Origin of the sequence: Streptomyces sp. NPDC006655 (genome assembly GCF_040703965.1) — a bacterium.
Taxonomy (GTDB): domain Bacteria; phylum Actinomycetota; class Actinomycetes; order Streptomycetales; family Streptomycetaceae; genus Streptomyces.
In genome coordinates this window covers 53712-110645 of the sequence record NZ_JBEYJU010000012.1, presented here as the reverse complement: position 1 = coordinate 110645, position 56934 = coordinate 53712, and the positions used below count along the sequence as shown (strand labels likewise).

Below are 56934 nucleotides of genomic sequence, written 5' to 3'. Positions count from 1 at the left end.
CCGAACAGCACGAACTCCGCCCGCGCCAGAGCCCGGAGCCGCCGCCCTGGCCGGCTCCCGGATCCGGTGAACCGGCCGAACCCGGCCCGGCCCGTCGTGTCCGTCGACCCGTTCGGGAAGCTCATGCCGCCGCCCCCGTCTCCCGTGCGATGTGCAGGAACGCCTCTTCCAGGGAGGCCGAGCGCATGTCGAGGGAGAGCAGTTCCACCCGTGACCTCTCGGCCCAGGACAGCAGTCCGGTGGCGGTGCGCTGCAACTCCGGTGTCCGCAGGCGTACTACGTCCCCGTCCAGCTCGTGTCCGCTCACCCCCAGCGGGCCGAGCGGTGGCAGGTCGCCCAGGAAGTAGCCGGGGGGCAGCCGGAAGGAGATCCGGGCGGGCTGGGCGGCGGTCACCTCGGCCGGGGTCCCGGTCACCGCGATGCGCCCCGCGTGCAGGATCGCGAGCCGGTCGGCGAGCTCCTCGGCCTCTTCCAGGTGGTGCGTGGTGAGCAGCACGGTCGTGCCGGTGTCGCGCAGTGCGCGGACCAACTCCCAGGTGTCCCGGCGTCCCTCGGTGTCGAGGCCGGTGGTCGGCTCGTCCAGGAACAGCACCTCGGGCCGGCCGAGCAGGGCCAGCGCGAGGTCGAGACGGCGCCGCTCGCCGCCGGAGAGCTGCTTGACGCGTACGTCCGTCCGGCCACCGAGACCGACCAGGCCGAGCGCCTCGGCCGGCGGCCGGGCTCCGGTCGTACAGCCGGCCCACATCCGTGCCGTCTCGCCGACGGTCAGTTCGGCCGGGAAGCCGCCCTCCTGGAGCATGACGCCGGTGCGCGGCCGTACGGCGGTCCGCTCGCGGTAGGGGTCGTGGCCCAGGACCCGTACCCGGCCGCCGTCCGGTGGCGCGAGGCCTTCCAGCAGTTCGACCGTGGAGGTCTTTCCGGCGCCGTTGGTGCCCAGCAGCGCGTAGATCTCGCCGCGGGCCACGGAGAAGTCGATTCCGCGGACCGCCTCGAACCCGCCCCCGTAGACACGTCGGAGATCTGTGACCTCAATCACGTGTTCGTGTTCGCTGTGTTCCATGGCTCAAGCGTCCCGGCGCTCGGGGCGCGGAGGCAGTGCGCGGTGTCATCGCTCGTCATGACAAATGTCAGGGGCGGCCGAAAGCGGCCGAGGGCACGAAAAAACCCCAGTCGATGACTGGGGTTTCTTGTGGAGCCTGGAGCGGACGACGAGGCTCGAACTCGCGACCTCAACCTTGGCAAGGTTGCGCTCTACCAACTGAGCTACGTCCGCACTGCTCCCGACCGGCTCCCACCGATCGGTGCGAGCACCAGCCTACCTGATCCACAAGCTGCTCAGGACCGGCGGTGCAGAGCGGGTGACAGGAATTGCACACTGCGCCTTCCCCCTGGAAGGGGGATGTTCTGCTACTGAACTACACCCGCATGTACTCCGTGGGCTTCGGCTTTTCGGCCTCGCCCCTCGGCGTGCTCCAGACATTAGCTGATCAGCAGGGGGGTAGCGCAAGTCGGCTGTCCCCAGGGGTGGCTGACGTTCCCTGGGGGCAGCCGACCGCCCTGTCACTGGGCGGCGCTGAACGCCTCGTAGACCTTCTTCGGAATGCGTCCGCGCGCCGGGACGTCCATCTTGTTCGCCTGCGCCCAGGCGCGGACGGCCGCCGGGTCGGGGGCGACCTCCGTCTGCTTGTACGCCTTGCCCGACTTCGACCGCTTGCGGCCGGCGACCACGAACGGCTCCAGGGCGGTCCGCAGTTTCTCGGCGTTGGCTTGATTCAGATCGATCTCGTACGACTTGCCGTCGAGTCCGAAGGCGATCGTTTCCGCCGCTTCCGAGCCGTCGATGTCGTCAAAGAGAGTGACCACGACCTTCTGCGCCACGAATATCGGTCCCTTCGTGTGGCACGTCTATCCAGCTCATCACAGCTCAACGGTGATGCGGCGATGACATGCCGAGTATCGGCTATTGCCAATTCATTTGTACAGTGCCTGGCAATACAAAGTGAAGCTCGACTAAATCCGCCGCGTGTCCCACGCGCAATAGACGGTGCGGGCGAACCCGGGGAACTTTCCCAGAACTTTTCGTGTGGATCCCTCACTGTCACCTGATCGTGACGCGGCTCACGTAGTTTCCTACAACTCTACGCGCGTAGAAATTAGGAGCGGGTAGTCTGAAGGCACCAGCTCAGCACCAACACCGGGAGTGCCAGTGGCACGCGTCGTAGTCGACGTCATGCTCAAGCCGGAGATCCTCGACCCCCAGGGCCAGGCGGTCCAGCGTGCGCTGCCGCGCCTGGGTTTCGAAGGCATCTCGGACGTACGTCAGGGAAAGCGATTCGAACTGGAAGTTGACGGGCCGGTCGACGAGGCCGCGCTCGCCCGCATCCACGATCTTGCGGAATCCTTCCTCGCCAACACCGTGATCGAGGACTTCACCGTCAAGGTGGAGGAAGTCGCGGAGGCGGCGAAGTGACCGCTCGTATTGGCGTCGTCACTTTCCCGGGCAGCCTCGACGACCGTGACACCCAGCGCGCCATCCGGCTCGCGGGTGCGGAACCGGTCGCCCTCTGGCACAAGGACAAGGGCCTCCACCAGGTCGACGCGGTGGTCCTTCCCGGTGGTTTCTCCTACGGCGACTATCTGCGCGCGGGCGCCATCTCCCGCTTCTCGCCGGTGATGGAGACCGTCATCGAGCAGGCGAAGGCCGGCCTCCCGGTCCTCGGCATCTGCAACGGCTTCCAGATCCTCACCGAGGCCCACCTGCTCCCGGGCGGGATGCTCGGCAACGACCACCTGCACTTCATCTGCCGCGACCAGAAGCTGCGGGTGGAGAACGCGGACACGGCCTGGACGACGGACTACTCCGCGGGCCAGGAGATCCACATCCCGCTGAAGAACATGGACGGCCGGTACGTCGCCGACGAGTACACGCTCGACCAGCTGGAGGCGGAGGGCCGGGTCGCCTTCCGGTACGTCGACTTCAACCCGAACGGCTCGCTGCGCGACATCGCCGGCATCACCAACGAGGCCGGGAACGTCGTCGGCCTGATGCCGCACCCGGAGCACGCCGTCGAGCCGCTCGTCGGCTCCGGCCGCACCGACGGTCTCCCGTTCTTCACCTCGATCCTCAAGAAGCTGGTGGGCGCATGAGCCGGACGCCTCTGGACACGGTCGAGCACGCGGCCGCGACCCCCGACGTCGAGCTGCCCTGGGCCGAACTCGGTCTGAAGAAGGACGAGTACGAGCGGGTGGTGGAGATCCTCGGCCGCCGCCCGACCGGCGCCGAGCTCGCCATGTACTCGGTCATGTGGTCCGAGCACTGCTCGTACAAGTCCTCCAAGGTCCACCTCCGCCAGTTCGGCGAGAAGGCCCCGCAGTCCGACGCGCTGCTCGTCGGCATCGGCGAGAACGCGGGCGTCGTCGACGTCGGCCAGGGCTACGCGGTCACCTTCAAGGTCGAGTCGCACAACCACCCGTCGTACGTGGAGCCCTACCAGGGCGCCGCGACCGGTGTCGGCGGCATCGTCCGCGACATCATCGCGATGGGCGCCCGGCCGGTGGCCGTGGTCGACCCGCTGCGCTTCGGCGCGGCCGACCACCCCGACACCAAGCGCGTCCTGCCCGGTGTCGTCGCCGGCATCGGCGGCTACGGCAACTGCCTGGGCCTGCCGAACATCGGCGGCGAGGTCGTCTTCGACGCCTGCTACCAGGGCAACCCGCTGGTCAACGCCGGTGCCATCGGCGTCATGCGGCACGAGGACATCCACCTCGCCAAGGCCTCCGGCGCCGGCAACCAGGTCATCCTGTACGGCGCGCGGACCGGCGGCGACGGCATCGGCGGCGCGTCGATCCTGGCCTCCGAGACCTTCGACGACGCCAAGCCGTCCAAGCGCCCCGCGGTCCAGGTCGGCGACCCCTTCCAGGAGAAGCTCCTCATCGAGTGCACCCTGGAGGCGTTCCGGGAGAAGCTGGTCGTCGGCATCCAGGACCTGGGCGCGGCCGGTCTGTCCTGCGCCACCTCCGAGCTGGCCTCCAACGGCTCCGGCGGCATGACCGTCACCCTGGACGACGTACCGCTGCGCGACTCCACGCTCTCGCCCGAGGAGATCCTCATGAGCGAGTCGCAGGAGCGCATGTGCGCGGTGGTCGAGCCGGCGAAGGTCGCCCGCTTCCTGGAGATCTGCGAGAAGTGGGACGTCATCGCCACCGTCATCGGCGAGGTGACGGACGGAGACCGTCTTGAGATCTTCTGGCACGGCGAGAAGATCGTGGACGTCGACCCGCGCACGGTCGCGCACGACGGCCCGGTCTACGAGCGCCCGTACGCCCGCCCGTCCTGGCAGGACGAGCTCCAGGCGGACGACGCGAACAAGCTGCCGCGGCCCGCGACGGCGGCGGAACTCAAGGACCAGGTCCTCAAGCTGGTCGGCTCCCCGAACCAGGCCTCCAAGAAGTGGATCACCTCGCAGTACGACCACTTCGTGCAGGGCAACACGGTGCTGGCCCAGCCCGAGGACTCGGGCATGATCCGCATCGACGAGGAGACCGGCCTCGGCGTCGCCATCGCCACCGACGGCAACGGCCGGTACGCCAAGCTGGACCCGTACGCGGGCGCCCAGCTGGCCCTCTCCGAGGCCTACCGGAACGTGGCGACCACGGGCGCCAAGCCGCTGGCCGTCTCCGACTGCCTGAACTTCGGCTCGCCCGAGGACCCGGCGGTGATGTGGCAGTTCGCCGAGGCCATCCGCGGTCTCGCCGACGCCTGCCAGCAGCTGGGCACCCCGGTGACCGGCGGCAACGTCTCCCTCTACAACCAGACGGGCGAGGCGGCCATCCACCCCACCCCGGTGGTCGCGGTCCTCGGTGTCATCGACGACGTCGCCCGCCGCACGCCGGTCGCCTTCCAGGAGGAGGGGCAGCTGCTCTACCTCCTCGGCGACACCCGTGAGGAGTTCGGCGGCTCGGCCTGGTCCCAGGTCGTCCACGACCACCTGGGCGGCCTGCCCCCGAAGGTGGACCTGGAGCGCGAGCGGCTGCTCGCCGAGATCCTGATCTCCGCCTCACGCGACGGCATGATCGACTCGGCGCACGACCTGTCCGACGGCGGTCTGATCCAGGCCGTGGTCGAGTCCGCGCTGCTCGGCGGCAAGGGCGCGCGCCTGGTCGTACCGGACGGGCTCGACGCGTTCACCTTCCTGTTCTCCGAGTCGGCGGGCCGCGCGGTCGTCGCGGTGCCGCGCTCGGAGGAGGTCCGCTTCAACGACATGTGCGGCGCCCGGGGCCTGCCGGTCGCCCGCATCGGTGTGGTGGACGGCGACGCGGTGGAGATCCAGGGCGAGTTCAGCCTCACCCTGTCCGAACTGCGCGAGGCCCACGAGGGCACGATCGAGGCACTGCTGGCGTAACCGGCCGCAGAACGCACGAAGGCCCCGCCCGGGTGCTCTTCCGGGCGGGGCCTTCTCGGCTCAGCGGACGTAGTTCTTGAGGATCTCCGTGTCCAGCTCGATGTCCATAGGGCCGGGTACGGACACCTTCTCGCCGAACTTCGAGGTCTGGACGGTGCGGTAGCCGCCGACCTGCCGGTCCGGGCCGCTGTGCACCGTGACCGTGCAGGAGTCCCGGTCGATCAGGAGGTACAGGGGGATCCCGGCCTGGCCGTACGCGGTCGGCTTCTCGTGCCGGTCCCGCCGGTCCGTGTCCGAGTCGTACGAGGTGATTTCGACGACCATGAGCGCACCGTCCGGGTCGGCCCACTCACCGTGCCCCGCGAAGTGGGCCTCCGGCGCGAGTACTGCGTCCGGCTTCGCTCTGCCTTCCCGGTACGCATCGACCCGGAGCCCTTGGCCCTGGTACAGGTCCAGGTCGGGCCTGCTCTGCATACAGCGCCGGGCGAGCCAGGACACGATGGTGCTGTGGTCCCCGTCCGTCACCTTCTTGACTCCGATCCGTCCGTCGATGAACTCCAACGTGACGGTCTCGGGAGCGGCGGAGGCGATCGTTTCGAACTCCTCCACCGACATCTGAGACGTGCGCTCGGCCATAACCGTCATGTTGCACCCCCTTTCCAGGCGAAGGCCAGCGTCGCCCGGTCCCGGCGGGGCGGGGGCCGGTTTCGCCGTTGACCACTCGCACGGGTGATCGCCCGGCTGTCAGACCGACGCAATACGCTCACCGCCATGCCTCCCGTCAGAAAGCGCCCCAGGACGTACGACCCCGCGAAGACCCGTACGGCGGTCCTCGCCCAGTTCTCGAACGTGCGGGACGCCGTCCGCGCCCTCACCCCCGAGCAGCTCGCCCTGCCCACCCGGCTCGGTGAGTGGAGCGTGCGGGACCTCGTCGCCCACGTCGGCATGGCGGTCACCGCCGTGCACCGGGCCCTGGCCGAGCCCGAGCCCGCGTGGGCGGACGCGGCCCCGCTGGACTGGCCGTTCCGGACCGCCGCCAACTCCGCGGCCATCGCCGACTTCACCCGGCGGATCGCCGCCGACCACCCCGACCTCGACGCCTATCTCACGGACGTCGACGCGAGCTTCCGCGCCCTGCTCGCCGAGCACCCCGGCACCCGGCTGCTCGCCACCAGCGCCGGCGCGATGTCCCTGGACGACTACCTGGTCACCCGGACCGTCGAGCTGGTCGTCCACACCGACGACCTCGACGCCGCCGTGCCGGGGCTCCAGGTGGCGTACGACCGGCAGGCGCTGGCCGCCTGCACCCGGCTGCTCGCCGACGCGCTCGCCGTGAAGGCGCCCGGCGGCTCCACCGAGGTGCGCGTGCCGCCGTACGCCGTGGTGCAGTGCGTCGAGGGACCCCGGCACACCCGGGGCACCCCGCCGAACGTGGTCGAGACCGACCCGCTGACCTGGATGCGGCTGGCCACCGGGCGGCTGGGGTGGACGGAGGCGGTGGCGGACGCGAAGGTCGACGCGAGCGGGGAGCGGGCGGACCTCGGGGCGTACCTCCCCCTGATGGGCTGACGGAACCGATCACCCCGTGCGTTCCGTCGAATCGGTATGTACGGGTACAAGCAGCGCGGGCGGCCCAGGATCCCGGCCATGACGGCGGTCGCCGTGCTCGTCACGCTCGCGGCGGCCTGCGCGGGCGGGAAGGATGGCTCCGTGGACGACCGGCAACCGGTGACCGGCATCGAGTGGACCGTCGACAGCGTGACCGTCGGCGGCACCACCCACCGCGCGCCGGCGCCCGCCCATGTGAAGATCGAGGACGGCAGGGCCGCCGGCAGCTACGGCTGCAACCGGTTCAGCGCCACCGCCCAGGTCACCGGCGACCTGATCCGGCTCAGCCACGCCCGCTCCACCCGCATGGCCTGCGACGAAGCCCGCATGACCTTCGAACGCGCCCTCGCCCGCACCCTCGCCGCGGGCCCGCTCACCACCCGGACCGAGGGCCGGAACCTCACCCTCATCACCCCCGGCGGAGACCGGGTCCAGCTGTCCAGGAAGTGAACCCCGCCGCCCGAATCATGTGCGACACCTCACTCAGGGATACGGTACGAGGGGGTTGCGCCGACCGCGGTCCGCAGGAACAGAGCCCGTCTGGAGAATCGTCCCACCGCGCTGACCAGCGGAAATGGAGAAAGCTACGACTGCGGTCGCGAACCTAGATCCATTACGGCCGGGAATCCCCAATTCGGACCAGTGGTCGACCTCGCCTACACTCGGTGTCGTGCCACGTGGTGACGGTCTCCTCAATCACGATCTGCTCCCCGGTGAGAAGGGCCCCCAGGACGCTTGCGGTGTCTTCGGTGTCTGGGCTCCCGGTGAAGAGGTCGCCAAGCTCACGTACTTCGGGCTGTACGCCCTCCAGCATCGGGGCCAGGAGTCCGCGGGTATCGCGGTCAGCAATGGCTCCCAGATCCTCGTCTTCAAGGACATGGGCCTCGTCTCCCAGGTCTTCGACGAGACTTCGCTCGGCTCCCTTCAGGGGCATATCGCGGTCGGTCACGCTCGTTACTCGACCACCGGTGCCTCCGTGTGGGAGAACGCCCAGCCGACGTTCCGCGCCACCGCGCACGGTTCGATCGCGCTCGGCCACAACGGCAACCTGGTCAACACGGCGCAGCTCGCCGAGATGGTCGCCGAACTCCCCAAGGACCACAACGGCCGCTCCACCCGGGTCGCGGCCACCAACGACACCGACCTGCTCACCGCGTTGCTCGCGGCCCAGGTCGACGAGAACGGCAAGCCGCTGACCATCGAGGAGGCCGCGCACGTGGTCCTCCCGCAGGTGCGGGGCGCCTTCTCCCTCGTCTTCATGGACGAGCACACCCTCTACGCGGCCCGTGACCCGCAGGGCATCCGCCCGCTGGTCCTCGGCCGCCTCGAGCGCGGCTGGGTGGTCGCCTCGGAGTCCGCCGCCCTCGACATCTGCGGCGCCAGCTTCGTCCGGGAGATCGAGCCGGGCGAGTTCGTCGCCATCGACGAGAACGGCCTGCGCACCTCCCGCTTCGCGGACGCGAAGCCCAAGGGCTGTGTCTTCGAGTACGTGTACCTGGCCCGCCCCGACACCGACATCGCCGGGCGGAACGTCTACCTCTCCCGCGTGGAGATGGGCCGGATGCTCGCCAAGGAAGCCCCGGTCGACGCCGACCTGGTGATAGCGACCCCGGAGTCCGGCACGCCGGCCGCCGTCGGCTACGCGGAGGCCTCGGGCATCCCCTTCGGCAACGGCCTGGTGAAGAACGCCTACGTCGGCCGGACCTTCATCCAGCCCTCGCAGACCATCCGGCAGCTCGGCATCCGCCTGAAGCTGAACCCGCTGAAGGAAGTCATCAAGGGCAAGCGCCTGGTCGTCGTCGACGACTCGATCGTGCGCGGCAACACCCAGCGCGCGCTGGTGCGGATGCTCCGGGAGGCGGGCGCCGCCGAGGTCCACATCCGGATCTCCTCGCCGCCGGTCAAGTGGCCGTGCTTCTTCGGCATCGACTTCGCCACCCGGGCCGAGCTGATCGCCAACGGCATGACCATCGAGGAGATCGGCACCTCGCTCGGCGCCGACTCGCTGGCGTACATCTCCATCGACGGCATGATCGAGGCGACCACCATCGCCAAGCCGAACCTGTGCCGCGCCTGCTTCGACGGCGAGTACCCGATGGAGCTCCCGGACCCCGAACTGCTCGGCAAGCAGCTCCTGGAGACCGAGCTGGCGGCCGGTCCGGCAGCCACGGCCGCGGCCGACGCGATCCGTCGCCCGTAAGCCCTGTCATCAACCCGAAAGATCCCAGGCAATGTCTGCTGTGTCTAACCAGTCGTCTCCGGTGACGGGCACCCCCTCCGGCGCCTCCTACGCGGCCGCCGGTGTCGACATCGAGGCGGGCGACCGCGCGGTGGAGCTCATGAAGGAGTGGGTGAAGAAGACGCGGCGCCCCGAGGTCCTCGGCGGCCTCGGCGGCTTCGCCGGCCTCTTCGACGCTTCCGCGCTCAAGAACTACGAGCGTCCGCTGCTCGCCTCCGCGACCGACGGCGTGGGCACGAAGGTGGACATCGCCCGGCAGCTGGGCGTCTACGACACCATCGGTCACGACCTGGTCGCCATGGTCATGGACGACATCGTGGTGTGCGGCGCGGAGCCGCTGTTCATGACCGACTACATCTGCGTCGGCAAGGTCCACCCCGAGCGGGTCGCCGCGATCGTCAAGGGCATCGCGGAGGGCTGTGTGCTGGCCGGCTGCGCCCTGGTGGGCGGCGAGACGGCCGAGCACCCGGGGCTGCTCGGCGCGGACGACTTCGACGTCGCCGGGGCCGGTACGGGCGTCGTGGAGGCCGACCGGCTGCTCGGCGCGGATCGTATCCGTACGGGTGACGCGGTGATCGCGATGGCGTCCTCCGGGCTTCACTCGAACGGGTACTCCCTGGTCCGGCACGTGCTGCTGAACCAGGCCGGGCTCGCTCTCGACGCCCACATCGAGGACCTGGGCCGCACGCTGGGCGAGGAACTCCTGGAGCCGACCAAGATCTACTCGCTGGACTGCCTGGCCCTGATGCGGACGGCGGAGGTGCACGCCTTCAGCCACGTCACCGGTGGCGGCCTGGCGGCGAACCTGGCCCGGGTGATCCCCGACCACCTGCACGCCATCGTCGACCGCGCCACCTGGACGCCGGGCCCGATCTTCGACCTGGTCGGCCGCACCGGAGACGTCGAGCGCCTCGAACTGGAGAAGACGCTCAACATGGGCGTCGGCATGATCGCCATCGTCCCGCAGGAATCCGTGGACGTGGCGCTCACCACACTGGCCGACCGCGGGGTCGAGGCCTGGGTGGCCGGCGAGATCACCGAGCGCGGCGAGCACACCACCGGCGCGGAACTGGTGGGCGACTACGCCTGACGGCCGGTGCCTGTCGGCCGGTGCCTGTCGGCCGGTGCCTGTCGGCCGGTGCCTGTCGGCCGGTGCCTGGCGGCCGGTGCCTGGCGGTCGGCACCACCGGTCGGTGAGCCAGCACAAAACCCGGTCCGGCGTAGAGGCCCCGGACCGGGTGAAGTGCAGTTGCTACGAGAACTGCTGGGAGTGGTACGTCAAGCACCACGACGATGTTGCGACTGGGGACTGGACTGGTCGTCCTCGTCCTCGTCGTCATCATCGTTATAGAGATCCGCGTACTGGGCGTACGGGTCGTCGTCCTCGTCGTCGTCCTCGAACGGCTCGCCGTTCGGCGGCTGGCTCGAAGTCGATGCGCCCAGCTCGCTGGCCAGACGTGACAGGTCAGTCCCACCGCTGTTGTACTTCAGCTGGCGGGCGACCTTCGTCTGCTTGGCCTTGGCCCGGCCGCGCCCCATGGCTCGACCCCCTCGGTGACGGGGCTCGACGGCCCCAGAGTCTGACACGCGTTCATGATCCGGAACGGGCTCTCCTCGGAGAGACCGGTCCGTAGGGCTTCCACGGTACCTGAGCCCGCGCCCATACGGTACGTCGCCCGCACCACGCGCCTGACTCCATGACCCGCGGAGTGCCCCGTCCCCGCTGGTCAAGGACGATTTTAACCACTTCGTGGCGAGCGACCCGCCGACGAACGTGAGAGTTCTCTCCAACCGTCCGCCGGCGGGTACCGAAACCGTGTCCGGGAACCCGGCGTTCGGTCAGCGGCCGTCGGCCGTTCTCGCGTCGTGCATCCGCTGTTCGGCGATCCGGTCGGCCGCCGCGGCCGGCGGGATCCCGTCCTCCTTCGCACGTGCGAAGATGGCCAGTGTGGTGTCGAAGATCTTCGCCGCCTTCGCCTTGCACCGTTCGAAGTCGAAGCCGTGCAGTTCGTCGGCGACCTGGATGACCCCGCCCGCGTTCACGACGTAGTCCGGCGCGTAGAGGATCCCGCGGTCCGCGAGGTCCTTCTCGACGCCCGGGTGGGCGAGCTGGTTGTTGGCCGCGCCGCACACCACCTTCGCGGTCAGCACCGGGACGGACTCGTCGCTCAGGGCGCCGCCGAGCGCGCAGGGGGCGTAGATGTCGAGCCCCTCGACCTGGATCAGCGCGTCGGTGTCGGCGGCGACACCCACGGCCGGGTGCCGGTCGGCGACGCGACACACGGCTTCCTGCCGTACGTCCGTGATCACGACCTCGGCGCCCTCCGCCAGGAGGTGCTCCACCAGGTGGTGGCCGACCTTGCCGACGCCCGCGATGCCGACGGTGCGGCCGCGCAGCGACGGGTCGCCCCACAGGTGCTGGGCGCTGGCCCGCATGCCCTGGTAGACGCCGTAGGCGGTGAGGACGGAGGAGTCGCCGGCGCCGCCGTGCTCCGGGGAGCGGCCGGTGGTCCAGCGGCACTCGCGGGCCACCACGTCCATGTCGGCGACATAGGTGCCGACGTCGCAGGCCGTCACGTACCGGCCGCCGAGCGAGGCCACGAACCGCCCGTAGGCGAGCAGCAGCTCCTCGGTCTTGTCCCGGTCCGGATCACCGATGATCACGGCCTTGCCGCCGCCGTGGTCGAGCCCGGCCATGGCGTTCTTGTACGACATCCCGCGCGCGAGGTTGAGGGCGTCGGCGACGGCCTCCTCCTCGTTCGCGTACGGGTAGAAGCGGGTACCGCCGAGGGCGGGGCCCAGCGCGGTGGAGTGGATGGCGATGACGGCCTTCAGGCCGGTTCTGCGGTCCTGGCAGAGCACGACCTGCTCGTGACCGCCCTGGTCCGAGTGGAACAGGGTGTGCAGGACGCCGGTGGAAACGTCGGCCACTGTGGTGACTCCCGGTTGTGTTCGGCGGGTGGAAGCTGGGCTCCCGTAAGGGTGGCGGGGGCTTGGCATGAGCGTAGAGCTATTGCCCGCCCACCATCCGCGCAGTGTCAAGGATCACTCTGCCGTGCCGCGTGTGCACGTATGAGCGTGGGACGATCTGCTGTGGTTTCCCGGCCGCCGACGGCCGGCTCCGCCGCGGGTTCCGCTGGTTTCGAGACCGGTCCGATGGGGAGGGAGCAGGCGTGCCCAAGGTGTCCTCGGTGGTCGTGCCCTACGCGACGTATCTGCGCGTGTACGAGCCGCTGGCCGCCTTCCCGGAGCCCGAGCGCGCCCACTGGGCGCGGTACGCCCGCCGCTCCGACCGGCCCTCGTACCAGGACGAACTGCGCCGCTCGCTGGCCGACCTGCTGCCCACCCCGCCGATCCCGGTGCCGGTGCAGGAGAGCGCCGACGCGTTCGTGCTGGAGGTGGACGGCGTCGTCTGCGTCTGCCCCTGGCGGACCCGGCTGCGTGGCTGGCAGGCCCTCCAGGAGCTGCCGGAGGAGCTGCCGAAGCCGGTCCTGGACGCGATGCTGCCCCCGCTGGTCCGGCGCCAGGCCGCGGTGGACTACGAGCGCTGGCTGGTGCGCAACCCTGACTCCCGGCCCTGGATCCGCACGGCGACCTGGCAGGTGCCGCTGAACTGGTTCGTGCTGGTCTCCGACGAAGAGCGCCGGTACGAGAAGGGCACCGGGGAGATCCCGCCCATGCTGCGCTACCGCACGCCGATGGTGCAGGCCCGGCGGCGGGTGGCCCGGGCGTTGCGCACGCTCAAGGACACGGTGGAGGAAGGGCCGCTGATCGACGGTCTGGTGGACGTCGGCCGCTGGCTGGAGGAGTTCCACCCGCGCTCGCTGGTCGAACTGGACTACGGCGGGCTGGTGCACGCGCTGCCCGCCGGTGATCTGGAGGACGACCATTCGGCGGCGGACGTGGCGGCCGGTGTGGCGGCGCTGCGGCAGGGGGACGGGGCCGCGGCGGGGGAGGCGTACGGGCGGCTGGTGGAGCGGTGGCGGTCGGTGCGGGACCGCCGGTCGGCGAACTGACCGCCGGTGTGAGCAGCCGTGCCCGGTGATCCGTACTGACTGACGGGTCGATACAGGGCGAGTGACGTACGTCACGGTCTAGATGCCGTAAAACAACGTACCTTGACGGCACCTTCGGTGAACTCACGGACGTTGGGCCCGATCCGGGCTTTTGTGGCAAGGGTGATGGATCACACTTACCCGGCCCTTGCGCCCCTTGCTACTCCTCGTGCCAAAATAGGACAAGGAGTCCGGGGAAGGCTCCTTCCGTCCAAGTGTGGTGCACTGTGGGCGGATTCTCCGCATTACGTGCTTTGGGGGGTCTGGTGACTCCCGATCGCCCCTGTGACTGATCGTCACAGGGGCGTGACTGTCCGCTATGGCATGGTCCATCGGCTTCCGCGGCTGATGACTACCTGGGAGGGCAATTCCATCGGTTTGGCCGACGCGGCTGGACAGATGGTGTAGTTGTAGTGCCGAGGACAAGCCGTTCGTCCTATAACCGACTCGACTCGCGTCCGCCATTTCGGGCAACGCGGGTCAAGGTGCAGAATTTAGAGGAAAGAACCGAGAAGGTTCGGTTCTCCCGAGGAGGCCGCTCATGACCGCTCGCACCCCTGATGCCGAGCCGCTGCTGACCCCGGCTGAGGTCGCCACCATGTTCCGTGTCGACCCCAAGACGGTCACGCGGTGGGCGAAGGCCGGCAAGCTCACGTCGATTCGCACGCTCGGCGGACACCGCCGTTACCGCGAGGCTGAGGTCCGCGCCCTGCTCGCGGGCATTCCGCAGCAGCGCAGCGAGGCCTGACCAACTGAATAGCGGGCAAACCGACCGGTCCCCCACTGGTCGAGGCGCCCCGAACCCTAGCTACAAGCGACGCGGGACCTGCCCCAACAGGGCCCACGCCCAGGCCGACTAGAACTTCTCAGGCAAGCGACACAGGGTGCGTCGTAGATCGCGCTGGACTCCGCCGGGTCCAGCGCGATCTTTTTTGTGCGCCTGTGGCGTCCTGTGGGGGCTTCTGGCGTCTTCGCCCGCCGTATGGGGCGGCGCTGTGAGCGGGCTTGGCGGACTCTGGGGAGGGCTGTCGGAGCGAGCCGACAGGGTGGTGCAATTGCACATATTAAATTGACTAGTTGTAGGAGGGGGGTAAGTACCGTTGTTTCCTGAACTCATGCGGTGACTCCCGTCACATACCGCACGGGTTGTTTGTGTCGCCCCTGGTGCGCTAATGGGGCGTGGGGCGCCATCGCCCCATGGCCGTAAGGGTGTTGGGTCCGGCCCGGCTCAGACGCCGGCCGACCGCTCGTCCTCCGTGGCGTCCTCGGGGGCTTCCGGCGGGCGCGGGGCGGTGTCCATGGCCAGCCGCAGCAGCCGATGGCAGACGGGACAGTGGCGGGTCAGGTGCCGGTACGACGAGGCGGCCGCCAGATGGGCCCTCAGGAGCGCCCGCGTCTCGTGCCGCACCGAAGCCGCCATACGCCACCTCCAGAGGGGCCGAGGGAAACCGGGCCCTGCTCCCTGGGTACCGACGGAATGTGACCCCGTCAATGGCCCAGACACGGTCCCGGACGCGCGGGCGTTGGACCGGGGGATACGACTGAGGCCCGCATCCCTCGGGGGGATGCGGGCGCGGCCTTGCGGTGCGCTGGGTACGACTGAGGCCCGCGACCCTTGCGGGTGCGGGCCTCGGCTTGTTGCGGTCCTGACGGGATTTGCTGTGTTTGATTGCGGCTCCGCCGCGGGCGCGGCCTTGCGGTGCGCTGGGTACGACTGAGGCCCGCGACCCTTGCGGGTGCGGGCCTCGGCTTGTTGCGGTCCTGACGGGATTTGCTGTGTTTGATTGCGGCTCCGCCGCGGGCGCGGCCTTGCGGTGCGCTGGGTATGGCTGAGGCCCGCGACCCTTGCGGGTGCGGGCCTCAATCTTGTGCGGTCCTGACGGGATTTGAACCCGCGGCCTCCACCTTGACAGGGTGGCGAGCACTCCAAACTGCTCCACAGGACCAGGTTTCGCGGCACTTTCTCTGCGCTGTGCTGCGAGAAGGACTGTACAGGAGGGGGAGGGTGCTGGTCGAACTCACCCTGCGTGAGCGGTCTGTTACGGCGCGGCCGAGTCGATCGCCTTCACGATCCGCTTGTCGGAGATCGGGTACGCCGTGCCCAGCGCGTGCGCGAAGTAGCTGACCCGGAGCTCCTCCAGCATCCAGCGGATGTCCAGGACCTGCTGCGGCACCGGACGCCCGCGCGGGAGCTGCTCCAGGAGCCAGGCGTACTCGTCCTGCATCTCGTGGACCTTCTCCATGCGGGTGGTGTCCCGCTGCACGTTCGTCGGCATCTGCTGGAGACGGCGGTCCGCCGCGACCAGATAGCGCATCAGGTCGGGCAGGCGTCGTATCCCGGCCCACGTCACGAAGCCCGGCTTCACGAGGGCGTCCAGCTGCTTGCGGACGTCCGTCAGGTTCGCGAGCAGCGCGGGGCTCCGGACGCCCTTCAGCCGCCGCTCACAGGCCTGCCAGGCGGCGAGCACCTGCTGCACCTGGCCCACCGTCCGTACCGTCGTGTCGACGATGTCGGCGCGCACCTTGTCGTACAGCTTCCGGTACGACTCCTCGTCCCACACCGGCCCGCCGAAGTCGGCGATCAGCTTGTCCGCCGCGGCCGTCGCGCAGTCGTCGAACAGGGCCTGGATCGTGCCGTGCGGGTTGGCGGACAGCGCCAGCTTCTGCGCGTTCGTCAGCTTCTCCGACGCGAACTTGGCCGGGTTCACCGGGATGTTGCGGAGGATGAGCCGGCGCATGCCCTTCCACATCGCCTCGGCCTGCTCCTCCTCGGTGTCGAAGAGGCGCACGGAGACCGTGTCGCCGTCGTCCACGAGGGCCGGGTACGCCTTCACCGGCTGTCCGGCCCGGCGCGTCTCGAAGACACGGGTGAGCGTGCCGATCGTCCAGTCGGTGAGCCCCTTGCGTTCCAGGGACTCGCCGCCCGCGCGGGACGCGGTGGCGGCCGCCGCCTGCGAGAGGGCCTGGCGCGCCTTGGGCTTCAGCCGCAGCCGCAGCGCCTCCAGGTCCTTGTCCTCGGCCAGCTTCCGGCGCCGTTCGTCGACGATCCGGAACGTGATCTTCAGGTGGTCCGGGACCTTCGCCCAGTCGAAGTCCTCGGCCTCGAAGGGGACGCCGACCATCCGCTTGAGCTCGCGGGCCATGGTCACGGTGAGGGGTTCCTGGAGTGGGACCGCCGTGTCCAGGAAGCGCTTCGCGAAGTTCGGCGCGGGCACGTAGTTACGGCGGATCGGCTTGGGGAGGGTGCGGATCAGTTCGGTGACCACCTCTTCCCTGAGGCCGGGGATCTGCCAGTCGAAGCCCTCGTCCGTGACCTGGTTGAGCACCTGGAGCGGGATGTGGACCGTCACACCGTCCGCGTCCGCGCCCGGCTCGAACTGGTACGTGACCCGGAACTTGAGCTGCCCCTGCCGCCAGGAGTCCGGATAGTCGGCCTTGGTGACCGCCTCCGCCGACTCCCGGATCAGCATCTCCCGCTCGAAGTCCAGGTACTCCGGCTGCTCGTGCCGCTTGTGCTTCCACCAGGAGTCGAAGTGGGCGCCGGAGACGACGTGGTCGGGCACCCGCTGGTCGTAGAAGTCGAACAGGGTGTCGTCGTCGACGACGATGTCCCGGCGCCGGGCGCGGTGTTCGAGCTCCTCGACCTCGCTCAGCAGCCTGCGGTTGTCCGCGAAGAACTTGTGGTGGGTGCGCCAGTCACCCTCCACCAGAGCGTTGCGAATGAAAAGCTCGCGGCTGACCTCGGGGTCGATCCGGCCGTAGTTCACCTTCCGGTCGGCGACGATCGGCACGCCGTACAACGTCACCTTCTCGAACGCCATCACGGCCGCCTGGTCCTTCTCCCAGTGCGGTTCGCTGTACGTCCGCTTGATGAGGTGCCCCGCGAGCGGCTCGACCCACTCCGGCTCGATCTTCGCGTTGACCCGGGCCCAGAGCCGGGACGTCTCCACCAGCTCGGCCGACATCACGAACCGGGGGGTCTTCTTGAACAGCGCCGAGCCCGGGAAGATCGCGAACTTGGCGTTCCGCGCGCCCAGGTACTCGTTCTTCGCGCCGTCCTTCACGTCCTTCATGCCGATGTGCGAGAGCAGTCCGGCGAGCAGGGAGACGTGCACGCGGTCGCCGGGGGCGTCCTCCTCGTTGAGGTGGATGCCCATCTGCTTGGCGACCGTGCGCAGCTGGCTGTAGATGTCCTGCCATTCGCGGATGCGCAGGAAGTTGAGGTACTCCTGCTTGCACATCCGCCGGAAGGAGCTGGAACCGCGCTCCTTCTGCTGTTCCCTGATGTACTTCCACAGGTTGAGGAAGGCGAGGAAGTCGCTGGTCTCGTCCCGGAAGCGGGCGTGCTGCTGGTCGGCCTGGGTCTGCTTGTCGGCCGGGCGCTCGCGCGGGTCCTGGATGGAGAGGGCGGCGGCGATGACCATGACCTCGCGGACACAGCCGTTCTTGTCGGCCTCCAGGACCATGCGGGCGAGCCGCGGGTCGACCGGCAGCTGGGCCAGCTTGCGGCCGCTGTCGGTGAGCCGCTTGCGGACGTCCTTCTCGTCCGGGTTCAGCGCGCCCAGCTCCTGGAGCAGCTGCACGCCGTCGCGGATGTTGCGGTGGTCCGGCGGGTCGATGAAGGGGAACTTCTCGATGTCGCCGAGCCCGGCCGCGGTCATCTGGAGGATGACGGAGGCGAGGTTCGTCCGCAGGATCTCGGCGTCGGTGAACTCCGGCCGGGCGAGGAAGTCCTCCTCGTCGTACAGCCGGATGCAGATGCCGTCGGACGTACGGCCGCAGCGGCCCTTGCGCTGGTTGGCGCTGGCCTGGCTGATCGGCTCGATGGGGAGCCGCTGGACCTTGGTGCGGTGGCTGTAGCGGCTGATCCGGGCGAAGCCGGGATCGATGACGTACTTGATGCCGGGGACGGTGAGCGAGGTCTCGGCCACGTTGGTGGCCAGCACGATCCGGCGGCCGGTGTGCGGCTGGAAGACCCGGTGCTGCTCGGCGTGCGAGAGCCGGGCGTAGAGCGGGAGGACCTCGGTGAACCGGTAGTTCTTCCTGGTGAGCGCGTCCGCGGTGTCCCGGATCTCCCGCTCGCCCGAGAGGAAGACGAGGATGTCGCCCTGGCCCTCGCCCTGGAGTTCCTCCACGGCGTCGCAGATGGCGGTGATCTGGTCCCGGTCGGCGTCCTCGGACTCCGCTTCGAGGAGCGGCCGGTAGCGGACCTCCACGGGGTACGTCCGCCCGCTCACCTCGACGATCGGGGCATCACCGAAGTGCCGGGAGAAGCGCTCGGGGTCGATGGTGGCGGAGGTGATGACCACCTTCAGGTCCGGGCGCTTCGGCAGCAGCTGGGCCAGGTAGCCCAGCAGGAAGTCGATGTTGAGGGACCGCTCGTGGGCCTCGTCGATGATGATCGTGTCGTAGGCGCGCAGCTCGCGGTCGGTCTGGATCTCGGCGAGCAGGATGCCGTCCGTCATCAGCTTGATGAAGGTGGCGTCCGGGTTCACCTGGTCGGTGAAGCGGACCTTCCAGCCGACGGACTCCCCGAGGGGCGTGCGCAGTTCCTCGGCGACGCGCTCGGCGACGGTGCGGGCGGCGATCCGGCGGGGCTGGGTGTGCCCGATCATGCCGCGCACCCCCCGCCCCAGTTCCAGGCAGATCTTCGGGATCTGGGTGGTCTTGCCGGAGCCGGTCTCACCGGCCACGATCACGACCTGGTGGTCGCGGATCGCAGCGGCGATCTCGTCCTTCTTCTGGCTGACGGGCAGCTGCTCGGGATACGACACGGCGGGCACGAGGGCGCGCCGGCCGGCCATCCGTTCCTCGGCCCTGGCCACCTCTGCCTCGATCTCGGCGAGGACGGCGGCGCGGGCCTCCGGCTTACGGATCTTGCGCGCGCCTTCCAGCCTGCGCCCGAGCCGGTGCGCGTCGCGCAGCGAGAGCTCGGTCAGGCGGGGGGCGAGGGCGCCGAGGGCGGGAGCGGGGTGCGTAGACATACGCGGTCCAGGATCTCACCTCGGGGAAATCCATGGCGAACGCTTTTGCCTCCGGCGGTTCGGCCGGGACAAGGGGGCTATTCGCCGCGTTGGGTGGGTGGGGCCGGGGTGGTCGCGGCCGGGGTGGCCGGGTCCGGGGTGGTCGCGGCCGGGGTGGCCGGGTCCGGGGTGGTCGCGGCCGGGGTGGCCGGGGTGGCCGGGTCCGGGGTGGTGGGTGCTGCGGTGGGGGCCGGGTGGGGGGTGGCGGTGTGGGCGGTGGCCGCGGCCGAGGAGACGAGCGACCTGGCGGTGTTGGACACCGCCTTGATCCCCAGGTAGGCCGTGGTCATGCTGCTCACCGCGGTGAACGCGGCGGTGAGCACGCCGATGATCACCGAGGTGTCGCCGTGCAGCCGCCAGACCCCGAAGACCGCGACCGCGGCGATCGCGAGATTGCTGACGACGACGGCGAGCAGCCCGTAGCGCGCCCGGGTCTTCTCCAGCTCGACGTCCTGGCCGACTCTGTCCTGGTCCCCGCTCATCGTCCCCGCCCTCTCGTCCCTCAGGTCCCTGCTGGTCCTCTGGTCCGTTCCGTCGACGCAGAACGTAGCGTCGTGCGTCCGTGCCGCCAAGCGGTCAGCCCGCCGGGGCCGCTTCGTAGGCGCCGAGGAGGTCGGCGGTGACGTTCACCGGTCCGGCACCGGCGTTGTAGAGGTCGATCTCGCCGTCGCCGCCCACCTTGACCAGCGCGCTGCCGGCCGCGCTGTGCCCCTTCGTGAAGTTCAGCGAGTAGACGCCGGGGCGCGGGCCGCCGTCGGCGTAGGCGACGAGGTAGCCGCTGCCGGACGGGGCGGCCACGGCGAGGTTCAGGTCGGCGGCGGTGACCCCGCTCGCCGGCACCCCGTGCGCGCCGGTGACCTTGAGCTCGAGGGTGGCGTGGGCGGCGACCTTGAGGACCGTGCGGGTGGGGACGGCGGGCAGGAACTCCGAGCCGGACGTCGTGGTGCCGTACCAGCCGGCGAGGTCCGCGACGAGGTGCGCCGACGCCTTGCTCTCGTTGTGCAGGACGACCTTTCCGTCGTACACGGGGATCACGATCTGGGCGGTGGCGGTCTGGCCGGTGGTCCAGTAGGGGCCGCTCACGACGGAGTCGTCGGTGCCGTGCGTGGCCACGGTGAGGTCGCCGGACGCCTTGGTGGTGGTGGCCGTGACGTCGAGGACCACCGCGTGCGCCCCCGCCGGTACACCGTGGGTGCCGCCGACCGTCAGCGTGACCGAGTGGCCGCCGGCGACCGGGCCGCGCACGCCGCCGGTGCCGGTGCGGGTGTCGAGCAGGCGGACCGGAGCGGCCGGGTGGTAGGCGTCGGCGTACTGGGCGTGCGACTGGAGGCCGACCGTCGCCACGTCGACCGTCACCGCGCCGGTGCTCGCGTTGTAGAGGTCCACGGAACCGGTCGGGCTCACCTTCACCGTCGTCTCGGCGGTGGCCGTACGGCCCGGTTCGAAGGTGATGCCGGCGGTGTTCGGGCGGGTGGTGCCGTGGGCGTAGAGGGTGAGCGCGCCGTTCGCCCTCGCGTGGCTGGTGACGAGCTGGAGCCGCACCGCGTCCACGCCGTTCGAGTCGGCCCGCAGGGTGGCCGCCGAGAGCCTGAGCACGCCGTGCGCGGCGATCGTCTTCTCGGTGTCGTACGCCGGGGACACGGCGACGAAGGCGTCCGCGGCGTGGAAGACGGTGGTGGCGGTGGTGGTGCGGCCGAGCAGGTCGGTCTGGGTGAGGGTGGCGGTGTAGGTGCCGGGGGCCGGGTACTGGTGCGTCGTCTGCGTGGCGCCGACGGCCAGGTTGTCCTGGGTGCCGTCCCCGTACTGGAGGGTCTGGTAGGCGACCTCCCATGCGTCGGCGGGTGTCGGCACCGCGAACCGTGCGGACCCCGCGTCGACCTGCCCGTTCGCGGTGTCCGGAGTGGCGGACAGACCGGCGGCGGGGGGTGCGGCCGTACCCGCCGCCACCCCGGCGTAGGACTTCTGGGCGGTCGTCCCGTCGGGTTCGGTGAACGTGATGCGCGGGTGGTACAGCCCCGGCGCGCTGTAGGTGTGCGTGACCGGGGTGCCGGGGGTGCCGGTGGCCGGGTCGCTGCCGTCGCCGAAGTCGACCGAGTAGGAGAGGGCCGCGCCCCAGGAGCTGGTGGCGTCGGTGTTCAGGGAGATGCCGAGCGGCGCGAGCCCCTTGGTGGGCGTCGGGACGTCGCCGGACGCGATGGTGAGGGTGTCCTGCCGTTCCAGGGCGCCCCGGTCGGGGTGGGTGGTGCCGGTGCCGGTGTTGTCGACCAGAAGGTCGTCGACGCGTGGGCTCCCCGTGAGGTCGGTGCTGAGTTCGCCGGGCGCGGTGGCGTCGGCCGAGTCGATCAGGGGGGAGTGCTCGGGCAGCGGCCCCGGATACGCCGTGACGCCGTCGATGTCATGCGTGCCCTGGCCGGTCCCCTCCCGGAACGCCGCGCTGGTGGCGTAGGCGGTGCCGGCCCAGGAGTACTCGGTGCGGGCCGGTGTGGAAGAGGATGAGGCGGTCGCCGCCGCGTTGTAGTCGGCGGTGACCTGGTTCGCGGAGTCGGCCGGCACCGCGTAGAGCGGAGCGGTCGGCGCCGGGCAGCTCCCGGTCTGCATGGAGCCGTTGGTGAGGGCCACGTTGTTCTCCACCACCCCGGAGCTCCCGCCGTCCAGGGAGATCCCGGTGGCGCAGGGGGCGAAGACGGTGTTGCTGGTGACGTCGGTGTCGGCGGCCCCCGACACCGCGATGCCGCCCTGCTGCTCCATGAAGATCAGGTTGCTCGTCACGGTGATCCGGGCCGCTCCCGGCTGCACCCGCACGCCGTACGCGGTGCTGGGGTTGAGCGTGTTCCGTGACACGGTCACGTCCGAGGAGGTGCCGTCCACGCCGATCGCCGTCCCGGTGACGGGAACCGTCGGGGCCGTGTTCTCGACCGTCAGCTGGTCCAGGGTCACGTGGTCGGACCCGGTCAACGCCACCACGTCCGAGTGGTGCTCGTCGCGGAAGGTCAGCGACTCGACCTGGACGTCGTGCACGCCCTTCAGGGTCAGCGCCGGTGCGGAGGCGGGAGTGGCGAGCACCGTCTTCAGACGGCTGGAGAGGGGCGCTCCGCTGAACGTGATCGGCTTGTCGCTGGTCCCCGACCGGGTGAGGACCACTGCTTCCGGGTGCGGTGACAACGAGTAGTCCCCGAGGATCCGGACCGTGTCCCCGGGTTCGACCACGTCCGCGGCGGTCTGTACGGAACAGAACGGCCGGCTCTCCGTCCCCGGCCCGCTGTCCGTGCACGTGAGGCTCTCGTTGTTGACGTACAGCGTCCGGTCCGACCCCGGGTCCGCCACCGCCGCCGCGGCACCCCAGCCGCTCATCACCCCCGCCACGACGATCGCGGCGAGGGACAGTCCTACGGCGGGGCGGGGTCTGTGCACGGGGGTCTCCACGGAGCGTTCGCGGGTGTGGCACGCGTTGACATGCAGTCGTCATGCTCGCAGGGCGTTCTCAAAGGAATGCCATGATCCGCCCCCGTCCTGCTCAAAACGATGTCGCCCGGCGGAGTGCACGAGAACAGCGCGGAGTGCACGAGAACAGCCCCTCCGGGATCCCGGAGGGGCTGTCTGTGGTGGCTGGGGCCGGGGTCGAACCGGCGACCTATCGCTTTTCAGGCGATCGCTCGTACCAACTGAGCTACCCAGCCACGAGGTTTCACGTGAAACCTCAGCGGTCCTGACGGGATTTGAACCCGCGGCCTCCACCTTGACAGGGTGGCGAGCACTCCAAACTGCTCCACAGGACCAAGCTGTTGTGTGCAACAGTGTCGCACACGATCTTGCGTGCCCCCAACGGGATTCGAACCCGTGCTACCGCCTTGAAAGGGCGGCGTCCTAGGCCGCTAGACGATGAGGGCTATCGGCCCGCCTGGGCGCTTCTCAGCGCGTCGGGGACGTGAGAAGCATATGGGATGGCGGGGAGTATCGCCAAAACGGTTTCCGGCGACGAGAGCCGCCGGTCGGTCACGTGGTCGGGAGGTGGCGGCTCACCTCGGCCGTCGTCTGGCCCAGACCGCCCAGCCTGATGGCGTCCCAGGCCTGGAGGCGGCGGGTGTCCCGGTCGAAGTAGAGGACCGAGGCCTCGATCGGGTCCGGGTACTTGCCCTCCACGGCGCGCAGCCCGCTGCCGCCCGTGGAGCCCTCCACCCGCAGCCGGGTGCCGTGCGGCAGCAGCTCCGTCTGCTCGTGGTGGATGTGCCCCGCCAGCACCAGGGGTACCTCGCCGTCCGTCATCCGGGCCGCCGTCGGCTCGTGCGCGATCGCCACGTCCACCGGGGTCCCGGCCGCCCGCTGCTCCCGCAGGGCCGTGGCCAGGCCGTCCCCGGCCCGCTCCTCGGCCGCGTCACCGCCGGGCACGGTCGAGCGGTCCGGGGTGAACTGGGGGTCGCCGACACCGGCGAAGCGCAGACCGCCGATCGTCTCGGCCCGGCCGTCGTCCAGGACGTGCACGTTCCGCATGCGGGACAGGTAGCGCTGGGTGACGCGGGAGTCGTGGTTCCCGCGGACCCAGACGTAGGACACCCCGAGGTCCTTGATCGGGTCCAGGAAGCCGTTCTCGGCCGCCGTGCCGTGGTCCATGGTGTCGCCGGAGTCCACGATCACGTTCACCTTGTACTGCTCCACCAGGGACGCGATGATCTTCCAGCTCGCCGGGTTGAGGTGGATGTCGGAGACGTGCAGGACCCGCAGGGTGGCCGGGTCGGGCGAGTAGGCGGGGAGCGTGGAGGTGACGTCGTACAGCTTCGTCACGTTCGTCACCAGGCGGGCCAGCTCCTTCTGGTAGACGTCGAACTCGGTGACGATGCTGCGCGCGTTGCCGACCACGGCAGGGGCGGAGGAGAGCAGGCCGGAGAACCTCGGTTCCAGGACCGACTCGGGGTTCCAGGTGGCGTACGCGGTCGCGCCGGACGTGGCGAGCAGGGCCAGGGCGAGGCCGCCGGCGGCCAGGGCGCGGCGCGGGCGGCGGTAGACAGCGAGGCCGAGGGCGGTGGCGCCGGCGACCACGGCGACGCAGGAGCGTTCGGCCAGGTCGAGGGTGCCGTGTTCGACGTCGTGGGCGACCTCGTCCTGGAGTCCGGCGAGACGCTCGGGGTGGTCGACGAGGGCCTGGGAGCGGACCGGGTCCAGCTGGTCGACGTTGACGTCGAGACGGACCGGTCCGGCGTGGGTGTCCAGATAGAGGGCGCCCAGCGGGGAGACGTTGATCTTCGTGCCCCCGTCGAGGGAGGGGCGCAGGGTCATCGTGGTGTCCATCGGGCCGACCTGGGTGCGGACGTTCCCGACGATCAGGAGGCCCAGCCAGGCGCCCAGGACGACGACCGCCGCCAGGCCGAGGACGCGGCTCCAGACGGGCGGTTCGTGTGCGTGCGGGTCGAGTTCCAGGACGGGCGGACGGGCTTGGGCTCGGGTGCGGACGCGGGCCATTGGGGCCGTATGCCCAGGCTCGGGGGTTGGTATGCGACGGTTCGTGGCCCGCCTGTCACGGGGCCGGGCTCAGCCCCAGCCCAGTTCGTGAAGGCGTTCGTCGTTGATCCCGAAGTGGTGGGCGATCTCGTGGATCACGGTCACGGCGACCTCGTGCACCACGTCCTGTGGGGTCTCGCAGGAGCGCAGCGTGGGGCCCATGTAGATCGAGACGCGGTCCGGGAGCACACCGGCGTACCACTCGCCGCGGTCGGTGAGCGGGGTCCCCTCGTACAGGCCCAGCAACTCCGGGTCGTCGGCCGGGGGCTCGTCCTCGACGAACACGGCGACGTTGTCCATCACCCGGGTCAGTTCCGGTGGGATCCGGTCCAGGGCCTCGCTCACGAGTTCCTCGAACGCTTCGCGTGTCATCTCCAGCACACGGCCATTGTCGGGGACGGAGCGCGCGGGCGGTGGGGGTCGGGGTGCCGGCTTCGGGTCCGGCGGTCCCGGCTCGGGCACCGCCGCACCGGGCGGCGCGGGCCGTGTGGCGGGGCGATGCTTCGGTCGTTTGTCCCCGGCGCGCGGTCAGCGTGTCCTCTTGCGGGCGGCGGGAGTTGGGCAGGTCGACTTCTTACTTCCCCCCGGAGGTGGCCGCCGTGCGCCCCTTGAACGTACCCGTCCGTCTGGCCGTCGCGGTGATGGCCGTCGCGGCCGCCGCCGGTTGTGTGAACGTGGGCGACGACGCGGGGAAGGCCAAGCCGTCGCACTCCGCGGGGCACCGGGGCGGTGACGCGGTCGCCGGGGGTTCCGGGGTGACCGGTGAGGGCGGCGCGGGGTACGGCGGTGCGGTGGCCGACGGGAAGCGGGGGCACGCGGGGAAGCCGCGGCCGGGGGAGTCGGCGTCGGCGTCCGGGCAGCCCGCGCAGGGCGGCGACAGCTCGGGACCGGACGCGCCGGCGCAGCCGGGCAGGAGTGTGGCGCCGGGGTCGCCCGCCGGGCCGCCGACGGGCGACCCGGCGTCCCCCACGCCCCCGGCGGTCACCCCCACCCCGCCCCCGGCCTCGCCCCCGCCGCCGCCCCCGGTGAGCGACCCGCCGTCGGCCGAACCGTCCTCGTCGGCACACGAGGAGACGGGACCGCAGCTCGTCCAACGGGAACCGGCGCCGGCGGCGGGGACCCCGGCGTAGCGGGCGGGAAGAGCGGGCTGGAAGAGCGGGCTGGAAGAGCGGGAAGAGAGCGGGAACAAGGGGGCGGGTTCCGGTGTTCTGGTGTCTGTCATCGTGCGCGTCCGGTCCGTGTGGCTGTACTGCTCTGAGCTGCGAAGTCGGGGCTCAGTTTGCCTTCGGGGGTAGTAGGTGCGTATGGTGGTAGATCGTTTGATCCCATTTGCCCGGCGCCACCGCAGAGCGCGCCGTGTGGCGCGTACTCTCCCTTGCCGTGGCGGACCGCATTGAGGCGGTCATGAGCGAATCACGGAGTTGACGGGCGCGTGCCGAAGAGACTCCGGAAGGTTTCGCATTCGCATGTCCGTGTCCAGTACTGATCAGTTCGTCGTGTCCGAGAACGAGTTCGAGAACGACGACCTGGTGACCAAGGCCTCCGACGAGGCCGCTGACACCACCGACACCACCCCCCAGACCACCTTCGCCGACCTCGGCCTCCCCGAGGGCGTCGTGCGCAAGCTCGCACAGAACGGCGTGACCACCCCCTTCCCGATCCAGGCCGCGACCATCCCGGACGCCCTGGTCGGCAAGGACATCCTCGGCCGCGGCCGCACCGGCTCCGGCAAGACCCTCTCCTTCGGTCTGCCCACCCTGGCCACGCTGGCCGGCGGCCACACCGAGAAGAAGCGGCCGCGTGCCGTCATCCTCACCCCCACGCGCGAGCTGGCGATGCAGGTCGCCGACGCGCTCCAGCCCTACGGCGACGTCCTCGGCCTGAAGATGAAGGTCGTCTGCGGCGGTACGTCCATGGGCAACCAGATCTACGCCCTGGAGCGCGGCGTCGACGTCCTCGTCGCCACCCCGGGCCGTCTCCGCGACATCATCAACCGCGGCGCCTGCTCCCTGGAGGACGTCCAGATCACCGTCCTCGACGAGGCCGACCAGATGTCCGACCTGGGCTTCCTGCCCGAGGTCACCGAGCTGCTCGACCAGGTCCCGGCCGGCGGCCAGCGCATGCTGTTCTCGGCCACCATGGAGAACGAGATCTCCACGCTGGTCAAGCGCTACCTGAGCAACCCCGTCACGCACGAGGTCGACAGCGCCCAGGGCAACGTCACGACCATGTCGCACCACATCCTGATCGTGAAGCCCAAGGACAAGGCGCCGGTCACCGCCGCGATCGCCTCCCGCAAGGGCCGCACGATCATCTTCGTCCGCACCCAGCTGGGCGCCGACCGCGTCGCCGAGCAGCTGCGTGACTCCGGTGTGAAGGCCGACGCGCTGCACGGCGGCATGACCCAGGGCGCCCGGACCCGCACCCTCGCCGACTTCAAGGACGGGTACGTCAACGTCCTCGTCGCCACCGACGTCGCCGCCCGCGGTATCCACGTCGACGGCATCGACCTGGTCCTCAACGTCGACCCGGCCGGTGACCACAAGGACTACCTGCACCGCGCGGGCCGCACCGCCCGGGCCGGCCGCACCGGCACCGTCGTGTCGCTCTCCCTCCCGCACCAGCGGCGCCAGATCTTCCGGCTGATGGAGGACGCGGGCGTCGACGCCGGGCGTCACATCATCAACTCCGGTACGGCCTTCGAGCCCGAGGTCGCCGAGATCACCGGTGCCCGTTCGATGACCGAGGTCCAGGCCGAGTCCGCGGGCAACGCGGCGCAGCAGGCCGAGCGCGAGGTCGCCCAGCTCACCAAGGAGCTGGAGCGGGCGCAGCGCCGGGCCGCCGAGCTGCGCGAGGAGGCCGACCGTCTGGTCGCCCGGGCCGCGCGCGAGCGCGGCGACGACCCGCAGACCGCGGTCGCCGAGGCGCAGGCCGAGGCCGAGGCTGTGACCGTGGTGGCCGAGGAGACCGTGGTGGAGGCGCAGCCGGAGGTCCCGGCGGCGCGCGACGCCCGGGACGGCCGGGACCGCGGCTTCGACCGCGACCGCCGTGACGACCGTGGTGGCCGCTCCTTCGACCGTGGTGACCGTCCGTTCAACCGTGACCGCGACCGTGGCTTCGAGCGTCGGGACGACCGTGGTGGCCGTCCCTTCGAGCGCCGCGACAACCGCGAGCGCGGTTTCGAGCGGCGTGACGACCGCCGTGACGACCGTGGCGGCCGCTCCTTCGACCGGGACCGCGACCGCACCGACCGTCCGTTCAACCGTGACCGCCGTGACGACCGTGGCGGCGACCGCGGGGGCCGTTCCTTCGAGCGCCGCGACGACCGCCGTGACGACCGTGGGGGCCGTTCCTTCGAGCGCCGCGACGACCGTGGCGGCGACCGCGGTGGCCGTTCCTTCGACCGCGACCGTGACGACCGCGGTGGCCGTTCGTTCGAGCGCCGTGACGACCGTGGCGGCTTCCGCCGGGACGAGCGCGGTGGCCACCGTGGCAGCGACCGTCCGTTCAACCGCGACCGCCGCGACGACCGCCCCGGCTTCCGCAGCGGCGGCCACGACCGCCCCGGCCACGACCGCCCGTACGGCCGTCGTGACGACCACCGTGGTTCGTCCTCCGGTTCCTTCGGGCGCCGCGACGACAAGCCGCGCTGGAAGCGCAACGGCTGACGTTCCGTGACACACGACTGAGCGCCGCGTCCCTCTCCGGAGGGGCGCGGCGCTCAGTCGTGTCCGGGACTATGATCGGCTCACTTCAGAGGGGACATGACAGCCGGGGGCGGGAAACCGAGCGGCGTGCGTCCCTTCTTCCGCACGGGGAGGATTCATCACCTTGGCTCGCCACGCCTTCGTGTCCGCGGCGGTCGCGGTCGCCGCGTCCGCCGCGCTCGTCACCGTCGCCGGTCCGGTGGGGACCGCTGTCGCGGTCGGCACCGCGCAGGAGACGGTCGTACCGGCCACCTACCGCAGCTCGAACCTCACGGCCTCCCTCCTCTACACCAACCCCATGTCCGGTGGGGACGGCGCGGGGACGCAGGGCGTCTTCCACCAGCTGGAGGGCCACTCACGCGCGGTCTGGACGCGGTACTCGGACGGCGAGTCCTTCGACACGCCGTCGGCCATGGGCGACAGCACGTTCTACAACAGGGGCACCGGCAGCGATGTCCTCGCCTACGTGCACGGCGGCGACGGGCGCATCGACCTGTGGAACGCGGTCGACGGCACCACCAGCACCGTCCGGATGCCCTCGGGCCAGTCGCTCTACGGCGTCTTCGGCACCACGGTCGCCACGAACCAGACCGTCACCGCCACGGACGGCACCACCACCAGGGTCAAGCGGCTGCTGACCCCCGGCGCCGACGGCACCACCAACGAGGTGATCGTGGGCGGAGCTCCCGAGGGCATGGTCATCGGCGGGCCGGTGCGCGGGGACGCGGACGGGTTCGTCTTCCGGGCCACACTGAACGGCTCCCCCGTCCTGGCCGTGGTCGACCCGAAGTCCGGCCAGGTCGAGGGCTGGACGTCCGCCCTGCCCTCCGGCACCAACCTCGGCATCAGGCTCTCGCCCGACCACATCGTGGTCTACGCCGGCGGCAGCGCCACCACCGCGTACGTCTACTCCCGCGCCGACCTCACGGCGGAGCCGGTCGCGGTGACCCTCGACTCCGCCGTGTCGTCCGGCGGCCTTGCGGTCGTGGGCGACTGGCTCGTCCACCAGCCGGGCGGCCGGGGACAGGTCACGGCCGTACCGATCGCGGGCGGTGCCCCGGTCACCCTGCTCGCCGCCTCGAACAGCGGACTGTCCGTCGGCCCGGACGGCACGGCGGTCGTGGTCGGCGGATCCGGCGCCGACGACTGGGGGGTGAGGCACATCACCGCCGGCGCCGACGGCAGGCCGGTCGCCACCGAGGCCAAGGCGCTGCCGAGACCGCCGTACCCGATCCAGGGGCTGTCGTTGGACCAGGGGCGGCTGGTGGAGGCGGACAACAGCTACTACGGAGGGCGCGACACCTTCGGCCGTACCGTCGCCGCGACCGGTACGCCCACGTACGGCGCACGCTCGAACTACGACGGCCCGGACGTGCTGCTGAGCAGTTGCCCGGCGACGGACGTCGGCTGCTCGCAGCTGTTCGGTACGGCCACGGGCCGAACGGTGTGGCTGGAGCGCGGCACCGGCGCCCATGACCGGCTCCGGGCGAACGGCCCCGCCCGGTACTCCTTCTGGGAAGACGGCGTCCCCGCCGGCGGCCGGATCACCGACGTCTCCGGCGAGTACGTCCTCTACACCACCGACACCCAGCAGTACGTCTACAAGATCGGCGACAGCGCGGGCCCCAAGGTCACCCGTACCACCGGCGCCGCCGCCCTCTCCGGCGATCTGCTCTGGACGGCGAGTGCCACGACCCCCGGGCAGGTCGGCGCGTACGACCTGGCGGCGAAGCGGACCGTCGAGACGCTCACCCTCGACGACGGCGGCTGCGCGCCCACCGAACTCCAGGCGAACGGCCGTTACCTGTACTGGAACTGCGGCGCCACGGCCGGGGTCTACGACCGTACGGCGAAGAAGTCGGTGCCCGTCCCGGGCGACGAGGCCAAGCTCGGGGACGGATTCCTCGTCACGCACGACAAGGCGGCCGGGAAGCTGGTGCTGACGACCGTCGCCGACGGGACTCCCGTCAGCCGGGTCGTCGGCGACCTGCCCGACACCGGCGTCTCGCAGCGGGACGTGCGCTGGACCGTCGACGAGTCCGGGGCGAACGCGGCCTATGTGGACGGTGAGGAGCAGATCCATCTCGTACCGTCCGGGGTGTCCGAGCAGCCGCTGCGGCTGCTCGCGCCCGCGCAGAGCGCGACGACCGTCGCCCCGCGCACGGTCGACACGACGCCGGACACGCTGACGAGCATGCTGTTGTCGAAGCCGGCGTCCGGCTGGAAGCTCACCGTGCGCTCCAAGGCGACCGGCGAGGTCGTCGACACGGCGGACGGGGGTGAGACGCGAGGCGCGCTGACGGTGGGCTGGTTCGCGATGGACCGGAAGGCGCCCGGAGACGTGCCGGTGCCGAACGGGGCGTACACATGGACGCTGTCCGTCACCCCCGCCGACGGAGCCGGGGCGCCGCTCCAGGTGACCGGTTCGGTGCGGATCGAGGCGGGGACTCCGGTGCGGCGCGACCACGTGGGCGCGGACGGCTTCGGTGATCTGCTCACGCTCAACTCCTCGGGCACGCTGACCTTCCAGAAGGGGACGGGCACGGGCGGCTTCGCCGGGAAGGTCTCCGGGAACGGCTGGGCGACGAAAACCGTCGCCGTGCCGTTCGGCGACCTGAACGAGGACCGCTGCAACGATGTGCTGGTGCGCCTGCCCAGCGGTGCGCTGCGCGCGTACCTGCCCGCCTGCGGCGCGGCACTCACCCCGTCGACGGGGTCCTGGAACCTCGGCACGAGCGGCTGGAACCAGTACGACGTGCTCACTTCGCCCGGTGACGTCACCGGCGACGGCCGCCCCGACCTGCTCGCCCGCAACGCCGCCACCGGCGCGGTGTACCTGTACCGGACGACCGGCACGGGCAGGCTCTCCGCACGCGCGCAGCTGTACGGCAACTGGAAGACGTACAAGAAGGTCGTCGGCGCCGGGGACCTGAACGGCGACGGCATCGGGGACCTGGTCGCGCAGGACCGGGCGAACAACCTGTACCGGTACTACGGCACCGGCAGGGGCGGCTTCGGCGGCCGGGTGCGGATCGCCACCGGGTGGGGCGCGTCGTACAACGCGCTCGTGGGAGTCGGGGACATCACGGGGGACGGGAAGAACGACCTGGTCGCGCGCGACACGGCCGGGAACCTGTACCGGCTGTCCGGCACCGGCAGGGGGACGTTCGCGGCGCGGGTGAAGATCGCGACGGGTTGGCAGGGCTACAAGGGCATTTTCTAGCCAAGTTGTGATGCATGTCACGCCCTCGGCGAGGGAATCGCTGGGGGCATGACAGATGACGCGACAGGCACGCCGCTCTCCGACGAGGAGCGGCTGGCCCAGCTCGGCTACACCCAGGTCCTGGCCCGCCGTATGTCGGCGTTCTCGAACTACGCCGTCTCGTTCACGATCATCTCGGTCCTCTCCGGCTGTCTCACCCTCTACCTCTTCGGCATGATCACCGGTGGCCCCGCGGTGATCACCTGGGGCTGGGTGGCCGTGGGCCTGATGACCCTCTTCGTGGGCCTGTCGATGGCCGAGATCTGCTCCGCCTATCCCACCTCGGCGGGCCTCTACTTCTGGGCCCACCGCCTGGCCCCGCCCCGCTCGGCCGCGGCCTGGGCGTGGTTCACGGGCTGGTTCAACGTGCTGGGCCAGGTGGCGGTGACGGCAGGAATCGACTTCGGCGCCGCGTCCTTCCTGGGCGCGTACCTGAACCTCCAGTTCGACTTCACCGTCACCCCTGGCCGCACGATCCTCCTCTTCGCGGCGATCCTGGTCCTGCACGGCCTCCTCAACACCTTCGGCGTCCGCATCGTCGCCATCCTGAACAGCGTCAGCGTGTGGTGGCACGTGGTCGGCGTCCTGGTGATCGTCGGCGCGCTGACCTTCGTGCCCGACCACCATCAGTCGGCGTCCTTCGTCTTCACGAAGTTCGTGAACGAGACGGGCTGGAGCAGCGGCCCGTACGTCGTCCTCCTGGGCCTGCTGATGGCGCAGTACACCTTCACCGGTTACGACGCCTCGGCGCACATGACCGAGGAGACCCACGACGCGTCGACGGCGGGCCCCAAGGGCATCGTCCGCTCGATCTGGACGTCGTGGATAGCCGGCTTCGTCCTCCTCCTCGGCTTCACGTTCGCGATCCAGTCCTACGACAAGGAGCTGAAGTCGCCGACGGGCGCGCCCCCGGCGCAGATCCTCCTGGACGCGCTCGGCGCGACGACCGGCAAACTCCTCCTCCTGGTCGTGATCGGCGCCCAGCTCTTCTGCGGGATGGCGTCGGTGACGGCCAACAGCCGCATGATCTACGCCTTCTCGCGCGACGGGGCGCTGCCCTTCTCCCGCGTCTGGCACACGGTCAGCCCGCGTACCCGCACCCCCGTGGCGGCGGTCTGGCTCGCGGCCGTCGCCGCGCTCGTCCTGGGCCTGCCCTACCTGATCAACTACACGGCCTACGCCGCCGTGACGTCGATCGCGGTGATCGGCCTGTACGTGGCGTACGTGATCCCGACGCTGCTGCGGGTGCGCAAGGGCGACGCGTTCGAGCGAGGGCCCTGGCACCTGGGCCGCTGGTCGCTGGTGATCGGCGTGATCTCGGTGACGTGGGTCGTCGTCATCACCGTTCTCTTCATGCTCCCGCAGGTCTCCCCGGTCACCTGGGAGACCTTCAACTACGCCCCGGTCGCCGTCCTCGTGGTCCTCGGCTTCGCCGCGGTCTGGTGGCAGGTCTCGGCCCGCCACTGGTTCCTCAGCCCGGACAGAGCACGCCACGAGGACACCGCCAAACTGGTCGATCTCTGACGCTCCGGGCCCACTTCCGCCACCCGACGCGGCCGTGACTCCGATACCCGATCGGCGACACGGCTCCGTCCGGCTATGCTCGGGGAGGCAACATCGCCTGGGCCGTTAGCTCAATTGGCAGAGCAGTGGACTTTTAATCCATTGGTTGTGGGTTCGAGTCCCACACGGCCTACCGAAACGCCCCCAGCTCAGACGTACTTCGAGCTGGGGGCGAGTCCGTTTTGGGACCCCTCCAAGATCGTCAGCTCAGCCAAAGCTCAACCGAAATGCAGACGATCATGGCTGGTGGCCGGGGCCTTCGGGCGCCCCGAATGCAGCGCGGGCGGCCACCCCGTGGGGGTGACCGCCCGGCCTGCCTCGGCGCCTCTCCAGAGCCGTAGCCCCAACGCCTCGGCAGGTTTGTGGGTGTCGGTTGCGTGAGCGTGCGTGAGCGCCGCAAACGACGTCTGTCCTGCGATGTAGGTTTTAACCTACAGACATTCGATCTTGACCAGTGGAGCTTGGTCGGGTGCCTGCTCGACCCGATCCGCTGCTCCCGCGCCGCCGGGCCATCGGCGAGAAGATCCGGGTCGCACGCGAGGCGGCCAAGCTGACTCAAGAAGAAGTCGCCAACCGCATCGGCCTCGACCGGCCATCCATCGTCCTCATCGAGGCCGGCACCCGGAACGCCACGATCAACACGCTCCTACGCATCTCCGACGTCATCGGCGTACCTCTCGCCGAGCTGGTGCGCTGAGCGGCCGCCCCGACGGGGGTGGCAGGGCGGCCGCCGGTCCGGCCCCGGAGCGTCGGCACCCCGGGACCGGAGCTCTACCAGCGCAGGCCGATGGCGTCGGTGGCCCCGCTGCGTATGTAGGGGTTGCCGTGCTCGCCCGGGCCGTGGTGGTCGGACGCGCTGCGCGTGCACCGGGTCCCACTGGAATGCGCGTCGGCGCACAGGCCGGCCGCGCGGTAGCCCGACCCGTCAGCTTGCTCGACCTGCTTCGTAGGGTCCGTCACGACGCTCGCACCTCCGCCCGGTACAGCCGGTACAGCCGGTCTGCCTCGGCGCACTCCTGGTGCACCGGTTTGTCGCCCTCCCACTTCGGCTTGCACGTGGGACAGCTGATGGAGTGGTCGCCGAGCGCGAACAGCGCTGCTTTCGCCGGAGCGGGCTCCGGCGTCTCTCCCGGCTGGTCGGTGAGCGGGACGAGATTGTGCTGGTCGCGGCACCGGTGGCAGGCGTAGAAGGACCACCCTGGGCCCGACCCTGCCTCGACAACCTGGACCAGCTGGACGTCTTCGCCAAGGCCCTTGTGCCAGTGGCACCACCCGTGCGTGCGGGGGCTGGCCGGGGGTGTATCAGTCTGCGTACTCTCGGTCATGTCGACTCCAGGCGTCGGCCACACCCGGGGCCGTTCGCGCGGCCGCCGGGGTTTTCAGCCAACGATCCGCTTCTGCACCACGGCTGCCATCCCCTCGACGGGTATACCCATCATGGGTACACCCCGAGTAACAGGCGGCCCGCCATGAACGGGGGACCCTGTGCCGGCGATCCAGCCGCCCACCGCCCTACCGGCCGCCGTCCTCGAACTACCCGTGATGGCCGAGGCCCTGCGCGCCCACGACTTCGGGACCGTCTTCCGTCTCGCCCGGCAGCACACCGGCGTCAGCTACCACCGGCTGGCCGCCGAGTGCGGCATCAAGCCCGAACGGGTCGGCTCCCTCGCCCGCGGCCGGGGCCGCGTCGAAAGCTACGACAAGATCGCCGCCATCGCGGACGCTCTACGAGTGCCGGGGCACATGGTCGGGCTCGCACCCCGCCCGTGGGAGACGACTGTCGACACGGCGGCCATCCGGCGCCGGGACGTCCTCGCCGCCGGCGCCGTCGGGCTGGCCGCGACCCTGCCCGACGTGCTCCCGCCGTCCGTACCGCAGCGTGCCGACGCGGGCACGGTTGCCCGCCTGCGTGAGCGAACCAACCGGCTGCGGCGCCTCGATGACGTCCTCGGCGGCGGCGACACGTACCGGCTGTACGCGACCGAGTACCAGCGGACGAGACGCATCCTGCGGACCAGCAGCTACAGCGAGGACGTCGGCCGCCAGCTCCTGGCGCTGGGCGCCGAGCAGGCGCAGCAGGCCGGATGGGCGGCGTTCGACGGAGGCCGCGAGCGGGAGGCGGTGAGCCTGTACCGCGAGAGCCGGTCAGCGGCCGAGGACGCGGGCGCCGAGGACCTCGCCCGCAACGCGCTCGCGTACCTCGCCTACCAGGCGACGGGCGCCGACCCGCGGGCCGCCGCCGCCATAGCGGCGCATTCCTGTGAGGCGATCACCGGGAACACCCCGGCCACCGTGCGCGCGCTGCTGTGGGAGCGATGCGCGTGGGCCCGGGCCGTGGCCGGAGACGCGGCCGGCACCGAGGCGGCGCTCGCCGAGGCGCGGGCCGCGCTCGGCGCGGACGACGCCAGCGACCCGCAGCCCGCGTGGTCGGCGTGGGTGGACCAGGTCGAGCTGGACATCATGGCGGGCCGCTGCTGGACGGAGCTGCGGCGGCCGCTGCGCGCGGTGCCCCACCTGGTCCGCGGCCTCGGCGCGTTCGACGATGCACACGCCCGGGACGCCTCCCTGTACTCGACGTGGCTCGCCGAGGCGTACACGACGGCCGGTGAGGTCGAAGAGGCCGCGCGAGTGGCAGGCCGGGCCCTGGAACTGGCCGACGGGGTGGCATCCGCCCGGCCCCGTCAGCGCATCGGGCAGGTGGTGTCCGCGCTCGCCCTTAAGTACGGCGCGGTGCCGGCGGTGGCCGAACTGGTGGAGCGGACGGCCTAGTCGGCGGTGGTGGAGCGGTCGATCCAGTCCAGGCATCCGGCCGCACCCCGCACGATCTCGGTCGCGCAGACCTCCGGGTTGTCCCAGGGATGGTGCTCGAGGAGGTGTCCCTCCAGCTCCGGGTAGCGGGCGCCGGTGGTCTTCAGGAGCAGCTGGTACTCCTCGCTGGTGCCGAACTCCCCGGCGTGCCAGAACACCGACGTCACCGGACCGATGATCTGGGCACCCGCGGCGAGCCGGGCGCGGACCGCGGACTGGGCGAGGGCAACGGCCTGCTCGCGGGTCTCGGTGGCAGTGGAGACGGTCAAGTAGTCAGCCATGCCCGTGAGGCTACCGACCCCGGGACGCACGAAAGCGGCCCCGCCCTCCCGAAGGAGAGCGGGGCCGCTGTTCACTGCCAGGGTGTGAGGTCGAGTTCGGCCGGCGGCTCGGGCGCGGGCCCGGCCGGGGTGTCCGGGCCGACCCGCTTGGCCCACCCCCAGATGTCCAGGTAGGCGCGGGTCAGCAGTTTCCGCTGGGTGCGCTCCACCTTCAGTTCCTTGTCGAGCCGGTCGGTGATGGCCAGGAAGTCACTGCGCCGGTTCGTTGATCGGCTCTGCGTCCAGGCCAGCGCGCCGACCACTATCGAGGCCGCGCCTCCGGCCACTGCTCCCCAGTCCATCAGCGGCCCTTCTTTCTCAGCTGCGGCGGCAGCGGGTCGTCCATGCCGGAGACCAGTACCAGGCCGATCGTGTACGCCCCCCATCCGCACGCGGATCCGACAGCTTCCGGGTAGGACGTGGCCGCTGACGCGGCGAACGCGCCCGCCCACAGCCCGGCCGGCACCGCGAGCGCCACGTAGCCGAGGGCCTGCACGCGCGGGCAGTGGACGACCAGTCCGGCCAGCAGAGCGACGGCACCGCAGGCCACCCACATCCAGCCGAGAACGTCCAACGGCACGTACTGGGTGACATCGGAGAGGCCACGCGCGGTGCCGTACCTCGGGTTGCCGACGATGCCGAGGCGCCCGTACAGAGCCCAGCCGAGGCCGACGACGATGAGGAAGGCGCGGCGGTGGGAGAACCGCCGCGCCGCCGCGCTCCACATCAGACGCCCTTGACGAGGCTCGCCGAGTTCTTCGTACCGAACGCTCTGGCGGCCATCCCCTTGAGGAGGGTGAGCGCCGCGGCGATACCAGCGGTGGCCATGGTCTCCCAGAAGGAGGCGTGGAACATGTCGGCGGGGCCCGCGGCCACGGCGACGCCGCCGGCCGCCACGACTGCGGTGGCGAGGGTGCGCTCGGCGAGGTCCTTGCCGTAGGTGGCCGCCGTCTTCAGGACGGTCTGGGCGTCCCCCGGCAGGTTGATGTCGGTCATGGTGTTCCTCTCGGATCAGTCGGTGACGGTGAAGTTGTGCCTGGCGGCGAGCAGCTTGAGGGAGGTCTTGCCGGGCACGCCGTCCGCTGCGGTCCCGGTGAAGCCGCCACCGGCCGCCGAGCGCTGCCAGCGGGCGTAGGCGCCGACGGTCCTGGTGCCGAAACTGCCGTCGACGTACTGCGCGGCCAGCAGGCCCTCAGCCTGCAACGCCTTTTCGACGAGCAGCACTTCGCCCTTGTACGTGGTGTGGCCCTGGGCGGCCTGCGGGTCGTGCTGGGCGGCGTACACCACGTGCGCGAGGCTGACCTTCGGCTTCTGGTCGAGGCCGAGGATCTGCTCGGCCCGCGCGATGATCGCCGCGCGCTGCGCCTTGATGGGGTCGCCGGGGCATCCGGTGTGGCCGCCCCACGCGGCCCCACCCATGCCGTGCCAGCCCAGTCCCTTCCCGTTGGGGTCGTCCGTCGACTCCAGGGGGACGCTGTAGGTCTTGTGCAGCCACGCGAGCAGCTGCGCGGCGTTCTCCAGCTGGCTGGCGGTCAGCTTGTCGCCGGCGTATCCCTCGTTCTCGACGCTGACCCAGTGGGCGTTGCCGTCGGCTTCTGCCCAGGCACGGTCCTTCGTGTCGACGAGCTGGCGCAGGCCACCGGCCTTCGGGTTGAGGAAGTGCGAGGAGGCCTGCGAGGCCGGGTTCTTGAACCAGGCCTCCGACCCGGCCTCGGTGCCCTCCTGGATGTGGAGGACGAGGCCGCGGACCTCGACCATTCCGTCCACGCGCTTGTTCGGGGTGGGGCCTATGAAGGTGGCCCCGGGCATAAGTGCCATGGTCAGGATTCCTCTCCGGTGTTGGCCTCGTCGCGCATCTGGTCGACTGCGGCACGGACGATGCAGTCCTTCGCCTCCAGCAGCTTCCGTAGGCCGGCCGTCAGCTCGGGCCCGTCGGGCAGATAGCCAGTGACGTCGTGGGCCAGCTCGGCGAACGGGGCGCTGAACGCCTGGAGTCGCTCGGGGAGGTGGCTGTACTCGAAGTACTTGAGCAGGTGCTTGGTGCTCGGGTGACGGCCGTCCATGGTCAGACCCCCAGTCCGTCGAGGGTGCTGCGGACGGCGGCCGCGACCTGGGCGCCCGACGGTGCGGTCGGGCCCGGGGCCGGTGTGGGTGAGCCGGAGAGTGCGGGCACCGTCACGTCGCCCTGCTGGGAGAGCAGCCACGTCAGGTCCGCGGTGGTCAGGTAGCCCCACCCGGCGTCACCCCACGAGGTGTTCCAGGAGTTCGGAACCCAGTACTCGCCCGTGGTCGCGTCGTACTTGGAGAGCTCTAGTTCGTGGCCGCCCGCGACGCCGGACGCCCGGTCGAGGAGGATCCGGCCGTCGGTCGCCGTGTCGAACATCGACTTCAGCCACTCGATGCCGATCATCACCGGGCCGGTTTGGAGCGCCGAGTTGAGGGCGGCGATCGAGAACGCGTGCGTGTACGACCCGGCGAGGCCGAGGGCCTTCAGTGCCTTCGCGACGCCGAGCCCGGTCGAGCCGGTGTCGGTGGGCGGGTACTGGCCGGAGATCCCGTCGAGGATCGTCGCCAGCTTGTACAGGCAGACCGCGAACGCCTCGTCGAGGTCATACGTCCCGGCCACGAACACGCCGTGCGAGGCGGCGGCCCCGGCCGGAGTGATGGTGACCTTGGTGGAGGCGGTGCGGCCGGCGGAGTCGGTGCCGAGGATGCCGGTGCCCGCGTTGCCCGTGCAGGAGCCGAGGCTGCCCTGGTCGAGGATCGGGATCCGGCGGGTCCACTCCACGGACTTGATGGCCGACTTGGGCAGCACGCCGTGCGCGTACCGCAGGCTGCGCGGGTCGTGCTCGACGTGCCGGCCGAGCCGGTAGGCCCGGTTGTGCGTCTCAGGGAGGTGGGTGACTTGCAACTGCCCTCCAGGGCATGAAAAAAGCGCCTCGGGGGCCGGGGCGCGGGCGGGGGGGGCGGAATCAGCTGGGCGTCATGTTCCGGGTGGTGTAGGCGGTATAGCCCTTGGTGCCGGTCACGCCGGTGTACTTCGGGCTGAGCAGGTCGACGAGGGCCTGGAGCAGGGCGTCGCCCTCGGCTTCGGTGGCCGGACCTTCGGTGGTGATGCTCACCTGAAAGGCGGTCACGGAATTCGGGTTGAGACGGCCGTTGATGACCCACGTGGTGTCGCTGGTCGATGTCTGAGGAGGATCGAGAGGCATGCGGGATTCCTATGCGGTGTAGGTGGTGACGATGACGATGCCGCCGCCGCCCGTGTTGCCGGCGACCGCGGCCTGGCTCGCGCCGACGGAAGGTCCGCTCGCCCCGCCCCCGTAGAGGTAGCCGTCGAAACCCCCGGAACTGGTGGCAGCCACACCAGTCGCCCGGCGCGTGTTCGCCAAGAAGCTGCTCCCGCCGTTGTTGTACTTCAGCGGGGTGCCTGAGACGACCTGACCGTTGCCGCCGTCCCCGCCGGCGATCCGCAGGTCCCCGCCGGTGCCCCCGCTGCCGCCATTCGCGGCGCCCCCGCTGGCCGAGGCAGTCGCGGAAGCACCCGCGCTGCCTCCGCCCCCGACAGCGGTGATCAGCGACCCGAAGGAGCTGTTGCCCCCGTTGTTCCCGGCGTTGGCTCCGGCCGTTCCGCCCGTACCGCCGGCGCCGACGGTCACGGCGACGGTGGCACCGGTTGCGGCCGGGGTGAGCCAGCCCGCCGCATACTCGCCGCCCCCGCCGCCGGGCGCGCAGGCTGCTTGCCCGGCCCCGGACGCGCCGACGCCGCCCGATCCCCCGCCGCCAGCCTGTACCTGAACGTGCACGATGATCGCGTTTGCGGGCCGTGTCCAGGTGCCCGAGGCGGTGAAGATCTGTCGGTCGACGTTGCCGAAGATGATGCCGTCGGCGGTGGTGGCGAGGGTCTGCAGGTGCTCCCAGAGCCGGGTGTGGTCCGTGGACTGGGGGTAGGTGATGCCCTTCGTGGTGTTCGCGGTCATGAGGAGGTCCGCCTCCAGGAGATCGTGACGGTGAAGGCGGCGGACCAACTGCCGCGCCCTGCGAGGTGGATGTACGGGTCGTCGGAGCTGACACTGATGCCGATGCCGCCGCGGGTGCCGTCGATGAGGGCCTGCCCCCACGACACGGGCAGTGTGAACGTCGTTGAGGAACCGATCGTCAGGCTGGGGCCGCTGGTCGACTCGTTGAGCGTGGGTGCCCCGCCGGGGCGGCTGGTCTGGGAGACGAGCCGCAGGGTCGCCGATCGGGCCGAGTAGTCGCCTGCCGACAGCCTCTTGATCTGTACGGTCGCCCTCGTGCAGGTGGCGCCGGACAGAGTGTGCGGCTTCGACCCGTAGAAGGCGACGCCCGTGTTCCGGCCGTAGGAACTGCCCCCGTAGCGGCCCTGGTAGAGGTCGAAGCTGTTGGTCGGGGCGCCGTCAGAGCGCCAGGAGCCGTCCCGGTAGCAGGCCGTGGCCGTCGGCACGCAGGTCAGGGTTCCGGTCCGGACGGTCGGCTTGGGAGCCGGGGGTGTGTCCCCGGTGTCCACCGGCGTGCTGTCGGCCGGTGGGGGCGTTGTCGGGGTGGAGGTGGGTGCGGCGGGCACGACGTTGATGACGTAGTAGGTGCTGGCGAGGCGCGCCAGGAGCAGGACGTTCCCGGCCGCGATCGTGAGACCGGTCGCCGCGCGCGCGGTGACCACGATGCCGCCGACCTTCACCAGGCAGGCGCCTGAGGAGACCGCGGTCTGTGCGATGCCGCGCGCCAGGCCGGTACCGGCGAGGCTGACTCTGGTGTCGGCGAAGTCTGGCACCGCTCCCCCTACAGCACTCGAAGGATCAGGGTCATCTCGCCGGGCGAGTACGGCAGCGACAGCTGCTCGATCGCGCAGCGGGCGCCGGTGAGGCCTGCGCCGGTGACGGTGAGGATGTCGCCGGTGACCAGGCCCGGGTGCGGCACCATCGTGACGGCGAGCTTGCGGAACGCCTGGCGTCGCAGGAGAGCGAGCTGGGCGGCGGCGGCGGTCCGGCACTGGGCGACGGTGGTGAGCAGGCTCGACTGGTACATGTACGGCACGGGCAGCGGGTTGAAGGCTCCGCCGTACTGGTATGGCGAGGTGCCGCTGCTGTCGTAGACGACGCCCTGGAGCTGGTTGCCGTTGGCGTCCTCGCCCTGGGCGACGACGACGTTGAAGGCGCCGTCCCGGGTGGTGGATCCCTGCCAGCGCACCACCGTGCCGGTGGCCCGGTCGTCGCTGATGGCCAGGACCGCCGGCGCGGCGTCGCTGACGGGCTCGACGAGCAGGAAGCCGTCCTCGGTGACCCGCTCGGCTGCTCCCCACGCGCCGAGGACCTCGGTGACTGCCGCGAGCCGGTCGGAGTCCCATTGCATGCCGAGCGGGACCGCTCGGTCGACCAGGGTGCCGTCGAAGCTCACGGTCAGCGCCGGTTCGATGAGCGCGCGGACGACCGAGGCGAGCGTGTCGGAGGATCCCGGCTGGAATGGGCTGACGAGCGTTGCCTCGGCGATGAGGGTGAGCAGGCCCGCGCAGGTCACCGTCACCGTGTCGCCCTCGGTGCTGCTCTCGGTGATGAGAAACCAGCCCCTGTTGATCCATTCGTAGCCGTTGCCGATGTCGATGCCGTAGTCGATGCGGAGCATCTGCCCGTAGGCGGCGAGCGGGTGGGCGGGGTCGGTGCCGGGGTCCCAGTCGTATCCCTGGTCCCGGCGCGGCACGGTGAGGGTGATCTGCTCCGGGACGGCCAAGCTGCGGTCTCGGGACTCGCTGCCGTCGGCGATGGGGATGCCGTCGGTGAGGAGTTGGCCGCCGAGCCAGGACTCGGCGCGCATGGCCATCGTGTGGGAGCGCTGGACGACGGCGAGCGCGGTGGCGGACATATCGAGCATGTCAGGGTCCGAAGTCGTACTGGGCGATGTCCAGGAGCGTGCCGGGGAAGGCGTTGGCGATGTCCTGGAGCGTCGAGAAGTTGTTCGCGATGTCGGCGAGGGTGAAGCCGGCCGCCTCGAGGACATCCGGCCAGGCCTGCGTCTCGACCGTGTTCAAGTCCCACGACCTGTACGGCGTCTGCCAGTTCCGCTTCTCGTCGTCGTCGAGGAGCGCCAGCCAGTTGTCGACGCCGGAGAGGGTGACCTGCTTACGGATGAGGATCGTGCCCTCAGTCGCGTTGTCGAGGACGTCCTGGAGCGCGTCGCCGTCGTCGTCGGTGTCCGTGGACACCGTGACCGTGGCCTGCGCAGAGCCGCGCTTCTTGCCCTGCACGACGATGCGGCCGTTGATGTTGAAGGTCGTGGCATCCCGGGTGCGCTTCTTGTCGTCCCAGCTCTCGATGAAGACGGGCGCGCCGACACCCCGGATGGCGTCGGAGATGACGTCGCTCGTCACCATCGACGTGATGGGACCCGAGTAGACCGTCCACTGCTGGCCGTACATATCGGTGAGCACCGCGGCGTAGTTGAGGGACACCCCGAACGGCTGCTCGGCGTCCACCCGCAGCAGCGCGCTCTGCCCGGTCACGTCGATACCGCTGGCGGCCCTCACCGCGGTGAGGGTGGTGCCGACCTGCCGGTACAGGGTCGCGGTGACGATGTCGTCACCGGTCAGCCCCGTCGCCGACACCAAATTCCTGGGCGGGAACACCGACTGGGCGCTGGCATTCACGTCCGAGGAGGCCTCGCGCAGGCGCAGCACCCCGGCGATACCGATGGAGGCGCTCGCGAGCGTCGCCGTGATCGTGGGGGCGAGTGTGGCAGTGCCCGAGGAGACCGTGGCGGTGGCCATGGCCGTGGTAGTCCCGTTCCCGGCGGTCACCACGGCGTCCGCCCGTTCGGTGACCGTCCCGAAGGAGACCCCGCTGACCGCGATGGCTTCGGCGGTGTAGGAGTCAGCGTTGGAGGCGACGCCGTAGCCGATGAGGGCGAAGTCCCCGGCCTTCCAGGTGAGCGCGGTCGTGCCGGTGGCCGAGAAAGTGGTGTTGCTGGTCTGGTCGTCGCCAAAGCTGGTCGCCCACCGCCAGCCGGTTCCGGCTGTGCGGGACAGGCTGACGATCCGGCCGGCGATGAGCGACCCGGCCGACCCTGACGGGATGGCCGTGGTCGGGTTGCCGTCGCCGCCGGTGAGGACCCGCACGAACCAGGTAAGCCGCCTCGGGCCGGCGGAAGCACCGAACGTGCCGCCGCCGCCCGAGGTGCTGCCCGCGCGGATCCAGCCGGACGGAGTGGACGGGATGTTGTCGTTCGGGTGCCCTGAGATGACCTGGAGCACAGCCAGCTGACCGGCGGATCCCACCAGCACGGGTGTGATCGTGTCGGTGTGCGTCGCCTGCGCCCCCGTGGTGCCGAACGAGATCGTCACCGCTACCTCCTTCCTACCTTCGCCCGGTAAGCCGTGTTGCTCTCCGACTGCCTGATCATCGGCTTGACGGTGCCCCGGATGACGCCGAGCAGCTCACCCGAGTCCAGGACCAGCTGGCCCGTCAGCTCCTGGGGCTGGTTCGACTGCTGCTCCATGGCTGCGGCAAGTCGCTGCCACGTCGCGTCGCTTCCCGCCCTGCTGCCGGTCACCGGCACGAAGGTGGACGCGGACGCCGCCTTCCTGGCCGTCGCCGCCATCCGCTGAGCGGCAGCGGCAACGTGCGGCCGGTGACGGTCCATGCCGACGACCACGCCGAGCGCGATCTGCTTGCCGACTTGGTCCCGGAACACCTGGCTCGGGCTCTTGATCTTCAGAATCTTCTTGATCTGCTTGACCAGGTCCGTGGCCAGCTTCGCCATAGCCTTGCCCAGTTCTTTCTCCTGGGACTTCAGGCCGCTCAGGAACCCCTTTCCGGCGTTCTTGCCGCTGTCGAACATCAAGTTCGCCATGTCCTTGCCGAACCCGGTCGCGAGCTTGTTCCCGGACGACATCAGCTTGTTGAGCTTGGCGATGTCCTGGGTGGTCACCGACCGGTTCCCGAGGATGGTCGCGAGCTGGCTGCCCGGACCGGCCTCGGAGAGCTGCTCGATCAGGTCCTTCGACGCGCCGCGGGCCTTCAGCGACTTGGTGAGCGTGACGAAGTTGCTCGCGGTCTTCTGCTGGCCGGTCATCTGGGAGATGAGGTCGCCGACCGAGGTGGCCGACGTGCCGCTGATGGACAGGAAGTCCTTGATGTTCGTCGTCTGATCACTGGCGTACTGGTTGGCCGCATTGATCTTCGCCTGGATGCCCGCCCGCTTGTCGGCGAGCGTTTCGAGCCGCGCCCCCTTCCGCTGGATCGACGCGGCGGTGCCGGCGTAGCCAGCGTTCAGGAGCTTCGTCGCCAGGCTCTTGACGGCCGATGCGATCGCCGACGAGGTCCCGGTCGCCAACGTCTTCTGCAAGCCGGTCGCGATGCTGTTGGCGATGCTCGTCTTGGCGCTGCGCTTGGCATTCTTCAGCGAGATCTCGGCGGCCTGGCGCTCCTTCTTCGCCGCCTTCAACCGGGCCTCGGCCGCAGCGACGCCCTTGCGGCGCCGCTCGGCGCGCGCCAGGTCGTCCTTGGCGTCCGCTACCTTCTGCCGGTCCCGGCGTACCCGGTCCGCGGCGTTGGAGATGGTCCCGGACACGTACCCAGGCAGCCGGATGCCGGCCGAGGCCGCGGCCGCCATCGACTGCTGGTGCGGCAGCACGGTCTCGCCGCCGCCGAACTTCACCAGCTCGGGCCCGCGCTCGCCCACCCACGCCCAGCCGGGCGCGGCACCGCCGGTGCCCTTGGCGTAGCCGCCGGGCCTGGTCATCACCGAGATCCAGTTGCTGCCGTACCGGTGCATGGCGTAGTTGACGCCTGCGTAGATCGAGGCCATCGGGTCGGTGATGCCCCGCGACTTGAACGGTCCCGCGTAGGCCGCGAAGGTCGACGGGATCGTCTGCATTAGGCCCTGGCTGGGGTGCCCAGCCTTCGCGTTCGAGTCCCACAGGTTGATCGCGTTCGGGTTGCCGCCCGACTCGATCTGGATGCGCTTGAGGACCGCGCCTTGGGCGTAGGCGGGTGCCCCGAGCATCTGCAGCACCGAGGCCACCATGCCCGACCAGCGGCTGGCACTGCCCCCGCCGCCGCCGAAGCCGAGCGAGCTGGCGATGCTCTTGACCGTCCCGGCCACGCTGTCGCCGACCTTGTAGACGAACGAGCCGACGTCCTTGAACCCCACCTTGAGGCCGGACAGCAGGCCCTTCATCAGGGCAACACCGGCCGGGTGCAGCAGCTGCCGGTCGAGGGAGATCGGACCCTTGTGAGCCTTGATCCACCCGGCGACACCAGACACCCACTTCTGGACGGTGCCCCAGGGCTGCTGCAGGCCGGAGAACAGGCCGCTGGTGACGTCCTTGCCCTTGCCGTACAGCCACGATCCGGCGCCCCGGAAGGCGCCGACGGTCGGGGACTGGACATGAGAGGAGAACCAGCCGCCGATGCCCTTGGCGACGGATCCGGCACCCGACTTGAAGCCGGACACCGTGCTCGAACCCTTGCCGTACAGCCAGGAGCCGGCGCCCGCGAAGGGGGCCAGGGCCGGGCCGATGACGTGGGCGCTGATCCAACCGCCGATGCCCTTCGCGCCGAGGAGGATGCCGGCCAGCAGGCCAGCGACGATGTTGCCGCCGATGCCGATGAACACCGTGCTGGGGCTGTGGATCCCGAACCCGGACTTCACCCAGTTGATGACCGGGTCGACGAGGTGGCCCTTCAGCCATCCCCCGGCGTCCTTGGCCTTGGACCAGATGCCGCTCAGCAGCGACTGCGCCAGGTTGACGCCGACCTGCCAGAACGTGAACCGGCCGAACCACTTGTAGGCGGCGCGGATGAACCGGTTGCTGGAGCCGGGGAGGTGGTCGATCAGGGACTGGCCCATGCCGTCGACCAGCTGACCGGCCTTGCGCTTCATCGCGCGTCCCAGGTCGCCGAGTCGTACCGGTAGGAGGATCAGCTGATCCTCGAACCACTGCGCGACGCGGGGGAAGCGCGAGGCGAAGGCGTCCTTGAACCCGCCAGCTACGCGCCCGACCCAGTCCCGCACGCCGCGCAGGACCGGTCCGATCGACTCGGTGAGTTTCTCCGAGAACGGGATGATCTTCGACCAGGGGATGCGTCCCATCTGTTCGGAGACCATCCGGAAGAACGGGCCCGTGAACTTCTCGCCGAACTTTGCGCCGAGCTTCAGGCCGACGCCGCCGACCTTGCCGACGGGGATGATCGAGATGACGCCGAGGATCACGTCGAACCAGTGCTTTGACCAGAAATCCGCATGGAAAAGCGGGTCGAAGAGCGTGTTGACGACGCCGATGCTGAAGGGCACCGCGACGACGCCGAGTTGCTTTCCGACGTTGACCCAGTCGATCTTCCCGATGGCCACGCCCAGCTTCTTCGACAGCTCGGTGCCGTGGGAGACGATCCACTGGAACGCCGTCCCCAGGCCCTTGCCGACCGAGGCGCCCATCTTGCCCCAGTCGACGCTCTCGATGCCGCCGCTGACCGCCTTGCGGATCATCTCGCCGAACTTCTGCGCCATCGACTTCGGCGGCGTGATCTTCGCTTTCGCCAGCGGCGCCACCAGGCCGGACCCGCCGTGCGGACCCGCGAACTTGCTCGCGTCCGCGATCTGGCCGTTGGCTGGCGCCACCTGCCCGACGCCGTAGTGCGGCATCGGCGCCAGCGCCGGGCCCTTGGGCTTCGCGGACGTCTTCCCGGAGCCCAGGTGTGGAGAAGTGTCCAGCAGGCCGCCGACGAGATCCTTCGCCGACTTCGACGAGCCGGTGAGGCCCGTCCAGAAGTCCCCGACGACCTTCTCTATCTGCCCGAACTCGGACTTGAGCTTCGCTGTGGGAACGATGCCCAGCAGCTTGCCGCCGAAGCGTTCCGCTGTCGGGATGGCCTTGTCGTTCAGGTAGCCGATGAAGTCGGCGACCGGCGGGAGCAGAGCGGTACCGAGCCGGACCGACATGGACTCCAGGCCGGTGGTGAGCCGCTTCCACTGCGCCTCGACGGTCGCGCGCTGCTGCTTGACCGCCTCGTCGAACTTGCCCGCGCTGTTGTTGACCTGGATCTGCTTCTTCTTCAACACATCCAAGTTGTTGATCATTAGGAGGATGCCGGACGACGACCGGCCGCCGCCGAACGCGCGGCTCAGCAGCTGCGACTGCTTCGACGCGGACATGCCGCTCTTGTCGAGGTGATCCTTCAGGAGCTGGATCGCCCCGATGAGACCGTCCTTGCCGCGCATCGCTTCCGCGAGCTGCAGGCCGGTGAGCCCGATCTTCTTCAGCTGCTTCTCAGCCGCCCCGGACGGGGCACCGAGCAGGGAGAAGCTCATGCGGAGCCGGGTCGCGGCGGATGCCGAGTCGATGCCCTCGTCCGTCATCAGCGCGAGTGCCGCACCGACCTGCTGCAGCGACAGCCCGAAGGTCTTCGCGCTGGGCAGGATGCCCGTGCCGATGGCCGCGTTGAACTGCTCCATCGTCATGTTGCCGGCGCCGATGATGGCGTTCACCGTGCTGACGGCCTGGTGGAAGCTGGTGGCGCCCTTGATGCCCGTCCGCCAGGCGCCGGCCAAGGCGTTGGTGGTCTGCTCAAGGTCAGCGCCACCCACGGCCGCCAGATCGGAGGCCTCGCGCAGCGCCTTCATCGCCTGGACGTTGTCCATGCCGACGCTCTTCAGGTGGTACAGCGAGTCGGCGAGCTGCTCCGGCGCCTGCTGCACCTTCCCGCCCAGCGCCAACACCTGGTCGGAGAGGAGCTTGACGTCCTTCTTCGACGCACCTGCCTGGGTGGAGATGTGCGTCATGCTGGTCTGGAACTGAGTGGCCATGTGCACGGAGGCGACGCCCAGCGCACCCACCGCCACCGTTCCGACCGCCAGGCCGCGGCCGATCGCGGCACCGACCCCCGCGGTCCTCCGCTCCATGCTGGTCGCGGCCTCGCCAACGTGGACGAACGTCCGGGAGGCGTGGTCGCGGGCTACGAGGTCGTACAGGACGCGGGTGGTACGGCTGGACACGCGCGCCTCCCTGGGTGGTCAGGCGCGGCCGTGGCCGTGGCGGTTGTCAGCTGATGTCTTTGGCCACCTGGTCGATGACCGTGATGACCTTGACCCGGGTGCGGGCGCCCATCGGGTCCACGGTCCGGAAGAAGTACGGGTGGGGCTTCTGCTGCACCCACACGTCGCTGCCGAACACCGGATGCCGCCAGCGCTTGAGGCCCTCCATGTACGACTGGAGAGCCTTCTGCTTGTCGGGCATCTTGCGGCCGTCGACGCGGATCCGGACGCCGGCGTCTTTCCCGACGGTGCGCACCTCGAGCTTGGTGGCCGCCGCCATGCGGGCCCGCAGTCCGTCCGCGCTGTACCCCCGCTTGGACGGAATCTGCCGGATCGCCGCCCGGACCGCCGGCACCATCGGTGCTGCCGCAGCCCGCAGTTCCTTGCGGAACCGCTTCTTGATCTCCTTGTCGTCCATGGCCCGGAGCTCTCGGGAGATCCGCTTCAGGTCCCGGCCGGTACGCATCGTCACCGCGGCAACCACAGCACCACCTCGATCCTGTTGACCCGGTTTGTGGGCGGTGGGAGCATCCGCCCCACCACACACGGCACGCAGGGGGCGGCGCATGGACGGCGAGGACGTGTACGAGCGAGTTGCCCGGGAGCATCCGGAACTGACCGGCCGGGACCGGCTGTACGCGATCAGGGAGCTGAAGCAGCAGCAGAAGGCAAAGCAGCGCCTAGCGAAGAAGGCCGGCCGCGAGTGCCCCACCTGCCACGATGAGGTCCAGCCCGTCACACCCGCTGCGTTTCAGCTGCTCGCTGGCTGTCTGACGCTCCTCGCCCTCGCCACATTCGCCGCGTCCATCGTGGCTGCCGTCCACCCGTTCGCCGATGCCACCGTGCACGGCGGCTGGGGAATCGTGCTGTGGCCGACGGCCGCCGTGGGCGGATGGACGCACCCCCGTCTGCTCGCCGCGCTGGTCGCCTTCTTCACCCTGTACGCCGCCAGCTGGATGCTGGGCAAGGCGAACGAGCGCGCCGACCGCAAGGCCCGCTGCCCGAAGTGCAACCAGCCGATGCCGCCCGCCTCGAAGTCCTAGTCGAGGTCGGCGACATCCTTGGCGAGATGGTCGGACGTGTCGGCGAGGATGTCGAACTCGATGAGCGTCAGGGCGTTGACGTCTCCAGGGGTGTACTTGAAGTGGTAGGCGAAGGCGCCGAGGTATCGGTAGTACCGGGCGTCGGGGTCGTCCCACTGTCGCCAGGCGGCGTAGGGTCCACCGCCTGCTGAGCCGCCTCCGGCCCCTCCTCGGCCTCCTCTTCGTCTTCCATGGGCTCCAGATGGATGTCCGCGAAGTCGAGGGTGTCCAGGTCCGAGTACCGCAGGCTCTCCCCGGCGCGCTTCTTCGCCAGGTAGATCAGGGACTGCAGGGAGTCCGGGTCCATCTCGTCGATGCCCACGGACCAGCTCGGGATGGTCATCCCCGTGTAGGTCTTGATCTCGCGGGCTTCGGCGAGCAGCATCCGGCCAGGGTCGAACTCGTAGACGGTGCCCTCGACGGTCAGCTTGAACACTGCGCAGTTCCTTCGGATCAGAGGGTCGCGTCGGCGGACACGATGCGGACCTGGATGGGCGGGTTGGTCTCGTCGCTGTACGCCTCGAAGTCGCAGCTCATGGACACGATGTCCGCGCCGCCCACGTTCGGGGCGGCTCCCTTGAGCTTCACCGCCGGGAGGATGATCTCCAGGGTGTCGTTACTGCCGGAGGCGCCGATCGGGTCGCCGGTCAGCGCGAGCACGAGCGGCAGCGTGTCGTTCGCGGTGTAGTGGTCGTACAGCTCGGCTTTGTTGAACTCGGCGGACAGCGTTCCCGTGATGGTCGGGGTGTCGTTCTCCAGCTGCTCGGCCTTCAGGCCGGAGTTGCCGATGCCGAACCGCTCGCCGGCCATGGGGGCGGCGCCCTGCACGGTCACCTGGGTGACGACCGTGGCGACCGCCGTGTTCCCGGTCACCGCGGTCTTGCCGCTCGTCGTGGCGGCGGTGCCGCCGAGCTTCAGGGTGGCGTTGGCGAAACTGAAGACCTTCGCCCCGGACACGTAGGAGGCGGCGGCCAGGGCGGTCCCGGTGTCCTCGCTCCGGCCGTCGACGGTGAGCTTCAGCTGCGGGATGCCGTTGTCGGAGACCGTGAGCTCCCACTGCCCGACCTTGCACCCGGCGTAGGTGAACGGCCGCACGGTGCCGGTCGACGGCTCGGGGCGGCCCACCTGGAGGGTGAGGCCCTTGCCACGGAAGTCACCCGGCGTGTGCACCTGCTCGTAGGCCGGTGTCGTCAGCGCCGTCGGGGTCGTCACCGTCGAGGCGAGGGCGTGCTTCCACAGCAGGCCCATGCCCTTGGTGGCGTGCTCCAGGGTGACGTCACCCGACACGCTCCGACGGGAGATGGACACCCGGGAGGCACGCTTGTACTTCAGACCCGCCCGCAGCCCCGTCGGCTCCAGGAACGTCGGGTCCAGCTTGAGGGACTCGTCGAGGAACTCGAAGGCATGGTCCGGGGTGACCGCGGTGCCCCACGTCGTTTCCGCGCCCGCCATGAACTGTGCGTCGAGACCGGATCCGGTGGCCATCAGACGTCACCGCCCTTCTCCTCGTCGGCGGCCTTCGCCGCGGTCGTCGTCTTCTTCACGGCGGGCACCTCGACTGCCCAGCGGGACTTCGGGAAGGCGCGGGCCGCATCGCCCTCGCCGCAGATGTAGGCGTCGTCGGTCTCCGCCACGGGACCGGCGACGGTGACAACCTGGTCGGCGTCCACCGGCAGGCTGTTCGGGCTGTCCGGGGGCGCGTACAGGTGCACGGCCTCCCCGAGGTTGCGCAGGCGTACAGCGCCCATCGGTCTCTCCTAGATTCGGGTGGTGCAGGTGACGGTGAACGGGAGGCGCCCCTGGATGCCGTCGGGGGTCTGCGCCTGGTGGAAGGTGTGCTCGGTGACCGCGCACACGGTGGGCGTCGAGAATCCGAGCGACGGGTCGTTGCGCAGCACGTTCTCGACGGCGGCGAAGATCTCGTAGGTGCGGCTCCGGCAGCTGCGGACCTCGGTGGAACCCCGCTCGACGACGATGGCGCACGTCAGGGTGATGTCCTCGTTCTTCTTCTTGGCGCCGAGGCCCGCCCACTCCTGCTGGGCGGTGGCGGCGATGAAGTCGCCTTCCTGGTCGCCGTCGTAGCCGACGAACAGCCACTCCAGGGCCGCGGAGTCGGTGACGAGCGGCCCGTCGACCACCTTCACACTGGCCAGGTCGGACGATGCCGCCAGCCTCGGCACGAGAGCGTCGATCAGGTCCGGTACTCGGGACGTGCCCATCTATCCCACCACCGGTCTCGGTGCGCCGAGCCACTCCAGCGCCTTGCGCGGGATGGCGTAGTAGAACTTCGGGTGGACCTCTTCGGGCCCGATGACGCCGCCGCGGACCGGGCCGCCCTTGCCGCGTTGCGTCTCCCAGGCGTGCTGGAGGATCACCAGCGCGCCCCGCTTGTACCGGCCGGGCACCGTCTCGTACCCGGCCCTGTACACCGCCTCGACGAGCCCGGACACGGGAGGGCCCGACAGCACCCTCACCAGACCCGTGTCCTTGTCGAGCCGCATCTTCGACACGTCCCACGTCATCGACCCCACGACCGCCGTGACCGAGGTCAGCGACACCACCGGTGCGTTCCACAGCCGGAACCGGTGCGCGTGCCTGAGATCCAGATCCTCGCGGATCTCCCGCAGTTCGATGACCTCGTGCTTGTACTCCTCGACGACCCCGGTGATGGAGTCGACGTAGTCCTGCAGCCACTCATCGGCGCTGGTGTCGTCGGCGGCGATCCGTAGCTGTGCCTTGGCCTCGGCGAGAGTGACGATCGACATGACGCCTCACCCCTGGGCGGCCGCGTACTGCTCGTACACCGCGTCCGGGATCTTGCCGCGTGCCGGGACGTCGACGCCGTTCTCCGCCGCCCAGGCGCGCACAGCCTTCGGATCCGGCTTCGCCCCGCCCTCCGTCTGATCGTCGGCCGGCCCCTGCTCCGCAGGTGCTGACTCGGCCGGGCCTGCGGCGTCGTCCACCTCGAAGGTGACGAAGACCGGCTCGAACTCCTGCTGGTACGCGTCGAGGATCGGGTGTCCCTCCCGGGCGTACACGTCCTCGCCGAGGGTCAGCGTGCGGCCTTCCCAGGACAGCACGCTGCCCGGCTTGGCCCGCCAGATCTGGCCTGCCATGGGCCACTTCCTTTCTTCCGGAAGGGGCCCCGTCTGGTGGACGGGGCCCCACGGTGGCGGATCAGGTCGGGCTGACGACGTTCAGGCAGCGCAGCGCGTTCGGCACCAGGATCTTGGAGTTGTTGCTCCAGATGGCGTAGATGCCGCGCTGGCCGGTCGGCCGCCGGTTCGGGCCGAACAGGTGCGGCACCAGCTCGATGCTCATGCCGATGCGGTCGACGATCAGGAACGCCTTCTTGAAGTCGCCGAAGAGCAGCACCAGGTTGGCGCCGGCGCCGCTGGACTCGATCGTGCCGTCCATCGCGGTCGCCTCGTAGGCCGGGTATCCGGCCAGCTCGGGCGGCATTCCGCCGCCCAGACGCGCCCAGATGTCACCGGCGAGACCAGCCTTCGACTGGGCAGCAGAGCGGATCTTGTTGTAGATCGCCTTGTTGGCCAGCCAGGACGCCTTCGGCCGGAACCGGGCGCCGAGGGACTGCTCGATGTTGAAGACGTCGTCCGGGACGGTCAGCACGCCGGCCGAGCCGACCTGTCCGACCTTGCTGCCGGACGGCAGGGTGCCGATGACGCCGCCCGCGTTGGTGCCTGTGCCGTCGCCGAGGACGAACGAGGACGCCTCCTCGATGTCCTTCGCGTCCTGGAGCAGCGCGGTCATCTCGCTGCTGAGGGCCGCCCAGGACCGCTGGAGCTCCACGGTGAAGGGCACGAAGCCCTGCACCCGCTCGGTGCCGACGCTGGGCTGTGCCAGGGTCGGGGAGTTGTCGGCTGCCTCGTCGCCCTCGGCGCCGCGGGTCACGGTGACACCGGCCGAGGTGACGCCTTCCCACACCTTGCCGGTGATCTGCTCGACCCGGGCGATCTGCCGCAGCGGGTTGATCGCGCCGTCGCTGGTCAGGATGACCGTGGGGTCGAGCTGGAACGGCACGGCGTAGCCGCCGGACGCGTCCACGCCCAGCGACAGGGCCCGGGACTCCTCGGCGGACAGGGCGTTGGCGTTGAGCTTCATCACGAGCTTGCCGAACGCCCTCGAGTACAGCGGGGACCCGGTCGTCAGCATGCGCCGCGCCAGGGTGCCGTCCTCGTCGTCCACCGTGTCCAGCAGGTGGGCGGCGCGCGACTGCGCGGCTTCCCGGTCCTCGGCGCCCGGGTAGGCGCTGACCTCGATCGCGCGCATCGCCCGGTCCCGGTACAGGGCGGGCAGCTCGTCGATGCTGCGGGCCTGCTGCCGAACCTCGGCGAGGTCGTAGATGTTCTCCGGGCGCCGGTGGAACGCCGGGGACTGGCGGCTGCCGGTGCTGCGGGTGCCGGCCGTCAGGTCGACGCGCTCGGTCGCGCCCGGCTGCCCGGCGAGCGCGCGCAGCTGCTCGGCGCGCGCGTTCGCGGCCTCGATCGCCCGGTCGTGCGACGCGTACTCGTCGCTGATGGTGTCCCACTCGGTCTGAACGTCCTCGGGGAGCGTCGCCCCCGAGTGCTCGTTGTCGATCTCGGCGAGCCGCGCCCGGATCTCACTCTGGCGCGCGGTCCGCTCCTCGACCGTCATCCTCTCGTCGGGCATGTTCCTGTCCTGTCTCGTAGAGCGGTTGGTGGTGGTCGCCGAGTGCGTGTGCGGCTCGGGTGCGGCTCCGGCTGGCGTCGTAGCGCGTCCGCTGGCGGCTCCAGCGGCCGCCGGGGCGGCTGGAGTGCTCGTAGACGGCGTCGAACCGCCGCTCGAAGTGCTCTTCTTGGCGTCGTCGAGGTGTGCCTGGAGGTGCGCCTCGACGGCTGCCCGGTCCCTCTCGGGAATGTCGGACTGCGGCAGCCGGGACAGGGCGTCCCGCACGGCGTGCAGATTCGCCGGGCCCGGCGTGCCGTCCGCGCTGACCTCGTGATGCGGCAGCTTCCAGGCGTCCTTGGCGTCGGGCAGTCCGTCGTCGTTGTCGGCGTCGGATGCGCTGGAGTTGTACCAGGCGAACACCTTCAGCCAGTTCTTCTGGTCGTCTGGCTTGAGCCGGGCCACGGCGGCGGGGCCGTCCCAGGCGGTGTCGACGAGCGAGGTGTGGTGCACGGGGATAGCGGAGCGGCTGGCGCCGTCCAGCGCCCCGTCGGCCGCGCGGACCCCGACGATCGCGGCGTCGGCGTAGGCCGGGATCGGGGTCGGCCCGTACTCGATAAGGGCGATCTCCTGCCGGGTCACCAGCGTGCGCTGCCCGGTCGACCGGTTCGGCAGATACGGGCCCCGCGGGTCGGACTTGATGAACCGGCCGGTGAACGACTGCCCCGTGATGTCGCCGTTGCGGATCGACTCCAGGACATCGTCGGCCAGGGCCGTCTTGTTGTACCGGGTCACGGTCAGCAGGCCGCGGCCGTCCGCCCGGACCTCCAGCGGCGTCCCGATCGGGACGCTGCCGCGCTCCGACGGTGTGCCGTGCAGGGTCCGGGCGTGGTTGTAGAACACGCCGATCTTCCCCGCGCGTTCCTGGATGGTCTTGTCGAACGCGCTGCGGCCGATCTGCTCGTCGTACTCGCCGTCCTGGTCGACGATGTGCGCGGGCGAGTCGAACACCGCGGCGTAGGCGGTCACGGTGCGGCCGTCGCCGCCGGCCCGGATCTGGATGTCGTCGAGCGCGAACACGCGCGAGTACAGGTGTGCGCCGTCCGTCACGGTCCGGCTCCTTCCGCTGGGGCGCCCGGGCCGCTCTGGCTGGGCGGTGTGGCAGGGGCGTTCGGGTTGAAGGGCTCCTGGCCGTTCGTGGGCGGCTGCAGCTGCACGCTCGTCAGCCCGGTGTGCTTGAGCAGGCTCATGTCGTTGTTGAGGACGGCCGCGGTCGCCGACTCGGCGGTGAAGCCGTCCCTCACCAGCGCGGTGATGGTCTGCGCCTGCGTCTGCTGGATCCGGGCCAGGACCTCGGCGTCCTCCCGCATGAACGCCACCGACCGGGTCGTGTACCAGAGCGACGACCCGGAATCCGGCGGCGTCAGCAGCGGCTCGAGGGACGACGCGGCGTTCGACCAAAGGTGCTCCAGGGTGCCGTCGGACAGCCGCCGCCGAGCCGAGTTGAAGTTCCCGGCGTTCAGCGCGCTGCCCTGGAGGCCCTCGGAGAAGCCGACCCACGAGGGCGGGACGCCGGCCGCCGCGGCGAGCCGGGATTCCCCCTTGCCCTGGGTGGCGGCGAAGTCGAGCTGGCGCATGTCCGCGCCGATGACCGAGGGGTCCGCGCCGCCGCCCATGTACAGCGTCCGGTAGGCGTTGGCGACGCCCCGGTGGTCCTCTTCCATCAGCTCCTTGAAGTCGCGGACCTGCTGGAGGCTCACCGACGGGTCGAACTTGATCGCGATGTTCGGGGTCGCGGCGTTCTGGAAGAAGCGGGCCTTGTGCTCGGTCGCCATCCCGTCGGCCTGCATCTCCCGCAGCACCGGCGTGATCCACGACATGCCCAGGAACGAGAAGTCCGGGTCCGGGATGGGTGCGTAGTGCGCGATCCGGCCGTTCGACCCGTCCGCCGGGTAGAACCGCATCGGCATGTTCGGCGCGTCGTAGATGTAGCCAGCCACCTCGACGTCCGGGGCCTGCGAGGGATACTCCTCGTCGGTCTGCGACCCCAACACGATGATCACCCAGTGCGGGTGCAGGACGTTCACCCGGTCCGCGGTCGTGCGGCGGATGTACGAGTTCCCGGCGGCCGAGACGTTCAGTTCCATCCGCGCCAGCAGGTCACCGGTCGTGCCGCCCGGCCAGGGCCGCTCCAGCAGCCCCAGCTCCGGCGAGCCGAACAGGTCCGTCGGCGCCCCGCCGGAGAACCGGGTCCACTGGAACCGGGCCTGGCTGAACAGCTGCAGCCGGGCCAGCACCAGCGAGAAGACCGGGCCGTTCATCTTGATCGCGGCCGACGTGGTCAGGCCCACGCGCTCTTCGTCGATGCTGCTCATGGTGGTCTGGACGACCGGGTAGTCCAGACCACCGAAGCCGAAGTAGTTCGCCCACGTGTCCAGGTCAAGCGGCGCATCCGACCGCTGCCGCCCGGGCAGCGCGGAGTTAACCCGTTCCAGCAGTCCCACGCCGCGCCTCCTGCCATCCAAGCCGTACCGCAGTCGCCGTCCAGACGACGGCCAGCCACAGCACCGCGAAGCCCTTCGCTGTCAGCCAGCCCAGACCGAACAGGACACCGGCCAGCGCGCTCAGCACCGTCCGCCAGAACCGGACCTCCCGCGCCTGGCTGGTGATCCGCTCCACCTCG

At 70.3% G+C, this 56934-nt stretch carries 52 protein-coding genes, 7 tRNA genes and 1 pseudogene (2 of these 60 running past the window's edge); 17 read left to right on the top strand and 43 right to left on the bottom strand.

The window, feature by feature from the left end:
* The 5 genes from AB0958_RS10140 to AB0958_RS10120 all read right to left on the bottom strand — a co-directional run.
* Positions 1–125 carry the beginning of an ABC transporter permease gene (locus AB0958_RS10140; protein ID WP_366889889.1) on the bottom strand. Its footprint begins 697 nt before the window's first position, so 125 of the gene's 822 nt are visible here — the first part of the coding sequence; it begins with the start codon at positions 123–125; its stop codon lies beyond the left edge, outside the window.
* Positions 122–1060, bottom strand: coding sequence for an ABC transporter ATP-binding protein (locus AB0958_RS10135; RefSeq protein ID WP_366889888.1), 939 nt, complete (start codon positions 1058–1060; stop codon positions 122–124). Before AB0958_RS10135 ends, AB0958_RS10140 begins: the two co-directional genes overlap by 4 nt.
* A 137-nt stretch (positions 1061–1197) precedes the next feature.
* Positions 1198–1273: transfer RNA gene (locus AB0958_RS10130), tRNA-Gly, on the bottom strand.
* 80 nt (positions 1274–1353) lie between these two features.
* Positions 1354–1425 (bottom strand) — tRNA-Gly (locus AB0958_RS10125).
* A 135-nt stretch (positions 1426–1560) separates the two neighbouring features.
* Entirely contained in the window at positions 1561–1878 is a 318-nt protein-coding gene (locus tag AB0958_RS10120; RefSeq protein ID WP_132888214.1) for an Lsr2 family protein, read from the bottom strand.
* Between the two features lie 328 nt (positions 1879–2206).
* On the opposite strand from AB0958_RS10120, the gene purS reads away from it, so the two are divergent.
* From purS to purL, 3 genes are read left to right on the top strand one after another with little or no spacing between them, the layout of a single operon-like run.
* Positions 2207–2470 carry a phosphoribosylformylglycinamidine synthase subunit PurS gene (purS, locus tag AB0958_RS10115; protein WP_015659417.1) on the top strand — a complete coding sequence of 88 codons (264 nt, stop codon included), beginning with the start codon at positions 2207–2209 and terminating at the stop codon, positions 2468–2470.
* Positions 2467–3147, top strand: coding sequence for a phosphoribosylformylglycinamidine synthase subunit PurQ (gene purQ, locus AB0958_RS10110; protein WP_366889887.1), 681 nt, complete (start codon positions 2467–2469; stop codon positions 3145–3147). The genes purS and purQ overlap by 4 nt, the downstream gene beginning before the upstream one ends.
* Positions 3144–5402: a phosphoribosylformylglycinamidine synthase subunit PurL gene (gene purL / locus AB0958_RS10105; protein ID WP_366889886.1), complete on the top strand. Its 2259-nt coding sequence runs from the start codon at positions 3144–3146 to the stop codon at positions 5400–5402. Before purQ ends, purL begins: the two co-directional genes overlap by 4 nt.
* A gap of 60 nt (positions 5403–5462) precedes the next feature.
* Here the strand turns inward: purL and AB0958_RS10100 are convergent, their stop codons facing one another.
* Positions 5463–6047 (bottom strand): Uma2 family endonuclease, encoded by a 585-nt coding sequence (locus AB0958_RS10100; RefSeq protein WP_366889885.1) that lies wholly within the window; start codon positions 6045–6047, stop codon positions 5463–5465.
* Positions 6048–6173: 126 nt separating this feature from the next.
* Between AB0958_RS10100 and AB0958_RS10095 the strand changes: the two genes are divergently transcribed.
* The 4 genes from AB0958_RS10095 to purM all read left to right on the top strand — a co-directional run bounded on the left by AB0958_RS10095 (position 6174) and on the right by purM (position 10339).
* Entirely contained in the window at positions 6174–6971 is a 798-nt protein-coding gene (locus AB0958_RS10095) for a sterol carrier family protein (RefSeq protein WP_366889884.1), read from the top strand.
* A gap of 78 nt (positions 6972–7049) precedes the next feature.
* On the top strand, positions 7050–7460 hold the full coding sequence (locus tag AB0958_RS10090; protein WP_366889883.1) for an META domain-containing protein: 411 nt from the start codon (positions 7050–7052) through the stop codon (positions 7458–7460).
* Positions 7461–7680: 220 nt separating this feature from the next.
* Positions 7681–9210, top strand: coding sequence for an amidophosphoribosyltransferase (gene purF, locus AB0958_RS10085; RefSeq protein WP_132888210.1), 1530 nt, complete (start codon positions 7681–7683; stop codon positions 9208–9210).
* A gap of 31 nt (positions 9211–9241) precedes the next feature.
* Complete coding sequence (gene purM / locus AB0958_RS10080) at positions 9242–10339, top strand: phosphoribosylformylglycinamidine cyclo-ligase (RefSeq protein ID WP_366889882.1); 1098 nt, start codon at positions 9242–9244, stop codon at positions 10337–10339.
* Between the two features lie 188 nt (positions 10340–10527).
* On the opposite strand, the gene AB0958_RS10075 is transcribed toward purM, so the two are convergent.
* Complete coding sequence (locus AB0958_RS10075; RefSeq protein WP_132888208.1) at positions 10528–10788, bottom strand: DUF3073 domain-containing protein; 261 nt, start codon at positions 10786–10788, stop codon at positions 10528–10530.
* A gap of 300 nt (positions 10789–11088) precedes the next feature.
* Entirely contained in the window at positions 11089–12180 is a 1092-nt protein-coding gene (locus AB0958_RS10070; protein WP_366889881.1) for a Glu/Leu/Phe/Val dehydrogenase dimerization domain-containing protein, read from the bottom strand.
* Between the two features lie 242 nt (positions 12181–12422).
* On the opposite strand from AB0958_RS10070, the gene AB0958_RS10065 reads away from it, so the two are divergent.
* The gene (locus tag AB0958_RS10065) at positions 12423–13265 is read left to right on the top strand and encodes a hypothetical protein (protein ID WP_366889880.1); all 843 of its coding nucleotides are present in this window, start codon (positions 12423–12425) and stop codon (positions 13263–13265) included.
* Positions 13266–13845: 580 nt separating this feature from the next.
* A complete protein-coding gene (gene bldC, locus AB0958_RS10060) occupies positions 13846–14052 on the top strand; it encodes a developmental transcriptional regulator BldC (protein ID WP_003949541.1) in 207 nt (68 codons plus the stop codon).
* 480 nt (positions 14053–14532) lie between these two features.
* On the opposite strand, the gene AB0958_RS10055 is transcribed toward bldC, so the two are convergent.
* The 10 genes and pseudogenes from AB0958_RS10055 to AB0958_RS10010 all read right to left on the bottom strand — a co-directional run bounded on the left by AB0958_RS10055 (position 14533) and on the right by AB0958_RS10010 (position 25201).
* Positions 14533–14724, bottom strand: a complete 192-nt coding sequence (locus AB0958_RS10055) for a DUF6274 family protein (RefSeq protein ID WP_366889879.1) — start codon at positions 14722–14724, stop codon at positions 14533–14535.
* 451 nt (positions 14725–15175) lie between these two features.
* Positions 15176–15250 (bottom strand) — tRNA-Asp (locus tag AB0958_RS10050).
* 93 nt (positions 15251–15343) lie between these two features.
* Positions 15344–19288 (bottom strand): ATP-dependent RNA helicase HrpA, encoded by a 3945-nt coding sequence (hrpA, locus tag AB0958_RS10045; protein WP_366889878.1) that lies wholly within the window; start codon positions 19286–19288, stop codon positions 15344–15346.
* Between the two features lie 275 nt (positions 19289–19563).
* Positions 19564–19809, bottom strand: a pseudogene (locus AB0958_RS10040) (hypothetical protein); the annotation flags it as partial.
* Positions 19810–19903: 94 nt separating this feature from the next.
* On the bottom strand, positions 19904–22738 hold the full coding sequence (locus tag AB0958_RS10035) for a PKD domain-containing protein (protein WP_366889877.1): 2835 nt from the start codon (positions 22736–22738) through the stop codon (positions 19904–19906).
* 189 nt (positions 22739–22927) lie between these two features.
* Positions 22928–23004: transfer RNA gene (locus AB0958_RS10030), tRNA-Phe, on the bottom strand.
* 24 nt (positions 23005–23028) lie between these two features.
* Positions 23029–23103 (bottom strand) — tRNA-Asp (locus AB0958_RS10025).
* 38 nt (positions 23104–23141) lie between these two features.
* Positions 23142–23214 (bottom strand) — tRNA-Glu (locus AB0958_RS10020).
* A gap of 106 nt (positions 23215–23320) precedes the next feature.
* A complete protein-coding gene (locus AB0958_RS10015) occupies positions 23321–24781 on the bottom strand; it encodes a metallophosphoesterase (RefSeq protein ID WP_366889876.1) in 1461 nt (486 codons plus the stop codon).
* Between the two features lie 69 nt (positions 24782–24850).
* Positions 24851–25201 (bottom strand): metallopeptidase family protein, encoded by a 351-nt coding sequence (locus AB0958_RS10010; RefSeq protein WP_358971237.1) that lies wholly within the window; start codon positions 25199–25201, stop codon positions 24851–24853.
* A gap of 218 nt (positions 25202–25419) precedes the next feature.
* On the opposite strand from AB0958_RS10010, the gene AB0958_RS10005 reads away from it, so the two are divergent.
* The 6 genes from AB0958_RS10005 to AB0958_RS09980 all read left to right on the top strand — a co-directional run bounded on the left by AB0958_RS10005 (position 25420) and on the right by AB0958_RS09980 (position 34049).
* Positions 25420–25950, top strand: coding sequence for a hypothetical protein (locus AB0958_RS10005; RefSeq protein ID WP_366889875.1), 531 nt, complete (start codon positions 25420–25422; stop codon positions 25948–25950).
* A 336-nt stretch (positions 25951–26286) separates the two neighbouring features.
* Positions 26287–28488, top strand: a complete 2202-nt coding sequence (locus tag AB0958_RS10000) for a DEAD/DEAH box helicase (RefSeq protein WP_366889874.1) — start codon at positions 26287–26289, stop codon at positions 28486–28488.
* 163 nt (positions 28489–28651) lie between these two features.
* Positions 28652–31750: a VCBS repeat-containing protein gene (locus AB0958_RS09995; RefSeq protein WP_366889872.1), complete on the top strand. Its 3099-nt coding sequence runs from the start codon at positions 28652–28654 to the stop codon at positions 31748–31750.
* A 48-nt stretch (positions 31751–31798) separates the two neighbouring features.
* Positions 31799–33313: an amino acid permease gene (locus AB0958_RS09990; RefSeq protein WP_366889870.1), complete on the top strand. Its 1515-nt coding sequence runs from the start codon at positions 31799–31801 to the stop codon at positions 33311–33313.
* A 99-nt stretch (positions 33314–33412) separates the two neighbouring features.
* Positions 33413–33485 (top strand) — tRNA-Lys (locus AB0958_RS09985).
* 336 nt (positions 33486–33821) lie between these two features.
* Positions 33822–34049, top strand: a complete 228-nt coding sequence (locus AB0958_RS09980; RefSeq protein WP_359358891.1) for a helix-turn-helix transcriptional regulator — start codon at positions 33822–33824, stop codon at positions 34047–34049.
* Positions 34050–34123: 74 nt separating this feature from the next.
* Here AB0958_RS09980 and AB0958_RS09975 read toward each other — a convergent pair whose 3' ends face one another.
* Both AB0958_RS09975 and AB0958_RS09970 read right to left on the bottom strand, forming a co-directional pair.
* Entirely contained in the window at positions 34124–34312 is a 189-nt protein-coding gene (locus tag AB0958_RS09975; RefSeq protein WP_359358894.1) for a hypothetical protein, read from the bottom strand.
* Positions 34309–34677 (bottom strand): hypothetical protein, encoded by a 369-nt coding sequence (locus tag AB0958_RS09970; protein WP_366889869.1) that lies wholly within the window; start codon positions 34675–34677, stop codon positions 34309–34311. The genes AB0958_RS09975 and AB0958_RS09970 overlap by 4 nt, the downstream gene beginning before the upstream one ends.
* A gap of 160 nt (positions 34678–34837) precedes the next feature.
* On the opposite strand from AB0958_RS09970, the gene AB0958_RS09965 reads away from it, so the two are divergent.
* Positions 34838–36121: a helix-turn-helix transcriptional regulator gene (locus AB0958_RS09965; protein WP_366889868.1), complete on the top strand. Its 1284-nt coding sequence runs from the start codon at positions 34838–34840 to the stop codon at positions 36119–36121.
* Here AB0958_RS09965 and cutA read toward each other — a convergent pair.
* The 14 genes from cutA to AB0958_RS09895 form a co-directional block, all read right to left on the bottom strand.
* Positions 36118–36441, bottom strand: a complete 324-nt coding sequence (gene cutA / locus AB0958_RS09960; RefSeq protein WP_366889867.1) for a divalent-cation tolerance protein CutA — start codon at positions 36439–36441, stop codon at positions 36118–36120. The two genes, AB0958_RS09965 and cutA, sit on opposite strands and share 4 nt — an antisense overlap.
* 71 nt (positions 36442–36512) lie before the next feature.
* Positions 36513–36782, bottom strand: a complete 270-nt coding sequence (locus AB0958_RS09955; protein WP_366889866.1) for a hypothetical protein — start codon at positions 36780–36782, stop codon at positions 36513–36515.
* Positions 36782–37207 (bottom strand): hypothetical protein, encoded by a 426-nt coding sequence (locus AB0958_RS09950; protein ID WP_366889865.1) that lies wholly within the window; start codon positions 37205–37207, stop codon positions 36782–36784. The genes AB0958_RS09955 and AB0958_RS09950 overlap by 1 nt, the downstream gene beginning before the upstream one ends.
* Complete coding sequence (locus AB0958_RS09945) at positions 37207–37476, bottom strand: hypothetical protein (RefSeq protein WP_359358748.1); 270 nt, start codon at positions 37474–37476, stop codon at positions 37207–37209. The genes AB0958_RS09950 and AB0958_RS09945 overlap by 1 nt, the downstream gene beginning before the upstream one ends.
* Before the next feature lie 15 nt (positions 37477–37491).
* A complete protein-coding gene (locus AB0958_RS09940; RefSeq protein ID WP_366889863.1) occupies positions 37492–38298 on the bottom strand; it encodes an N-acetylmuramoyl-L-alanine amidase in 807 nt (268 codons plus the stop codon).
* 2 nt (positions 38299–38300) lie between these two features.
* Entirely contained in the window at positions 38301–38543 is a 243-nt protein-coding gene (locus tag AB0958_RS09935) for a hypothetical protein (protein ID WP_366889861.1), read from the bottom strand.
* A 2-nt stretch (positions 38544–38545) separates the two neighbouring features.
* On the bottom strand, positions 38546–39391 hold the full coding sequence (locus AB0958_RS09930) for a C1 family peptidase (protein ID WP_366889860.1): 846 nt from the start codon (positions 39389–39391) through the stop codon (positions 38546–38548).
* Between the two features lie 61 nt (positions 39392–39452).
* A complete protein-coding gene (locus AB0958_RS09925; RefSeq protein ID WP_366889858.1) occupies positions 39453–39692 on the bottom strand; it encodes a hypothetical protein in 240 nt (79 codons plus the stop codon).
* Positions 39693–39701: 9 nt separating this feature from the next.
* Positions 39702–40460 carry a hypothetical protein gene (locus AB0958_RS09920; RefSeq protein ID WP_366889857.1) on the bottom strand — a complete coding sequence of 253 codons (759 nt, stop codon included), beginning with the start codon at positions 40458–40460 and terminating at the stop codon, positions 39702–39704.
* Complete coding sequence (locus AB0958_RS09915; protein ID WP_366889856.1) at positions 40457–41272, bottom strand: hypothetical protein; 816 nt, start codon at positions 41270–41272, stop codon at positions 40457–40459. The genes AB0958_RS09920 and AB0958_RS09915 overlap by 4 nt, the downstream gene beginning before the upstream one ends.
* Before the next feature lie 8 nt (positions 41273–41280).
* Entirely contained in the window at positions 41281–42366 is a 1086-nt protein-coding gene (locus AB0958_RS09910) for a DUF5047 domain-containing protein (RefSeq protein WP_366889855.1), read from the bottom strand.
* Between the two features lies 1 nt (position 42367).
* Positions 42368–43831 (bottom strand): hypothetical protein, encoded by a 1464-nt coding sequence (locus AB0958_RS09905; protein ID WP_366889854.1) that lies wholly within the window; start codon positions 43829–43831, stop codon positions 42368–42370.
* A 2-nt stretch (positions 43832–43833) separates the two neighbouring features.
* Entirely contained in the window at positions 43834–48483 is a 4650-nt protein-coding gene (locus AB0958_RS09900) for a phage tail tape measure protein (protein ID WP_366889853.1), read from the bottom strand.
* Between the two features lie 46 nt (positions 48484–48529).
* Positions 48530–48994, bottom strand: coding sequence for a hypothetical protein (locus AB0958_RS09895; RefSeq protein WP_366889852.1), 465 nt, complete (start codon positions 48992–48994; stop codon positions 48530–48532).
* Between the two features lie 94 nt (positions 48995–49088).
* On the opposite strand from AB0958_RS09895, the gene AB0958_RS09890 reads away from it, so the two are divergent.
* Positions 49089–49565, top strand: coding sequence for a hypothetical protein (locus AB0958_RS09890; protein ID WP_366889851.1), 477 nt, complete (start codon positions 49089–49091; stop codon positions 49563–49565).
* Between the two features lie 67 nt (positions 49566–49632).
* Here the strand turns inward: AB0958_RS09890 and AB0958_RS09885 are convergent, their stop codons facing one another.
* From AB0958_RS09885 to AB0958_RS09845, 9 genes are all read right to left on the bottom strand, one after another.
* A complete protein-coding gene (locus AB0958_RS09885) occupies positions 49633–50040 on the bottom strand; it encodes a hypothetical protein (RefSeq protein WP_366889850.1) in 408 nt (135 codons plus the stop codon).
* A 17-nt stretch (positions 50041–50057) separates the two neighbouring features.
* Positions 50058–51089 (bottom strand): phage tail tube protein, encoded by a 1032-nt coding sequence (locus tag AB0958_RS09880; RefSeq protein ID WP_366889849.1) that lies wholly within the window; start codon positions 51087–51089, stop codon positions 50058–50060.
* Positions 51089–51352 (bottom strand): hypothetical protein, encoded by a 264-nt coding sequence (locus AB0958_RS09875; protein WP_366889848.1) that lies wholly within the window; start codon positions 51350–51352, stop codon positions 51089–51091. The genes AB0958_RS09880 and AB0958_RS09875 overlap by 1 nt, the downstream gene beginning before the upstream one ends.
* 9 nt (positions 51353–51361) lie before the next feature.
* Entirely contained in the window at positions 51362–51823 is a 462-nt protein-coding gene (locus AB0958_RS09870) for a hypothetical protein (RefSeq protein WP_366889847.1), read from the bottom strand.
* Positions 51824–52369, bottom strand: a complete 546-nt coding sequence (locus AB0958_RS09865; RefSeq protein WP_366889846.1) for a hypothetical protein — start codon at positions 52367–52369, stop codon at positions 51824–51826.
* 6 nt (positions 52370–52375) lie between these two features.
* A complete protein-coding gene (locus AB0958_RS09860) occupies positions 52376–52720 on the bottom strand; it encodes a histone-like nucleoid-structuring protein Lsr2 (protein WP_366889845.1) in 345 nt (114 codons plus the stop codon).
* Positions 52721–52781: 61 nt separating this feature from the next.
* The gene (locus tag AB0958_RS09855) at positions 52782–55361 is read right to left on the bottom strand and encodes a phage major capsid protein (RefSeq protein WP_366889844.1); all 2580 of its coding nucleotides are present in this window, start codon (positions 55359–55361) and stop codon (positions 52782–52784) included.
* Entirely contained in the window at positions 55358–56755 is a 1398-nt protein-coding gene (locus AB0958_RS09850; protein ID WP_366889843.1) for a phage portal protein, read from the bottom strand. The genes AB0958_RS09855 and AB0958_RS09850 overlap by 4 nt, the downstream gene beginning before the upstream one ends.
* Positions 56733–56934: the 3' portion of a hypothetical protein gene (locus AB0958_RS09845; protein ID WP_366889841.1), read on the bottom strand. 29 nt of this gene lie beyond the right edge of the window; only the last 202 of its 231 coding nucleotides appear in the window; its start codon lies beyond the right edge, outside the window; the stop codon is at positions 56733–56735. Before AB0958_RS09845 ends, AB0958_RS09850 begins: the two co-directional genes overlap by 23 nt.

Excerpts from the sequence above, each read along its gene's own strand:
- AB0958_RS10135 (WP_366889888.1), bottom strand. The coding sequence starts at position 1,060 with ATGGAACACAGCGAACACGAACACGTGATTGAGGTCACAGATCTCCGA.
- purL (WP_366889886.1), top strand. The coding sequence starts at position 3,144 with ATGAGCCGGACGCCTCTGGACACGGTCGAGCACGCGGCCGCGACCCCC.
- AB0958_RS10100 (WP_366889885.1), bottom strand. The coding sequence starts at position 6,047 with ATGACGGTTATGGCCGAGCGCACGTCTCAGATGTCGGTGGAGGAGTTC.
- AB0958_RS10095 (WP_366889884.1), top strand. The coding sequence starts at position 6,174 with ATGCCTCCCGTCAGAAAGCGCCCCAGGACGTACGACCCCGCGAAGACC.
- AB0958_RS10090 (WP_366889883.1), top strand. The coding sequence starts at position 7,050 with ATGACGGCGGTCGCCGTGCTCGTCACGCTCGCGGCGGCCTGCGCGGGC.
- purM (WP_366889882.1), top strand. The coding sequence starts at position 9,242 with ATGTCTGCTGTGTCTAACCAGTCGTCTCCGGTGACGGGCACCCCCTCC.
- AB0958_RS10075 (WP_132888208.1), bottom strand. The coding sequence starts at position 10,788 with ATGGGGCGCGGCCGGGCCAAGGCCAAGCAGACGAAGGTCGCCCGCCAG.
- bldC (WP_003949541.1), top strand. The coding sequence starts at position 13,846 with ATGACCGCTCGCACCCCTGATGCCGAGCCGCTGCTGACCCCGGCTGAG.
- AB0958_RS10055 (WP_366889879.1), bottom strand. The coding sequence starts at position 14,724 with ATGGCGGCTTCGGTGCGGCACGAGACGCGGGCGCTCCTGAGGGCCCAT.
- hrpA (WP_366889878.1), bottom strand. The coding sequence starts at position 19,288 with ATGTCTACGCACCCCGCTCCCGCCCTCGGCGCCCTCGCCCCCCGCCTG.
- AB0958_RS10015 (WP_366889876.1), bottom strand. The coding sequence starts at position 24,781 with ATGGCCCGCGTCCGCACCCGAGCCCAAGCCCGTCCGCCCGTCCTGGAA.
- AB0958_RS10000 (WP_366889874.1), top strand. The coding sequence starts at position 26,287 with ATGTCCGTGTCCAGTACTGATCAGTTCGTCGTGTCCGAGAACGAGTTC.
- AB0958_RS09990 (WP_366889870.1), top strand. The coding sequence starts at position 31,799 with ATGACAGATGACGCGACAGGCACGCCGCTCTCCGACGAGGAGCGGCTG.
- AB0958_RS09970 (WP_366889869.1), bottom strand. The coding sequence starts at position 34,677 with ATGACCGAGAGTACGCAGACTGATACACCCCCGGCCAGCCCCCGCACG.
- cutA (WP_366889867.1), bottom strand. The coding sequence starts at position 36,441 with ATGGCTGACTACTTGACCGTCTCCACTGCCACCGAGACCCGCGAGCAG.
- AB0958_RS09955 (WP_366889866.1), bottom strand. The coding sequence starts at position 36,782 with ATGGACTGGGGAGCAGTGGCCGGAGGCGCGGCCTCGATAGTGGTCGGC.
- AB0958_RS09950 (WP_366889865.1), bottom strand. The coding sequence starts at position 37,207 with ATGTGGAGCGCGGCGGCGCGGCGGTTCTCCCACCGCCGCGCCTTCCTC.
- AB0958_RS09945 (WP_359358748.1), bottom strand. The coding sequence starts at position 37,476 with ATGACCGACATCAACCTGCCGGGGGACGCCCAGACCGTCCTGAAGACG.
- AB0958_RS09940 (WP_366889863.1), bottom strand. The coding sequence starts at position 38,298 with ATGGCACTTATGCCCGGGGCCACCTTCATAGGCCCCACCCCGAACAAG.
- AB0958_RS09935 (WP_366889861.1), bottom strand. The coding sequence starts at position 38,543 with ATGGACGGCCGTCACCCGAGCACCAAGCACCTGCTCAAGTACTTCGAG.
- AB0958_RS09925 (WP_366889858.1), bottom strand. The coding sequence starts at position 39,692 with ATGCCTCTCGATCCTCCTCAGACATCGACCAGCGACACCACGTGGGTC.
- AB0958_RS09920 (WP_366889857.1), bottom strand. The coding sequence starts at position 40,460 with ATGACCGCGAACACCACGAAGGGCATCACCTACCCCCAGTCCACGGAC.
- AB0958_RS09910 (WP_366889855.1), bottom strand. The coding sequence starts at position 42,366 with ATGCTCGATATGTCCGCCACCGCGCTCGCCGTCGTCCAGCGCTCCCAC.
- AB0958_RS09890 (WP_366889851.1), top strand. The coding sequence starts at position 49,089 with ATGGACGGCGAGGACGTGTACGAGCGAGTTGCCCGGGAGCATCCGGAA.
- AB0958_RS09880 (WP_366889849.1), bottom strand. The coding sequence starts at position 51,089 with ATGGCCACCGGATCCGGTCTCGACGCACAGTTCATGGCGGGCGCGGAA.
- AB0958_RS09875 (WP_366889848.1), bottom strand. The coding sequence starts at position 51,352 with ATGGGCGCTGTACGCCTGCGCAACCTCGGGGAGGCCGTGCACCTGTAC.
- AB0958_RS09870 (WP_366889847.1), bottom strand. The coding sequence starts at position 51,823 with ATGGGCACGTCCCGAGTACCGGACCTGATCGACGCTCTCGTGCCGAGG.
- AB0958_RS09865 (WP_366889846.1), bottom strand. The coding sequence starts at position 52,369 with ATGTCGATCGTCACTCTCGCCGAGGCCAAGGCACAGCTACGGATCGCC.
- AB0958_RS09860 (WP_366889845.1), bottom strand. The coding sequence starts at position 52,720 with ATGGCAGGCCAGATCTGGCGGGCCAAGCCGGGCAGCGTGCTGTCCTGG.